The 45139-nt window shown below is 54.4% G+C and carries 34 protein-coding genes and 1 tRNA gene (1 of these 35 only partly in view); 14 read left to right on the top strand and 21 right to left on the bottom strand.

What is annotated here, in order from left to right; genetic code table 11:
• The coding region (locus KHW85_RS00920) for a hypothetical protein (RefSeq protein ID WP_291458401.1) at positions 1-318 on the top strand (318 nt) is incomplete at its 5' end.
• 22 nt (positions 319-340) lie between these two features.
• On the top strand, positions 341-1747 hold the full coding sequence (locus KHW85_RS00915; RefSeq protein WP_291458400.1) for an alanine/glycine:cation symporter family protein: 1407 nt from the start codon (positions 341-343) through the stop codon (positions 1745-1747).
• A gap of 164 nt (positions 1748-1911) precedes the next feature.
• Here KHW85_RS00915 and KHW85_RS00910 read toward each other — a convergent pair.
• From KHW85_RS00910 to KHW85_RS00890, 5 genes are all read right to left on the bottom strand, one after another.
• Positions 1912-1984 (bottom strand) — tRNA-Ala (locus KHW85_RS00910).
• A 71-nt stretch (positions 1985-2055) separates the two neighbouring features.
• Positions 2056-2871: a hypothetical protein gene (locus tag KHW85_RS00905; protein ID WP_291458399.1), complete on the bottom strand. Its 816-nt coding sequence runs from the start codon at positions 2869-2871 to the stop codon at positions 2056-2058.
• Between the two features lie 371 nt (positions 2872-3242).
• A complete protein-coding gene (locus KHW85_RS00900) occupies positions 3243-3935 on the bottom strand; it encodes a GNAT family protein (protein WP_291458398.1) in 693 nt (230 codons plus the stop codon).
• A 17-nt stretch (positions 3936-3952) separates the two neighbouring features.
• Positions 3953-5182: a gephyrin-like molybdotransferase Glp gene (gene glp, locus KHW85_RS00895; protein ID WP_156334469.1), complete on the bottom strand. Its 1230-nt coding sequence runs from the start codon at positions 5180-5182 to the stop codon at positions 3953-3955.
• A complete protein-coding gene (locus KHW85_RS00890; RefSeq protein ID WP_026066698.1) occupies positions 5182-6141 on the bottom strand; it encodes a UTP--glucose-1-phosphate uridylyltransferase in 960 nt (319 codons plus the stop codon). The genes glp and KHW85_RS00890 overlap by 1 nt, the downstream gene beginning before the upstream one ends.
• Before the next feature lie 38 nt (positions 6142-6179).
• Between KHW85_RS00890 and KHW85_RS00885 the strand changes: the two genes are divergently transcribed.
• Both KHW85_RS00885 and mscL read left to right on the top strand, forming a co-directional pair.
• Positions 6180-6797: a 5-formyltetrahydrofolate cyclo-ligase gene (locus tag KHW85_RS00885; RefSeq protein WP_291458397.1), complete on the top strand. Its 618-nt coding sequence runs from the start codon at positions 6180-6182 to the stop codon at positions 6795-6797.
• Between the two features lie 182 nt (positions 6798-6979).
• Entirely contained in the window at positions 6980-7372 is a 393-nt protein-coding gene (gene mscL, locus KHW85_RS00880; RefSeq protein ID WP_291457526.1) for a large conductance mechanosensitive channel protein MscL, read from the top strand.
• 68 nt (positions 7373-7440) lie between these two features.
• Here mscL and KHW85_RS00875 read toward each other — a convergent pair whose 3' ends face one another.
• The 11 genes from KHW85_RS00875 to KHW85_RS00825 form a co-directional block, all read right to left on the bottom strand.
• Entirely contained in the window at positions 7441-8970 is a 1530-nt protein-coding gene (locus KHW85_RS00875; protein WP_034251274.1) for an NCS1 family nucleobase:cation symporter-1, read from the bottom strand.
• Positions 8971-9406: 436 nt separating this feature from the next.
• A complete protein-coding gene (gene gcl / locus KHW85_RS00870) occupies positions 9407-11182 on the bottom strand; it encodes a glyoxylate carboligase (RefSeq protein ID WP_366494462.1) in 1776 nt (591 codons plus the stop codon).
• A 2-nt stretch (positions 11183-11184) separates the two neighbouring features.
• Positions 11185-12084: an NAD(P)-dependent oxidoreductase gene (locus KHW85_RS00865; RefSeq protein ID WP_291458394.1), complete on the bottom strand. Its 900-nt coding sequence runs from the start codon at positions 12082-12084 to the stop codon at positions 11185-11187.
• Positions 12085-12110: 26 nt separating this feature from the next.
• Positions 12111-13034 carry a TIM barrel protein gene (locus tag KHW85_RS00860; RefSeq protein WP_291458393.1) on the bottom strand — a complete coding sequence of 308 codons (924 nt, stop codon included), beginning with the start codon at positions 13032-13034 and terminating at the stop codon, positions 12111-12113.
• 25 nt (positions 13035-13059) lie between these two features.
• Positions 13060-13998: a transketolase family protein gene (locus tag KHW85_RS00855; protein WP_291458392.1), complete on the bottom strand. Its 939-nt coding sequence runs from the start codon at positions 13996-13998 to the stop codon at positions 13060-13062.
• Positions 13995-14813, bottom strand: coding sequence for a transketolase (locus KHW85_RS00850; RefSeq protein ID WP_234340053.1), 819 nt, complete (start codon positions 14811-14813; stop codon positions 13995-13997). Before KHW85_RS00850 ends, KHW85_RS00855 begins: the two co-directional genes overlap by 4 nt.
• Positions 14814-14889: 76 nt before the next feature.
• Positions 14890-15309 carry a DUF3830 family protein gene (locus KHW85_RS00845; protein WP_009408121.1) on the bottom strand — a complete coding sequence of 140 codons (420 nt, stop codon included), beginning with the start codon at positions 15307-15309 and terminating at the stop codon, positions 14890-14892.
• Between the two features lie 33 nt (positions 15310-15342).
• Positions 15343-16338: an aspartate carbamoyltransferase gene (locus tag KHW85_RS00840; RefSeq protein ID WP_034251277.1), complete on the bottom strand. Its 996-nt coding sequence runs from the start codon at positions 16336-16338 to the stop codon at positions 15343-15345.
• A gap of 47 nt (positions 16339-16385) precedes the next feature.
• Positions 16386-17726, bottom strand: coding sequence for an allantoinase AllB (allB, locus tag KHW85_RS00835; RefSeq protein WP_034251280.1), 1341 nt, complete (start codon positions 17724-17726; stop codon positions 16386-16388).
• Positions 17727-17739: 13 nt separating this feature from the next.
• A complete protein-coding gene (locus tag KHW85_RS00830) occupies positions 17740-19257 on the bottom strand; it encodes an NCS1 family nucleobase:cation symporter-1 (RefSeq protein ID WP_009408127.1) in 1518 nt (505 codons plus the stop codon).
• A gap of 244 nt (positions 19258-19501) precedes the next feature.
• The gene (locus KHW85_RS00825; RefSeq protein WP_009408129.1) at positions 19502-20227 is read right to left on the bottom strand and encodes an aspartate/glutamate racemase family protein; all 726 of its coding nucleotides are present in this window, start codon (positions 20225-20227) and stop codon (positions 19502-19504) included.
• A gap of 379 nt (positions 20228-20606) precedes the next feature.
• On the opposite strand from KHW85_RS00825, the gene KHW85_RS00820 reads away from it, so the two are divergent.
• Genes KHW85_RS00820 through KHW85_RS00810 form a run of 3 tightly spaced genes read left to right on the top strand, consistent with a single transcriptional unit; the run spans position 20607 to position 24290 of the window.
• A complete protein-coding gene (locus tag KHW85_RS00820) occupies positions 20607-22049 on the top strand; it encodes a four-carbon acid sugar kinase family protein (RefSeq protein WP_291458391.1) in 1443 nt (480 codons plus the stop codon).
• A 44-nt stretch (positions 22050-22093) separates the two neighbouring features.
• Positions 22094-23428, top strand: coding sequence for an amidohydrolase (locus KHW85_RS00815; protein ID WP_291458390.1), 1335 nt, complete (start codon positions 22094-22096; stop codon positions 23426-23428).
• A gap of 10 nt (positions 23429-23438) precedes the next feature.
• Complete coding sequence (locus KHW85_RS00810; RefSeq protein WP_291458389.1) at positions 23439-24290, top strand: aldo/keto reductase; 852 nt, start codon at positions 23439-23441, stop codon at positions 24288-24290.
• A gap of 6 nt (positions 24291-24296) precedes the next feature.
• On the opposite strand, the gene KHW85_RS00805 is transcribed toward KHW85_RS00810, so the two are convergent.
• Positions 24297-24599 carry a hypothetical protein gene (locus KHW85_RS00805; RefSeq protein WP_291458388.1) on the bottom strand — a complete coding sequence of 101 codons (303 nt, stop codon included), beginning with the start codon at positions 24597-24599 and terminating at the stop codon, positions 24297-24299.
• Complete coding sequence (locus KHW85_RS00800) at positions 24596-28672, bottom strand: prevent-host-death family protein (protein ID WP_291458387.1); 4077 nt, start codon at positions 28670-28672, stop codon at positions 24596-24598. Before KHW85_RS00800 ends, KHW85_RS00805 begins: the two co-directional genes overlap by 4 nt.
• Positions 28673-28787: 115 nt before the next feature.
• Here KHW85_RS00800 and KHW85_RS00795 point away from each other — a divergent pair, with 115 nt between their 5' ends.
• Entirely contained in the window at positions 28788-30476 is a 1689-nt protein-coding gene (locus KHW85_RS00795) for a formate--tetrahydrofolate ligase (protein ID WP_291458386.1), read from the top strand.
• Between the two features lie 91 nt (positions 30477-30567).
• Here the strand turns inward: KHW85_RS00795 and KHW85_RS00790 are convergent, their stop codons facing one another.
• Genes KHW85_RS00790 through KHW85_RS00780 form a run of 3 tightly spaced genes read right to left on the bottom strand, consistent with a single transcriptional unit; the run spans position 30568 to position 33070 of the window.
• The gene (locus tag KHW85_RS00790; protein WP_291458384.1) at positions 30568-30819 is read right to left on the bottom strand and encodes a hypothetical protein; all 252 of its coding nucleotides are present in this window, start codon (positions 30817-30819) and stop codon (positions 30568-30570) included.
• Positions 30819-32849: a ferrous iron transporter B gene (locus KHW85_RS00785; protein ID WP_291458382.1), complete on the bottom strand. Its 2031-nt coding sequence runs from the start codon at positions 32847-32849 to the stop codon at positions 30819-30821. The genes KHW85_RS00790 and KHW85_RS00785 overlap by 1 nt, the downstream gene beginning before the upstream one ends.
• Positions 32846-33070 (bottom strand): FeoA family protein, encoded by a 225-nt coding sequence (locus KHW85_RS00780; protein ID WP_081581514.1) that lies wholly within the window; start codon positions 33068-33070, stop codon positions 32846-32848. The genes KHW85_RS00785 and KHW85_RS00780 overlap by 4 nt, the downstream gene beginning before the upstream one ends.
• 197 nt (positions 33071-33267) lie before the next feature.
• Here KHW85_RS00780 and KHW85_RS00775 point away from each other — a divergent pair, with 197 nt between their 5' ends.
• From KHW85_RS00775 to KHW85_RS00750, 6 genes are all read left to right on the top strand, one after another.
• The gene (locus KHW85_RS00775; protein WP_291458381.1) at positions 33268-36297 is read left to right on the top strand and encodes a hypothetical protein; all 3030 of its coding nucleotides are present in this window, start codon (positions 33268-33270) and stop codon (positions 36295-36297) included.
• A gap of 131 nt (positions 36298-36428) precedes the next feature.
• Positions 36429-37397, top strand: coding sequence for a DMT family transporter (locus KHW85_RS00770; RefSeq protein ID WP_291458379.1), 969 nt, complete (start codon positions 36429-36431; stop codon positions 37395-37397).
• Positions 37398-39191, top strand: coding sequence for an HSP90 family protein (locus KHW85_RS00765; protein WP_291458377.1), 1794 nt, complete (start codon positions 37398-37400; stop codon positions 39189-39191). It begins immediately after the preceding gene.
• A 26-nt stretch (positions 39192-39217) separates the two neighbouring features.
• A complete protein-coding gene (locus tag KHW85_RS00760; protein ID WP_291458375.1) occupies positions 39218-42253 on the top strand; it encodes a hypothetical protein in 3036 nt (1011 codons plus the stop codon).
• Between the two features lie 179 nt (positions 42254-42432).
• Complete coding sequence (locus KHW85_RS00755) at positions 42433-44175, top strand: pyruvate dehydrogenase (RefSeq protein ID WP_178703942.1); 1743 nt, start codon at positions 42433-42435, stop codon at positions 44173-44175.
• A 348-nt stretch (positions 44176-44523) separates the two neighbouring features.
• Positions 44524-45139 carry the 5' end (the start) of a molybdopterin-dependent oxidoreductase gene (locus KHW85_RS00750; protein WP_178703946.1) on the top strand. The gene runs 953 nt beyond the window's last position, so the window shows 616 of its 1569 coding nt (coding positions 1-616); its start codon is at positions 44524-44526; the stop codon falls past the right edge of the window.

The raw sequence follows: 45139 nt of genomic DNA, 5'->3' as shown, positions 1-45139 counted from the left end.
AAAAACAAAAAACAAACACACTATCGAGTTCACAAACAACACCCCCACAAACCCAACCAAACCCACCAAAAACCAGCAGGAAAAGCCAAGAAAGAAGGCCACCACCGAGGACACAAGGCCGCGGCGACGAAAGAAAAATCTACACACCCAACCCCCACCACGTCAAACCAAAACCACGTGAACCAGCACACATTACTGTTTCTGGCCCTAGATTTTTATTATTATTGCCAATTCTTTACTATTGCTATACGCTTATCTCAACGTTTTCGCAGCGGCTATTGGGGCCTCCCAATCGGCAAGATTCTGCGGTTTTCCTGACCATTTCGACTGAGGAGCTCTCATGGCAAGCATCTTGGATGCAATCTCTACGGCCTTGTACAGCTACATCCTGATCATTCTTCTGATCGGTACCGGCTTGTACTTCTTTATCCGAACGAAGGCACTTCCACTTCGCATGTTCTGGGAGTCGATTCGTGTCGTTATGGAAAAACCTGAGAAAGATAGCGACTTCTCCTCGTTCCGCGCACTGATGGTCTCCACAGCCTCGCGCGTGGGCGTAGGCAACATCGCCGGTGTCGCAACGGCTATCGCACTGGGCGGTGCTGGAGCGGTCTTTTGGATGTGGGTTATCGCGACCGTCGGCGCGGCATCCGCTTTCATTGAATCAACCTTGGCTCAGATTTATAAGCGCCGCTCCACTCACGGCCATTCCTTCGGCGGCCCCGCCTACTACATCAAGGACGGCTTGGGCAAGGGATGGTTGGCAGTCGTCTTCTCGGTTGCCTTGATCGTCACCTACATGGGCGGCTTTAATCTGCTTGCTTCCTTCAACGTCAACCAGGCATTCAGCGCATACAGCTGGTACCACGCCAGCTACACGCCGTACATCATCGGCGGTCTGCTTGCTATTGCAATGGCAGGTTCAATCTTTGGTGGAACCCGTCGCCTCTCGGACATCACTTCTTTCCTCGTCCCGGTGATGGCAATCATTTACTTGGGCGTCGGAATCATCGTTGTGCTGATCAATTGGCGCAACATCCCCTCGATGCTTGAATCGATCTTTGCAAGCGCTTTCGATTTCAAGGCAATCTTCTCCAGCTTCGCAGGTTCTGCAGTCATGTACGGTATTAAGCGCGGACTGTACTCGAACGAAGCCGGTGTCGGTTCCGCTCCCAACGCCGCAGCTTCTGCCTCGGTGTCCCACCCCGTCAAGCAGGGTCTGGTTCAGATGCTCTCGGTCTTCATCGACACAATGATCATCTGCACAATCACCGCCTTCGTCATTCTCTCCTCCAACGTTGAACTTAACGGAGACGTGACCGGCGCTCCCCTGGTTCAGAACGCAATGGCCTTGACGATCGGTTCTTTCGCAGGCCCCTTCACCACCTTTGCCCTACTGCTCTTCGGTTTCACTACCCTGGTTGGCAACTTCTACTACGCCGAGGTGAACCTGCGATTCCTCTTCGGCGATAAGCCCACTCCGCACTGGGTACTCACAATCTTCCGCGCCGTCGCTTCGCTGTTGGTCTTTGCAGGCGCACTGCTGGAGTTCTCGGTCGCATGGAACATTGGCGACATCCTGATGGGCCTCATGGCCTTGATCAACCTGCCCGTGATCATCATCTTGGGCAACAAAGCCATCCGATGCGCCCTCGATTACCAGAAGCAGCGCAAGGCAGGACTTAACCCGACCTTCAAGGCTTCTTCGATTGGCATGACCCAAAAACTGGATTACTGGCAGGACTAGCTAGGGACAGGGCCCAGGGCCCCTAGCACCGCCCCAGGCCCATTCCCTCGGCAAAGCTCTCGAAGAATAGGAATCCCGGCCACCTCACTGAGGTGACCGGGAATTTCTTGACCCAAAAAACAGGAGATACACAAAGGGCCGGGCAATCAGCCCGACCCCGGTTGTGGAGCTAGGGGGATTCGAACCCCCGACCTTCTCATTGCGAACGAGACGCGCTACCAACTGCGCCATAGCCCCAAGGACCTCACCATCATAGCGGCAGAAGTCCGTTTGGCCAAACGGAGCCCCAGCAAGGCTCACACGCCAAACTACTGAGCGATACGCGAGTCCAGTGCGGCCTCGACATCCAAGACAACCGCTTCGTAGGCGACGACTTCCTCGGTCGAGCGCGCATCCTTTGGCACTGGGCCAGCGGCGATCGGTCGAGCAGGAATACGCGCATCCACCCTGGGGATTCCGCGAATATCGGTATCGGGGTGCACGATGCGTCCGCTCAGTCGTGCGCGCATTGCGTAGGTCGGCGCCGGGATGGCAGCAGGAGTCCAGGTGCGACGTTCCACTGGCGCGGGGATTTCTTCCTCGATAGCCGAGGCGACAGTCTGCTCCACAGCAGCCCGCGCTTCATCTTGAAGATCTTCAGCGAGTTCCTCAGACTCATCCGAAACCTGGTCCGCGCGCTGACTTTCGTCTTCCACGCCCTCTTCCGAGGCATCAGAAAGAGAGGTGTGGATAGTGTCAGCTTCAACCGTGGTCACTTCAGTCGACGCCTTCGCGGACGCTGATGAGCGGGAGAGCTGGTCGCGAAGCCTGTGGAGCTGTGCGACTTCCTCTTCCCCAATGCGCTGGGAACGAATCGCACACGCACGCGAGAAAACAAGGGTTGCCACTCCCACAGCAAAGGGAAGAAGCGGCCACACCCATGACAGCGAGGTTGCTGCGGCACAACCAGCAAGGATCAGGGTTGCAAGGGCGGCTAGCGCCACGAGCAGCACACGTCGGCGGGCAGCAGCAGCCTCGGCACTCAAACGGGCAGCGCGACGGGCGCGCAGTGCAGAAATCTCACGCACTCCGCGACTGCGAGCGCGGGCGGCCTCTGCGGTCAGGACCGGAGCATTGTGTGCCACTGGAGAGCTCCTTCGTTGCACGGGACGGGTGCCGTTGAGTAGCGCGGGCGAGTCGTCAGCGCATTCGTCGACGGGTACGACGCTAGCCGATTCAACGAGACGCAAGCTGGGAGAAAACCGATCGTTCTCTCGAGATTGCATCATCGCGCTTCGACGAGCAATAAGGTACGGGAGGGTGGCTAGGGTGACGACGAGCGCCACTGCAACTAAAACTCCTCCGTATACCACCCTCTAACGCTAAAACCTCAGCACCATGACAGGGTTCTATAGCGGGCGCGTGTCTGTGATCGTTGGAGGAAAAATACCCCAGCATATTCACATCAATCACAGTTGTCACATGCACACCATTGACAACATGAATAGGAGTCAAACTAGCGCAAGCTTTGACCGTACAAGGAGGCGACCATGCCACCTTGAGGAAGAGACTCTGCATCCATTGCAAAACTCACGTGGTCGGCCCACTGTCCAGCGATATTCATATAGCGCTCACGGTAGCCTTCCTCGCGAAGACCAAGCTTGCGACAAAGACCCAAAGAGCGCTCGTTTTCTGGCCGAACATTCACTTCAATTCGATGCAGGCCGAGTTCACCAATGACCAGATCCATCATGTAGGCGACAACCAAAGAAGCCACGCCCATATGAGCAGCCTCTTGTGCGACCCAATAGCCAAGGATTCCTTGACTCATTGCACCCCATTGCACCTGTGAAAGGGTGAACTGCCCAACCGGATTCCCATCAAATTCGGGCATCAATATTAAAGAGCGACCCTCACGCTGATCGCGGTCTGCACGCCGCATGTAATCCCACAGGGTGGGAAGTTCTTCCACTGCTCCCGCGGGCAAAGTTGCATCCCACGGATTCAGCCAAGCGGAGTTCGCACGTCGCAGCGAATCAATACGCAGATGGTCGCGCCCCAGAAGGGGACGAATTGTCATGATCTCAGGAGGCACAGAGGACGATGCACGAATGAAACCTTCTGAAACTGGATCCTCAATACGCACGCTGAAGAAGGACGAATCACGCCCCCACACCGCAGCGGGTGCAAAAAGCTCGCGCAGTCCCATTCCGAACGGGTACCCAATCAGTCCAAAACCATGCAGCGCAAAGTATCGCCGACGCGCACATTCGTCACGTCTTCGGGGACCACCGCAAGCGCATTCGATTCAGCCAGAGCCGAAAGAAGCAAAGAGGCAGGAGCACCCATCACCTTCGCTTGATATCCCGTGCGAGGTTCGCCCACAAGACGCACACGCACGAATTCGCGACGGCCTCGCGGCGAATACCATGAGCGATCTACGCGCGCTTCAACGCTAGGCCGGTTAAGAACAGTCCAGCCCTGCATGTGACGCAGTGCGGGACGCACATAGACCTCGAAGCAGACTTGGGCAGAAACCGGGTCGCCGGGAAGGCAGAAAATAGGCGTACCGGCACGCCCCTGGTCATCACCGCCGACAGTTCCCACGCCAAGGATATGACCGGGCCATGCAGCGACCGAATCGAAGCGAACCGTACCAAGTGCCGACAAGACCTCTCGGACTGTATCGCCACTTCCGTACGAGATACCGCCCGTCGTCAAGATCAAATCGGCACGAACCAACTGATCTTCAATAGTTTCACGAAGAACCGAACGCTCATCAGGAACAGCAGACACGCGGAAGGTCTGTGCACCCGCATCGGTGATAGCCGTCGAAAGTGCGTGGCCATTAGCATCGAAGACCGTTCCTGGGCGCGCTTCACGGCCGGGCTCAACGATCTCATCACCGATGGACAAAATCACCACGCGAGGACGCGGGTGAACCAGGACGCGGGAACGACCAACGCCGGCAAGCAGAGCAACCTGACGGGCGCCCACACGGGTCCCCGCTCGAAGAACAACAGTTCCTTCTTCCACGTCCTCAGCCTTACGGCGGATGTTCTCCCCCACCGCAGGCTGAGTCTTCGCGGAAACCTTAGAAATGCCATGGTCGCTGAATTCCAGAGCAAGAACTGCATCCGCACCCTGAGGCATAGGAGCACCAGACGCGATACGGATCGCGCGGCCTCGGATCAGGGCAGCCGGGTGAATATCCCCAGCGCGGATCTCTTCCGTAACGGGCAGGACAACAGGGGCATCCGGGCGAGCACCTTCAAGGTCAGCTGCAGCAACCGCGTAGCCATCGCACGCAGCCAGATCAGCAACCGGCAGGTTGAAGGGAGCCTCAACGTCCTCTGCCAAAACGCAACCCACAGCATCTGGAAGCTGAACATCCAGAGGGGGCTGCTGCCCAACGGCAGAAATACAGTCTTGATAGAAATCAGCGACCGAGCGCATTACAGACCGAGAACTTTCGCCAAACGGTCTTTCAGCTGGGTACCGGCCTCGTTCACCAAGAACTCCGCCAACTTCGGACCGAGCTTCGGGTCTTCCAAAGCCAGGGCAATATTGGCCTCGAGGTAGCCGAGCTTGTCACCGGTGTCGAAACGACGGTCATTGACAACGACACCGTACAGGCCGCCGCCATCCTCGGGATCACGATCGATCAGGCGAGCGAAACCATCGGTCAGCTGGTATTCGCCACCGCGTCCGGGTTCGATCTTTGTCAGTTCATCGAAGATCGCGGGGTCGAAGACGTAGCGCCCAACAACCGCATACTCACTCATGACCTCTTCGAGCGGCGGCTTCTCAACAACGCGATCAATACGCATAAGATCGCCGTCCTTGAGGGAAACACCTTCGGGGATCTCCAGAGGAGTAACCGAAGTCGACGCGTAGGCAGTCGCCTGTTCGGGAGTCACGCGCAGAAGTGCGACAACCGAACCACCAAGAGCATGGCGCACATCAATCATGTGCTTGAGCAGCGTGGAATTCGGGTGCATGAGGTCGTCAGGAAGCATCACAGCAAAGGGAGCATTTCCAACATGCTGACGGGCTTGCAAAACAGCATGTCCCAGGCCCAGCGGGTGCCCCTGGCGCACCGAGTGCATGCGTGCAAGTTTGAGGTATTCGCGGGAGAGGGCAAGAAGCTCGTCCTTGCCTGCCTTCTCGAGCTCATTTTCGAGACCGGGGTCGGCATCAAAGTAGGCTTCGATGGATTCCTTACCGGTTCGAGTCACGAAGAGCATATCGTCGATACCGGCATCCGTTGCCTCTCGAGCGATATATTCAATTGAAGGACGGTCAACAACAGGCAGCATTTCCTTAGGCACAGACTTTGTGATTGGCAGGAAACGCGTGCCGCGTCCGGCGGCCGGAACAACCGCGTGACGCACAGGTACATTTCGATCTGTCATAGTCACCAGAGTAGTCGAGGAAGGGGCGTGGGAGCGAAATGACCATGCATAAAAACTCACTTCGCGCTGAAATTCGTGCGCGTAGGAGCCTGTATTGGGATTCCCGAGGCCCCGGCGAGGAACAGGGTGAGCGTGACGCTTTGACCGCACATTTCCGTGAAGCGCTCGATGTTTTTGGCGTCACTCCCAGCAGTAGCCACCCCCTTGCAGCTTTTTATCCGATGGAAAAGGAGCCAGATATTTCTGGAATCCTTGCCTGTTTTAACCCCGTTTTACTTCCTGTTCTTGCGCGCGAGGACGGCACGCTGCTGCGCGAACCCCGCTGGGCTCTTCATTCCCGAGGTGACGAACTCACTCGCCCTAACCCGCGCTTCCCTGCCCAAAGCCGCGCCCCTATCCGCGAAGCCCAGGCTCTTGAAGCGGCCTCGGTTGTCCTGATCGCCGGTCTTTCAGTCGACGAGGCCGGCACTCGCCTTGGCCAGGGTGGCGGCTGGTACGACCGCGCACTGTTATATAAGGGCGTGTCAGCCCCAGTTATTGCATGCATTTTTGATTGGGAGTATCGAGGAAAAGAATTGCTCCCCCGCGAGGATCACGATATTCCGGTAGACGGAGTCATTACGCCTTCGCACTTCATTAAACTGGGAATCAAGTGAATAGCTCCTGCACAGGCTAGGCGCAATATGTGAGGAAGACTGCGTATTTTGCGCTTCCCAAGGCACTGGTGTTGCCGATAGGCTTTCTCCTTGGTTGACGCATGAGCGTCACGCAACACGTGCGAGTTCGGTGATTCCTAACTGGACTCAGAGCTGAATATCAATAACTCAAGGAGTTTTCCATGCTCAAGGGCTTCAAAGAATTCATTTCCCGCGGAAACGCTGTTGATCTTGCCGTCGGTATGGTGATCGGTGCTGCCTTCACCGCAGTCGTCACCGCTCTGGTTGAGAAGTTCCTCAACCCCCTCATCGGTGGTCTGGTCGGCAAGCCGAACTTCGACAGCTTCCTGGAGTTCACCGTTGGCTCGGCAACTGTTCAGCCCGGCGCCATCATCACTGCACTGGTCAACTTCCTGATCGTTGCCTTTGCACTGTACCTCTTCGTGGTCATGCCGATGAACGCTCTGAACGCTCGCCGCAAGAAGGAAGAGGCCGAGGAAGCTCCCGCAGTTTCCGAGGACGTCCAGCTGCTCTCTGAGATCCGCGACCTGCTCAAGGCTCAGAGCAACAACTGAATCTGATCTATATATAAGGTGGCGGCAAGCATCGCTTGCCGCCACCTCTTTTTATACCTACGAGAACGTCATGAGAGCTTAAGGACTTCACTCTCTGTTTCGACGGTCTCAGACACGGGAGCACAATCCCGTGGAGTATGGGTCACAGTCATAACCACCCAGTAGCACAGCGCACCAAGCGGAGCCGCAACAAACCAGGAGAAGGGTGCAATCGCTTCGAGGAAAGGCACCTTTACAAGTGCGACGCACAATGCAACGACCGCCGCAGGAATGAAAGCAGCGACAGCGCGCAGATTCCAACCGCCATGGTAGAAATAGCGTCCCCCCGACTGAGGCGAATACAAGTCCTTCAGATTCACATTGGACCGCTTGTAGTAGTAGTAGTCCATGACAAGAATTCCGAAGAACGGGCCGAGAAGCGCCCCCAAGGATCCCAGGAAGTAAGTGATCGCGGCGGGGCTTCCGTACAGGTTCCACGGAGTGACAACAATGGATAGGACGACTGCCGCGATTCCACCAATACGGAAGGAAATATGCTTCGGGCTCACATTCGAGAGATCGAAAGCCGCTGACACGAAGTTTGCCACAATATTGACGCCTACAGTTGCGACAATGAAGCCAATCGACACCAGGTAGAAAACAATGTTGTTATCAATACGGTCAAGCAAATCACCTGGATCATTGAAGGCTTCACCGTAAACCTGGACCGCCGCAGCCGAACAAATCACTGAAGTGAGCGCAAATGCCGTCCAGTTCAGAGGAAGGCCAAGAAGGTTACCCACATAGACGGCCTTCTTCGTCGGAGCATAGCGCGCAAAGTCTGCAAAGTTCAGCATTAGCGTCGCAAGTGTTCCAACTGTCAAGCCAACGGTCACAAAGATCTGGTAAAGCTGGGTGCCAAAAGCGGGTGTTTCACCGCTAGCGTTCGTCATCCACGAGAAGCTCCAGTTTGCCTGCGAGAGCATCCAAACCGCCATGCCGATCATAATGACCCAGATGATAGGACCCGCTGCACCTTGGAAGTGGCGGACGGCTTCCATTCCGCGCCAGACAATCAGCAGCTGGACCGCTGACAACAGCAGGAATGCAAACCAACCGGATAGGCGTAGCCCAAGGAAAGGCGTCGACCAATCTCGCATTGCTGGGAAAATTCGCATTAAGAGCAGCTCGAGTGAAATCGACGCAATATAGGTCTGAATTCCGTACCAAGCAATCGCAACAATGCCACGGACAATTGCTGGGAAGTTCGCTCCCCAAACACCCCAAGTGACACGAGAAACGACCGGATATGGAGCACCTGTCTCGTATCCCATCATTCCAGAAAGGCAGCACGCAGCAAAGATAATTGCCGTAGCGACAAGAACGCCGATGACGATTGCGAAAGGCGTAAGGCCCATCAACGTCCCGGTGCCAATAAATAGCGCAGCAGCAAAAGTGTAGTTCGATGCATTGTGGGCATCATTCATCCACAGGGAAAAAAGCGAATAGCCATTCCACACTCGGTCATCCGAACTTGCCGGTGCAAGATCCCGATTACATAACCGATGTTCCGGATCACCCTTTTCTATTTCTTCAAATGACAGCTCCTGGGCTCTCATAATATTTCTCCTAAAACTCCATTGTTCTGCGGTAAAAACGGATCATCACAAACTGATCCAACAGGCAAGATCATCGCTATTCCCGAGTGAAGTACCCGGCATTTCGGCATCTCTTGCCGACAATGAACGGTTAAGTCCGTTCAAAACTCGCTTCCACTTCGACACATTCAGCATCAGAGCAAAGGCAAGTCGATACACTCCTTCCCTCATTGTTTGAAAATGCATTTTTAGGCCTATCGCTGGATCAGTGCGATTCCATCCGTGACATCGCATAACTTCAGAGAGGACGATGCCGAGGAATGCGATAGCTAGAGGTCTGGGCAGCCTCGTTACTACCCGGGGAGGTAGCAGCACCACAAACGATGCTGCTACCTCCTACTTGAGATACCTGTTTCGGTATTTCCTGCAGGAAGAGTATTGAAGATGCGGTTCGCTACTACTTCGCGAGTCCAATCGCGCAAGGTGCATCTTCTGCGGGATTTTCCGCAACCTCTTCAAATTCGTTGACGTTATCGATAGCAGCACCCATCGAAATATTCGTAACGCGTTCAAGGATCGCTTCAACCACAACGGGGACTTGGTATTCCTTTGCGATCTTCGGTGCCTCCGCGAGCGCTGCCGCTAACTCATCAGGGTTGTGCACGCGAATTGCCTTACAGCCGAGTGCTTCAACCACACCAACATGATCCACACCGTAGCCCCCTGTTTCAGGGGCATTGATGTTTTCAAAGGACAATTGGACTTGGTAATCCATGTCGAAGGCTCGCTGGCTTTGCCTAATCAATCCCAAGTACGCGTTATTCACGACGACATGCACATACGGAATATTGAAGTGCGCAGCGACTGCAAGTTCTTCAATGAGGAATTGGAAGTCATAGTCACCCGAAAGTGCGACAACCGGAGTATCCGGATCAGCAACAGATGCACCAATGGCTGCTGGAATTGTCCACCCAAGAGGACCAGCTTGACCGGCATTCACCCAGTGGCGGGGCTTGAAGACGTGAAGCATCTGTGCCGCAGCGATCTGCGAAAGACCAATCGTGGTGACATAGCGGGTTTCAGGTCCAAATGCGCGACACATCTCTTCGTAGACACGCTGCGGCTTAAGTGGAACATTGTCGAAATGGGTCTTGCGAAGCATCGTCGACTTACGCTCGTTACATTCATCCACCCACTGGTTGTATCGAGTGAGCTCTGCACCGTAGCGTTCCTTGGCAGCGCGGAGCAACTCAACGAGTGCTGCCTTGGCATCAGAGACCGACCAAAAGTCCGGCGGAAACACGCGACCAATCTGAGTTGGTTCGATGTCGACGTGGACGAACTTCCTACCCTTTCGGTAGGTTTCCAAATTGCCGCAGTGACGTGCAGCCCAACGATTACCGATACCGATAACTAGGTCTGAATCCATCATCGTTGCATTGGCATAGCGCTGCGAGGTCTGGATTCCCGCCATTCCCTGAGCCAGTCGATGATCATCCGGAATACTTCCCCAACCCATAAGTGTCGAAATCACGGGGACCCCAAGATATTCAGCCAAGGCGATGAGGTCGTCGGATGCGTCGGCACCGATGACACCTCCGCCGGCCAATAGGATTGGGTGCTCAGACTCATCCAGCATGTCGAGAATACGATTTGCCTGGAGAGCAGTCATACGCGGTTCGCACACTGGCAGAGGCTCGTAGGTTTCGATATCAAAATCGATTTCAGCAACCTGGACATCAAAAGGCAGGTCAATCAAGACAGGGCCACGGCGGCCAGAGCGCATACGGCGGAATGCCTCGGCAAAGGTTCCAGGAATCTGTGCAGGTTCGAGAACCGTCACTGCCATTTTGGTGACGGGCTTCGCAATCGATGCGATATCCACGCCCTGGAACTCTTCCTTATTCAGCATTGGGCGGGTTGCCTGGCCAGTGATGCACAGGATCGGAATTGAGTCCGCACTCGCCGAGTACAAACCGGTGATCATATCTGTGCCACCGGGACCCGATGTTCCAATGCAAACACCGATATTGCCAGACTTTGCACGTGTAAAGCCCTCTGCCATGTGGGAAGCGCCCTCAACGTGACGTGCAAGGACATGGCGAATCCCACCGTGCTCTTTCATTGCTGAATAAAGCGGGTTGATAGCAGCACCGGGCACCCCAAATGCCTGTGTTGCCCCCTCCTTCTCAAGAATACGAACGATTGCATCAACAGCGCGCATTCGTGACATGGTTAGTTTCTCCGTTCGACTTCAATTCCACTAAGTGTTTCGATGATTTTGATGATGGCCGAGTGATCCTGCTCCGCGAATCCGCATGCACAAACCGCTTCAAACAGCTGCAATACGCATGCGGTTACGGGAAGTGCACATTGCGCTTCATGTCCCACTGCCATGGCGATATCCATATCTTTTAGGTGGAGTCCCGCTGCGAAGGTCGGCGTGAATTCACGCTCGATCATCTGCGGTCCTTTCAGATCAAGGATTCGCGAGCCAGCTAGCCCACCTCTAAGAGCGGAGAGTGCAGTCGCTGGGTCAACTCCGCTCTTCTTCAGGAGGACAGTGGCTTCCGCTACCAATGCCAGAGTTCCACCGACAATGAGTTGGTTGGCCGCCTTGGTCACCTGGCCGGAACCTACCGGTCCCATGTAAGTAATTGAGCGCCCGAGAAGCGCAAGTACTCCCCGCGCTTTTTCAAGGACGCTTTCATGGCCTCCGACCATGATGGACAATGTCCCCTCGGATGCGCCGGCAAGTCCGCCAGACACCGGCGCGTCCAAGAAATCCACTCCTACTTCTGCTAGCTGCTCCGCAGCAGCACGCGCATCTGCCGGAGAAGTGGTTGACATGTCAATGAAGAGGGTGGAGGGAGTGATGCGGTGCTTATAACGCTTCACGATATCGTTGACAACGCTACCGTTTGGCACCATCGTGATAACGACATTGACGTCCGTAAGAACTTCTTCGACGGAGGAGCAGACTGTGCCACCAGCATCTCCGAAGCTTTCATTCCTTTCAGGAACACGAGAATAACCTTTAACGGAGTAGCCTCCACGGAGGAGGTTTATTGCCATTGGCAACCCCATAGTGCCAATGCCAACAAAGCCCACCGTCATATGGTTCTCTGGGCCCATCGTTCCCTCCATTTCCTCTTCACCGTTCAGAGGGTCCGCCAAGCCTCGCGCAAAGTACGCTTCGCGTCAGCGATAACAGCTTCAGATGTCTGTTCGCCCAGCGGTTGGACTTCGAAAGCGACGATATTTCGATCGGCTGCATCTTCAACCAGGTAACCGTTTTCCAGCAGACCACGTAGGAATTCGCGGACCTCAGGAACCTTGCACTCACCCTTTGGGTGTCCAAAATAGGGATGCTTATCGCCAAATGCCGGATCTGTCGGATCGTTGATCACACATGTTCCGATATGTGCATGGTTGATATAGTCCGCAGACACATGAAGTGCTTCATGGATGGTCTCGGTCTGCATCGGCAGATGCGAGAGATCAATCATCAAACCGAAACTGGGGACCGACTTACGAACCTCCTGCGCAAGTTCGACTGCAAGTCGGTTTGAACCGATAAGTGCACGCTTGTCGGTGGAGTCATCGAAAGTCTCGAGCGACAGCATCAGGTCACCCTTTGACTGCGCATAGCGACCAATCTCAGTAATTGATTCGGCGAGGAGTTCAAGAGCCTTCTCCTGCTGTTCCTTGGCCTGGGGGCGCGGACCAGAGAGGAAACCAAACTTACGAGCACCGAATGCGTAGGCCTGATCAACTGCTCCCTTAAGTATGTCGATCGCCTGCTGACGCTTCTCAGGGTCGGGAGAATTCAAGTCAAGCTTGCCGCGTAAAATAAATGGTTGTGCACCAAAACCAACACGGACACCCGAGGTCGCGAGAAGGTTCTTCACTCGTTCATGTTCATCAGGAACATCAACGTGGGTGACCTCGATTGACTCAAAGAACTCATCGCACACGATCTTGGCAACAGAATCCGCGATCGGCCCCTCACCAGACATCGCAAACGGGTAAGCCATAAAGTGGACAATGCCAACACGCATGTAGTCATGTAACGGCTGTTTCATTTTGATCTTCTTTCCGAGTTTGTAGTTACTTTGCCTGGATTGCTTCCAAAGCGGTTGCAGCGATGGGTTCCGCTCGAAGTCCGAAGTAATCCATGAGTTCGTCCATGGTTCCAGACAGTCCAAAAACGTCTTTTGTACCAACCCGTCGCAGTGGAACTGGATATTTTTCGCAGAGGGTTTCAGCGACAGCTGACCCCAAGCCATTCAGAATCGAATGCTCTTCAACTGTGACAACTGCGCCGGTCTTCCTTGCGGATTCAGCAATTGCTTCCGAATCAATAGGCTTAACCGTATGCATGTGAAGAACCTCAGCGGAAACACCCTTTTCCGCAAGGATCTCGGCTGCCTTAAGCGTTTCAAAAAGCATATTGCCCGTTGAGATTAGCGTGACGTCACTGCCTTCACGGAAGCGAATTGCTTTCCCGATTTCGAACGGAGTATCGGCGGTCGTCACGTCCGGGACCTTCAGTTTCCCAACACGCAGATATACAGGGCCGTCGTATTCATATGCAGCACGCACTGCTTTTTCCATCTCACACGAATCTGCGGGCACAATCACCGTCATCTCCGGAATCGCACGCATCAGTCCGATATCTTCAAGAGGAAGGTGCGTTGCGCCTTCTTGGGCGGCAGAAGTCCCGGCATTGTGACCAACAATCTTCACATTCCTACCGGAGTATGCGACCGAAATACGAACTTGGTCGTATCCGCGTCCAGTGAGGAAATTGGCATATGCATTGGCAAATGGGACCTTCCCAAGCGCGGCCATGCCCGCAGCAGTTCCAACGATGTCGCACTCGGCAATTCCCATATTGAAGAATCTGTCCGGAAACTCGTCGCGGAATCGATTAGTGTAATTCGACTTCGCACAATCGGCATCAAGAACAAAAACATCATCATGCTGATGTCCCAGTTCAATAAGCGCTCGCGCATAGCCTTCACGCGGTTCGGTAGTAGTCGTCACTTCAATTCCTCCAGAGCTTGTGCAAGTTCTTCATCCGTCGGAGCGAGGCCGTGGAACTTTGCGGTGTTTTCCATGAAGGACACACCCTTACCTTTGATCGTGTGGGCAATAATGATGCTCGGCTTCCCCTTAAACCGCATTGCACTTTCGAAAGCAGCATCAATCGCTGCGATATCGTGCCCATTGATTTCGATGGCGTTCCAGCCGAAGGCTTCCCACTTTGCACGGACATCGCCAATAGACAAAACCTCATTGACAGGACCATCAAGTTGGATCTTGTTGTAATCAAGAATTGCACAGACGTTATCAAGGCCGAAGGCTGCAGCTGACATCGCAGCCTCCCAAACTTGACCTTCTTGAATTTCTCCATCACCAAGCATGACGTAGTAACGCGAATCCATCCCGTCATGCTTAGCGGCCAGTGCTGCACCATTTGCAACAGAGAGCCCCTGCCCCAGAGAGCCCGAAGACGCATCAACACAGTCAAGGTGAAGATTCGATGGGTGCCCTTGGAGACGAGTGTGCATGTCTCGGAATGTCATAAGCTCTTCGCGAGGGAAGAACCCGCGCGCGCTCATCGCGGCATAGTAGGCGGGAGTGCAGTGTCCTTTTGAAAGAAAGAACATGTCACGGCCATGCCAGTGAGGTTCGTTAGTACGTACACGCATGTATTTCATGTACAGAACCACCAACACATCGATGGCGGAAAGAGAACCAGCCGGATGGCCGCTTCCCGCATGGTGCACCATTCGCACAATATCGCGACGGCACTCGAGAGCAGTCTGCTCGAGGCTCTCAATTTCTTCCTGTTTCAATGCATATCCTTTCTTCTTCTGTGGGTGTCCTGGCGAGATCACCATCTCGCCAGGACACCCTGAGTGTCATGCGTGCTTACTCATCAATTTCGCGGAACGAAATCTCTTGAGCACCTTCCCAAAGGAACTTTTCGCCCAAGGCGGCAAGGTTCTCGTTGCCTTCGATGATCGTCGCGAAGTGGTTGCCAGCCAGCTGCCCCGCCTTCGAGGCGAAGTTGACGTATCCGTATGCAAGAAGCAGCTCGGTCTCAGATACACCGCCGGGGTAGATCACGAGCTCGCCGGGGTGCGGGTAGCAGGTTCCGTTCTCAGGCTTAATACCAAGATCAAGATCGCCAAAAGGAATCCATCCGGCCTGGCCAGACCAACGGACATGAATGATCTTTGAGGTCAGGCCAAGAAGATGCTTCTTGAACGCTTCAACGGTCTTAGGCGCAGCTTCTTCTTCATAGCGCGCCTTGAAGGTGTATCCACCGGCGGTAATTTCGAGCAGCATTTGTTTTTTCCTTTCTTATTGTTCTGTCTGTAATCAGTTGCCCAGGATGGATGCAAGCAGAGCCATACGGATGGAAACCGACTGCAAAATTGCGCGGAAGTGCAACTGATGAGGAGTGTTATCAATACGCAAATCCATCTCGCCCTTACGACGCGGCAGGGTGTGCGTCACGTAGATCATGTGACCCTTTTCTGCCTCATCCTTGAGGGTGTCGTAGCGGACGAAGTAACGATCCATCAGGGTCTTGAACTCGTCAGCCTTGGCGCCAGCAGGAGCAGAGCAACCCGGCAGATAGATCAGGTCCTGCTTACGGACAAATTCATTGAAGGAATCCTGTTCGAAATCGAATTCCTCATTCAATTCGACGTTAAATTCATTGCGAATACGGTCGGTCACCTCAGAGGGAGTCCGACGATCAGAATCGGAGGCGATAGAGACGTTTGCACCCAAACGAGCAAGCCCATACGCCATCGAGTGGCCGGTTCGCGCCTCAACCATGTCAGGCGAGACGACTGCAACATTCAATCCTTCGATACGGCCAAAACGACGCCACAGTGTGTATAGGTCGAGAAGTGCCTGGGTGGGGTGTTCCCAGTGGCCCCAACCACCGTTAATCACGGGGCATTCTGCGGACTCGGCTCCTCGACGAGCTTCCTCTTCGTCGTAGTGGCGGAGAACGATCAAATTGGCGTACTGCGAAATGCAGCGCATCGTATCTTCAATCGACTCTTCCTTCGCCACCGAAGAGGTGACTTTCGGATTTGCCTCAACAATGACGTGGCCGCCCATACGCTCCATAGCGGTCTGGAAGCTCATACGGGTACGCGTTGACGGCTGGAAGAACATCAGCGCGAGCATCTTGTCATCAAAAAGGTCGATCTTCGAGCGGTTGAACAGCTCAAGTGCCTTACCAAGTTCGAACAGGTTGTAGAGCTGTTCGTTCGAGAGATCGTTGATCGAAATGAAATTCTTGCCGGCATGGTCAACGGCATCGATCAGTTCGCGCATTGAGCGCATGTATTCAGACACAATAACTCCTGTGTTACTTAGTGTTTTCTATTGAATGAAGAGCGCCCTTAGGCGTGGAACAATTCAGTTCCCACTTTTGAATCCCTAGTCAGCTCTGTGTTTCCGCGCAGAATTGTTTGCTTTACAACTCCACGCATCTCCCGACCGTCGTAGGGAGAAATCTTGTTCTTATGCTCCAGTTCAGCAACCTTCACTGTGAAGGTCTCCTCCGGCGCAATGATGGCAAAGTCAGCATCGTTCCCGACCGCAATTTCACCCTTCCGGGCAATGCCGAAATTCCGAGCAGGATTTGCGGCGAACCAACGAGCAATATCCTGGAGTTCGATATCGAACTGCTTGCCGGCTGTCCAAATGGCAGAGAAACCAAGCTGAACGGATGAAACACCGCCCCAAGCCTTCGCAAAGTCGCCGATCTCAAGGTGCTTCAGATCTGCAGTACATGGAGAGTGGTCAGAAGCAATATGGTCGATCGTGCCATCGATGAGTCCTTGCCACAGCTTCTTGCGATTCTCATCTTCGCGAAGCGGAGGCGCACACTTGTACTGGGTTGCGCCGTCTGGAATTTCCTCAGACGCAAAGGTCAGATAGTGAGGACACGTCTCGACAGTGACTCGCACTCCTTCGGCCTTAGCACGTTTAATATCGTCAAGAGCCTCTGAACTGGACAGGTGAAGGATATGTACGCGAGCGCCCGTCTCTTTAGCCAGTTCCAACAGGTTATGGATGGCAGTGTTCTCAGCACTCCGTGGACGCGAGTTCAAGTAATCCTGATACTTTTGTCCACCGATCTGGGGTGCCTGACTGAGGATTTCTGAATCCTCGGCATGGACGATAAGGACTGCATCAAGGCGCGCAATTTCCTCGAGCGTCTCCTTGATCTGTTCGTAGGTTAGATATCCATATTCATCGATACCGGAATGAGCTGTGAAGCATTTAAATCCATAAACTCCGTGTTCCCAAAGAGCTTCCAGATCAGGAACATTCCCCGGAACCGCGCCACCCCAGAAACCGACGTCAACCGAGAGCTGCCCTTCTGCTGCAACTCGCTTAACATTTAGGTTTTCAAGAGTTGTCGTCGGAGGATTCGAGTTGAGAGGCATGTCAAGAACCGTTGTAATTCCACCGGCGAGTGCGGCACGAGTCGCACTCTCATAGCCTTCCCATTCTGTCCGGCCTGGCTCGTTGATATGAACATGCGAGTCCACGAGCCCTGGCATCAACACTTGATCGTCCGGAACAATAATTTCTTTCGCTGCATCAACCGGAGCATCGAAGTCATCTAGTCCAGCGATAACTCCATTGCTGATGAGCACTGCACAGGGACGAATTCCCTCAGGGAAGACGGTCCGCTTTGCTCTAATAACAAGGTCTACTGCTTGAGTTCCCATGTCTTTCACCTTTCTATCGGGCAATCGCATCGCGATCGGCATCAAGGTCAACCGTCATCGCTTGCTTCACTGCATTGATCACGTACGGGTCATTCTTAGAGACCAGGTAGTGACAGGCGAAGGCAAGCCCTGCTCCGATAAACCATGAGAATGGACTGAGGAAGCGACAGAAATCGATCTGCAGAACCGCAATTAAAATTGTGGGGATCGAGGTCGCAATAAATACCCAGACAGCACGCATGTTCCAGCCCTTTGTAAAAGCATGCATCCCGTTAACTTTGAAGAGTTCTGATACCTGGACATGCTGCTTTCGCAGGAGGTAGTAATCCGCAATGATGATTCCAAAAAGCGGACCGAGAACCGCACCAAAAGCTGCAAGGAAGATATTGATCATCACAGGGCTGTTGAACAGGTTCCAAGGCGTGATAACCAAGGCAATCACCGCGGAGATCAAACCACCACGAACGAAGTTGATCTTCGAAGGCCATGCATTCGCCAAGTCGTATGCAGGGGAAACGAAGTTGGCAACGACGTTAATTCCCAATGTTGCAACCGAGAAGGTAATTGCCCCTAGGGCCGCGGCAATCGGGTGATTAATACGCGAAACCATTTCGACGGGGTCGTAAACATATTCACCATAAATCTGGAAGGAACCTGCAGTTACCAGAACCGAGACCACCGAGAAGAGGATGAAGTTAACAGGAAGTCCCCACATATTTGCCTGGAAGACCGCCTTCTTGCTCGGAGAGAAACGTGCAAAATCGCAGAAATTCAGCAAGAGCGTCGAGAAGTAAGCAACTGTCAAGGCAATGGCTGCAAGGAATGCGTGCAGCATGCCCCACTCCGCAGGCTTTGAAGGAACCGTCAGCGAGATGCTCCAACCAGCCTTGTAGAGCACATAAATCGTCAGCACAAACATGACAACCCAAACCGCAGGTCCTGCAAAGTCCTGGAATTTACGGATCGTTTCCATGCCGTTACGAAGCAGGAGAAGCTGAAGTGTCCACATCAAGACAAATGCAACCCACCCAAGGATGCTCTCGCCGAGGAACATTGTGTGTCCCCAGTCGATCCACGATTTATTGATTGAACCAACCAGGACGATAACGGCCTTGGACGCAAGCCAGGTTTGAATTCCATACCAGCAGATAGCAACAAAACCACGTGTCAAGGCCGGTAGATTCGACCCATAAACACCGAATGAAATACGTGCCAGCACCGGATAGCACAAGCCAGTTTTTTGACCCGCATATCCCACGAGGTTCATCAGAAGGAAAACAATAACAATTCCAACTGACAAGCCCGCGAACACGAGTGCAGCGCTGAGCCCAAGCGCAAAAAGACCCGCAGCAAATGTATATCCACCAATCGAGTGAATATCCGACATCCACATCGCAAACAGCGAGTAGAAACTCCAGTCACGACTTTTTGCTGGAGCAAGATCATCATTGAAAAGACTGGAATCGACGCCCACTGGCACGGCGTCACCTTCAACGCTAGCCGATGAGGGACTTATTACTTTCTCACTCATCTTTCCTACTTTCTGCCCGACAACATTGTCGAGCTCCAGATTTACCGAATAGACGCTTCAAAAATTTATGAAGATACGGACAAGGGGACGCCTTCAGTTCGCGCTTTGGCCTCCAACAAGCACATCGCCTCACCGATATTTCTTGAAGCTTGTAGCATTATCTGGGCAAGCTTCCGCCACTTATTTTGAACTTGAAGTTTTACCCAAACGGAAAAGTTCCGTTTAACAAGAAATGCTCTGAGAACTACTTAGCTCTCGAAATTGGCCAATTCGCAACCCGCTTGGGGCGCGGTGGCGCGTAGGTGCGAATTTTTGAGGTAGTCAGACCAAGATCTACAAGATCCTGAGCCAGGAGTGCTGCACAAGCAACCCCCTCAACCACGGGCACATTGAGCTGCTCAGTTAGCTCCCGATCCAACCCCGCCATACCCCCGCAACCAAGAACGATTACTTCAGCATGATCCTCGACGAGTGCAATTCGCGCTTGTTCTCGAATTGCGTCTTTCGCGCGCTCCTGATCTTCCAGCTCAAGAACACTAAGCGAAGTCGATCGAACATTTGCACAGTGTCGGTCAAGCCCAAAGCTCAGCAGACGCTCCTCGATAAGAGGGACGGCACGATCAAGTGTCGTCACGATGGTAAAACGATTGCCGAGCAGCATTGCGAAATGCGCAGCCGCCTCGGTCATATCAACAACTGGAACATCAACAATCTCACGCAATCCTTCAACGCCATGCTCACCAAAGCCACATTGAATGACAGCATCAAAAGCATCAGGATAGGTTGCCACGCTGTCCATCACCGCAACAGCGCAGAGATACGATTCGAAATTACCTTCGACTGATTCCGCACCAACTCGTGGAGTCACCTCAACGATTTCCGTACCCTCACGCACAACAGCGCGTGCTGCATCAGCAATCTGCTCACTCATTGCAGCGGTGGTATTGACGTTAACCGCGAGAATTTTCATTTTTCCTCCCAGAAGTCAGTTATCAGCTACATCGCTAATAAGCCGATTCAGTGGCCGAGCCACCGTCGGTAACAGCGATAGTACACAGAGCACAGCTTCGACAAAACACCTGGATTTTTGGCTTTATCGCACGTTTTCCTTGTTCAAATACGCACAAAATAAGGACTGAAAAGTGTCAATCTTGACACCCTGAGCCAAAACTCTTAGGAGCTTCATATCAACTTCACACCACTTTTTCAGCATTTAGTTTTGCCTATGAACAAAAACTGAAAAATAGCGGCACATATACCTATTAATTTAAATAATATTGACACTCCGACTGCGCGCTGTACTACAGTGAGCCCCCTAGGACGGTCACATACTGAACATGGAGGTTCTCATGGTGTCCCTCGATCAGCTTCTCAGCTCATATCCTCAAGCCCCCGATATCAGCGCTGGTGTAGTCCGCACAGAAATCAGGGAGAATTCAGCAACCGAACCGGTTTTTCTCGTCCTTGACGACGACCCCACCGGCACCCAGTCCGTTGCGGATATCCCGGTATTAACAACCTGGGGTTTGGAGGATTGCAAATGGGCGCTTTTGCGAGAAAAACCCGCAATTTATGTTATGACAAATTCGCGTTCACTACCGCGTTCAGAAGTCGCAATTATCATCAATGAAATTGTTCAGAATGCTAGTGAAGCGGCTCGACAACTAAATATTCCTATCTCATTTGTTTCGCGCTCAGATTCGACATTACGTTGCCATTTTCCGCTTGAGGCTACATCGATTGCAAAATCAATTGAGCAAAACGGCCAAAGAATTGACGGAATTGTCCTTATTCCTGCTTTCCCAGATGCCGGTCGAGTGACCATAAATGGTGTCCATTACTGCCGAGAAGGCAATAGTTATATCCCTGTTGGAGAAAGTGAATTTGCTCGAGATGCAAGTTTTGGTTTTCATTCATCTGAACTTGCTCTTTGGGTAGAAGAAAAGAGCCGAGGTGAGATTCCCTTCGATAATGTGGTTACTGCGGATCTAAATTGCGTTCGCACCAAGCCTGAAGAGCTGTTTTCACGCGTGATGTCGATTTGTAACGGAATGGTCTTTGCACCTGATGCAGCTTGCGAAGAAGATTTACGCGCAATTAGTCTCGCTTTGATTCAAGCAGAAGCACAGGGGAAACACTTTGTCTACCACGTCGGTCCGCCTTTTATGCGAGCTCGAATTGGCCAGGACCGTCATGCTCCGATTACTAGCGATGAAATCAACACTCTCATCGACTCTGAGCGCGCTTTCGTTCCTGGTGGCTTGGTCGTAGTCGGATCGCATGTTGCGGTAACGAATGCGCAGCTCAACCATCTCACTTCGAACGTGCCGCTCCATCACATTGAGCTTGATGTTTCGCAGGTCATTGATGATTCACAACGCGAAATGTACCTCAACGAGCTCGCGCGTGAAGCAATCGATTGTTTATCTGAAAAAACTGTATTGATCTCTACCTCTCGGAAGGTTCACACCGCTTCCGATCCCGAGGCCTCGCTTGCTATTGCACGCCTCGTGTCGGCTTCCCTTGTCCGCCTCGTTCAAGAAATCATCACTGGGACTTCCCCCCGTTTTGTCATTGCAAAGGGAGGGATTACTTCATCGGATCTGGCCTCAAAGGCACTTCAGATGCGGCACGCAATGTGCATTGGGCCGATGCTCGAAGGAATCATTTCGCTCTGGACAGCATGCTCGGGTCCTGCGCTGGGAATTCCGTACATCGTTTTCCCGGGAAATGTCGGTGATGAAACTGCCCTTACTCGGGTTGTCCAGAAACTTACGGCAAGTCAGAAGTAAGCCGGTAACAATTCATTTTTTATAGACCAAGAAGGAAAAATATCGTGACCGATATCTTCCATTTCGATACACCCGAAACACCTACCCGGCTATATACCGAGTTCATGCAGAAAGAGACCGAGGAACGCCGCGCATTTCTCGGAGATTCACAGCAACTCGATGAAGAAACAGGAGCAGCTGAAGTCCTCCGCGATGCACTGAGCAGCGCAATTCTTCATCTAAATAACGAAATTATTTCGCTTTCTCACACAATTCATTCGCACCCTGAGACGGGCTTTAATGAGTACTTTGCGATGAACACAGTCGCCGAAGTGCTCGCGCGACACGGCATTAGTAGTGAGAAGGGAGTTTTCGATATTCCAACAGCGCTTCGTGCAAGCATCGGAAACTCCGACCCGGATGCACCGGTATTTGCATTAACCTGCGAGTATGACGCCCTCCCGGGCATCGGGCATGGCTGCGGACATAACGTTATGTGCGCCCAAACAGTGGGGGCATTTCTAGCATTATCAGCACTCAATTCAGAACTGCCCGACGGCCTCCCCATGCGGGTGATCCTCCAGACCACCCCCGCAGAAGAATGCTCGACCTGCAAAGAAGTTCTCTTCCAACGAGGCGCATTTGATGGCGTTGACGCGGTTGTTATGGCTCACTCTTACGGGACGGATGTTGCACACCAAACATGGCTCGCACAAAAACGCTTAAAGATCCAATTTACAGGCGTCCCCTCACATGCGTCATCGGCGCCTTTCATGGGGCGTAATGCGCTCGACGCTGCAGTCCTGTCTCTGACCGGAATCGGCCTGCTCCGCCAACAGCTCTCACCCACCGACCGCATGCACGCAATTATCACCAATGGTGGCGACGTGCCTAACGTCATCCCAGAGAAAACCGAACTCAGCATGTGTATCCGATCAAAATACGACTCAGGACTGAGCAACCTTGTTGAACGAGTACTCAATATCTTCCGCGGGGCAGCACTGATGACAGGCACAGCGGTCACTTTTATCGAAGAAGCAAATCGAAACGAAGCGCCCGTTATATCAAATAAGTGGCTCCTCCAATCATGGGTACGTTCACAGCATCGACGCGGACGAAACCCCCTGCCATTCGGAGTCCTATCAGAGACAATCGCGGCGGGAACAGACTTTGGAAATCTATCAATCCGTATACCGGCAATCCATCCGCTAGTTTCTGTTGGAGACTCTCAGCTGATGCTCCACACAGAAGAATTAGCCGCCGCCGCGGCATCACCTTCAGGGGACCAAGCAGCGCTGGATGGTGCTTTTGGCCTCGCCAGCGTGGCGCTTGACTTCGGCTACGACGAACGCTTCCGAAATGCAGTCGCAGAAGATTTCAATGCGACGAAGGAACTCTAGGAGATCACAGATGTCAATGGTCCTTCTTAAAAACGGAACTTCAATCCCCCAGTTTGGCTTGGGAACTTGGTATCTCGGCGATAGCGCAAGCACACGAGACGAAGAAATTGCCGCCCTGAGATACGGAATCGAAGCGGGCGCAACGCTTATCGATACCGCTGAAATGTACGGAAACGGACGATCTGAAGATCTAGTCGGCGAAGCAATCAGCCCCTATGAACGCGATTCTATTTTCTTGATCTCGAAGGTTCTTCCCTCTAATGCCTCGCACGAGCGAATAGAGCACTCGCTCGACACAAGCTTGCGCTTCCTTAACACCGATTATTTGGACATGTATCTCTACCATTGGCGTGGAGCAGTGCCCCTAGAAGAAACCGTCGAAGAATTGGAGCGCCTCCGCGCAAAGGGAAAGATCTCCTCGTGGGGAGTATCTAACTTCGACTGCTCTGATATGTCAGAGCTCTTGGAGGTTCGAGGCTCACAGCATTGCCAAGTCAACGAAGTCCTGTACCACCTTGGTTCACGAGGAATCGAAGTCGATCTACAACCTTTGCACGCTGCACATAGAGTTACGACGATCGCCTACTGTCCTCTTGCGCAGGCTGGAAGGCTGCAGCACAACCTCATCACAAATAAAGTTATCCAAACCCTGGCTGCCGACCGCGGTGTAACTCCCTTCCAAATCCTGCTTGCATGGGTCCTTGCTCATAAGGACGTCGTTGCAATCCCGCGCACCGGAAGCTTGAAGCATATGAAAGAAAACATCGAGGCAGCATCAATCTGCTTCTCGCAAACAGAACTCGATCTTCTCGACTCCGCATTCCCGCGACCGCGGCACCCAGTGCCGCTAGATATCCAATAGGGATAGCTAAATCCGCGCTTGGGAGTGCGGGGGGACGTTAGCGGCGAGGCGGGCAGTATTCGACTGATCCGCCTCGCCAACTATATGCGCCTTATCCAGAGCATCCTGGCGTTCTTGGTCGGAAACTCGATCTTCCAGAGAGGTCGGGATCCCCCGCGAAATCAGCTTTTCATCAACCTCGTTGACGAAAAGCACACGCCTGCGCTTCCGCGCGCGCGTCGCGTGTTCTTCGGATCCCGCAGAGTTATCTCCACTTCCTAAATCCGGCTCATGAGAGTGCGAGTGCGTCGCCTCAAAGGGATCACTCACTTACTATTCCTACGAATCACATGGCGCAAGACCGCATCGGTCTGAGCGCCGCGACGAGTCAATCCAAGTGCACGCCAGAGCTCATCAACTGCCTCTTCTTCACTGCGCTCAACACCATCGGATGCCACCCACAGTGCGACCTCATCCAATTGGTCATCGCTATAGGCCGCCAGCGGCAAACCACGCGCAATCGCGGGACGTTCTCCACGCGCGCTATCGGCATCGTTTTCAGACTCAGCCACGGCCTCGTTCTCACGAGCATCCTCAACCAACTCATCACGGCGCTGACGAGCCTGCGAGGCCTCGTCGTCCTCCTGATCCTCATGCGGCGCCTCGGAAGAAACAGAAGCGAAAGCATCTTCTTCTTCAGCTACGCCAAACTCAGCGTCAGGGTCTTCGGGAAGTTCAAGGACTGGCGCGGCGGGACCGTTGATCTCATCAACTGCATCCAACACCAGCTGGACAATGCGATCCGTTTCCTTTGCCGGGTCAATGAAAACAGCCATCGACAATGCGATATGCACCTTCCACCCCTGCTCCTCAAGCATCGATGGCCACAGGCGATCGCGCACACGCAATGAAGGCTGAGCAACATACTCATCGTCATCAGTAAGAACCGCGAGGAGCAGACGTCCCGGAACCTCGGGATGTCCAATTGCAAGGGGGATCCGCAAACCACCGGGAATACCGATATTTGCAACAACCTCAAGACCCAAGCCGTACAGACGATCCGCTAGGTCGATGAGCAGACGATCCGGCTCAATTTCCAGGGTCGGCCATGCATCAATACCAGCACCCGACTGCCCTTGAGCAATCTCTAGCAGATCAACCAGCATGAGCGCACCGCGCTGGGACAAACGCGAAGTATCAATCTCTTCGGGTCGAATCGAAGAGACAACGGTCAGATCTCCGCGCACCGAGCGCAAGACATCGGCCATTGCTCCCGCACCCGCAGGGGAAGAGAAAACACCGAAGTGGTGAATAACGCGACCGTGAGGAGTCTTCGCGAAACCAACCGAAATAATGACGTGGTCGCGGCCTAGTCCTCGTGCACCATCGGGGTCGACAACCACGAAAGGTTCCACACGCGCGGGATCAAAGAACGAGGCCAAGCCAGGCTCAGCGCCGATCGTGCGCGTCAGTTGAGCGCGGATCCGCTCAGCGTGCTGTGCATTCAACGCGACGACAGCAAGGGAACGATCAGGGGTTGTCGTCGCGTGCTCAAGAACAGCCTCGACAACGGCATCAACTTCCACGGAAGTCGACTCAACGGCCTCACTTCCCGGAGTCGGCATTCCTGTGCCCTCAGTCCACACCGCGGTCACCGGAGCACTGGCAGAAGTCCAAGGAACCGGAACACCCGTGTGATCAACGCGGTATCTGGCAAGAAGCAATGCCATCTGATCGTTCAAGCGCGTGGGGCGAACATCCATGCGCACCTGCGGAAGAACCTCGGCTAGGGCCTCGACGGCATCCTCGCTGTGTTCCTGCGCAAGATCGGCAAAGACGACTACCTGCGATGCTCGCGAAATAATCGGAACCAGCTCTGCGATGGGGAGCTCATCGATGCCGTCCAAAATCACGACATCGACCTGTTGCTGTTCAGGCAGAATTTGAGGAACCAGAGTCGGGACCGTCAAAACCGCGGGGATAAGCTTCCACGACAGGGGGAATTGCGCGTACAAAGACGTCAGCGGATGCTGGTCTTGGACGGCTAATTCAAGAGCGCGCAAGGCTTGCGGATCATCAGCCAAGGCCTGGGTACGTACCCGGTGCAGACGCGAAATGACCTGCGGGACCAGCGATGCGACCTGACGGCGATCCAAATCGCGACCCTCGATCAGGGTTTGCTCCAAAACGGCAGGATCAAAACCGCCCAAGCGCGAATCGGTTGCCAGCATCAAGCCCAAGATCGAGGCCCACCACGCTAGGTCGAGTTCGGCATCCAGTTGGTCGTCAGCAACATGACGCTGACGAAGATCTCGGGTCAGCGGTTCGAGACCAAGCTCGGACAAAGCCTTCAATACCGCAACGCGACGAGGAAGCTCGTAACCACCTTCGGGATCAGCACTGAGCCTCTCGCACAGTTTCGCCAATTCGGCAATCGGCATTGCCTCAAGATCACCGTGAGCCGTCGCAAACATGGGCGTCAGATGCTCAAGATCTTCCGCAACATCCTGGGTCAGTTCCACAGCCTGCGTCAGGTTCGACGGCAGTGTCGGCCAGCCATCGGAATCGCAATGCTGACGCCATACATCACGTCGTTCCTGAACGGTCAGCAGAGCGCGGTGAAGATCATTGACGTGGGTGCCCGGTCGGAGCATATCCTGCGCTTGTTTGACCAAACGGACTCGCTGAGAACGAGACATCGAAATACCGTGCTCTTGACGCCACTTCTTCGAGGCGGTCGCAATCACCATATCGGCTGCAGAGCGCTCGAAAACGCGGGGCTGGAAGATATCCAGAACCTCACGAACACCCTCGAACATCGACAGCTGCGCATACCACTGACGCATATCAACAGCGGGAGTGATCCCACTTTCACCCGCAACCGAGGACATGATGACTCGCAATTGCGGAAGCGTTTCCTTTGCCAGACGATCGACTCGCTCAAGAACATCGGGAACCTGCTCTTGGGAGCCAATGACGATCCCCTTCCAGGGACCAACCTGTGCTTGGCGCGAGAAAACTCCTAGGGCCGAGGCCTCGTGAAGAAGTTCGCGGGCACGCTCTCCCTGGTCGGAAGCGATCTCAAGAAGAACATCCTCGCCAAGACGCACGCGAGTTCGGGGAGCGGGCTTTGTCGCCGTCAAATCAGTCAGAACCTGAAGCGCATTGAAAGCACTGACACCGAAGTTTTTGAAGGGACGGTGCAAATAGGTGGTGTACGAAGACAGGGTTTGACGGATGGTACGCAAACGCGCACGCATCTGCGCAACTTCGGCCGTATCTTCAACCGAGTTCGTATCTTCAGCCGCGTGAAGAAGCTTCTCCCCCAGAAGCGCGTCGGTCGCATTCGAGCCATCAATACGTACCGCGGCCTCATCGATACCGAGCTCACGAAGACGCCCATGAACCGCAAGGGCGCGCGAGGGCGAACCTGCAATATGAACCAGTGTGCGTCCATTCGCGGCACTATCGGCAATAATCGCAGAAATAAGGGAAGCATCATCTGCACCCGAAGGCGTATCGACAATGAAGGAATGGCCCTCCGCAACGGCCTCAACAACATCTTGTTGACGCGGGGTCAGATCGCCTGCACCGTGTTCCTCATCGGGGTCACGGTCATTGGGATTGGACTGGGGAAGAGGACCAGAGATCGCACTTCTAGCCGCCGCATCCCCGGCAAGAGCACGAATCACGCGGTTCTTCATCAGAATGGCAGGATGGTCAAGCTCGCGGAGTAGAAGCGCAGCTGGGTGTTCAAAAATCCCAATTGTCAGTTCTTCGCGAACATCGAAGTTCTCGAGAACCGAGGCCGCCCGCCGGGCATGGTCCAGAACCACAGACGCAGAAAAACCGTGAGTCTGAGTCGACAGATGCGCAACTTCATCCATATCGATGCGCACGCCCTTGTCCGCGAGCGCATCTTCGAAAGCAGCAGAGAGTTCCATTCCATGACGCAAGGTGATAACGACATCGTCACCTTCAACGGCAAGGCGCAGCGGACGAAGGAAAACGGGGGCGCTTTGCCTGGCCTCGCCACTACCCCACTGCGCGTGACCGATGGCAATGTGAACAGGGGCAACACCGTGGCGCATTGCCATTTCGTGGGCGAAAGAAACCAGGGAACGCGCGCGCTCGAGAGCACGCTTATGGGCCGCACTTTCACGGATCAGACTGGACAATTTCGTGGGTCGTCCAGCATAAAGCTGCGCCAATCCTCCCGGGTGTGCCTCAGAGACGGTCAGGCTCGGGAAAGAGTTCCCACCTTCCTGCGAAGTCAATAGGCGCAGTTGCGCACGCCATTCTTGGACAACATGGTCGCTGGGTGCGCTCGGCGTTTCGGGAACGGTTTCTACCGGTTCCCGTGAGGAATCTTGCGTCGATCGAGAAAAGAAATTAACGGCCACAAAACCACCGTAATGGAAATGACTCCTTAGCCACGAGAGGGAACGCCGTAAGGCAACATTTTCCCAGCACTCGGGCTACCGAGTCCGGCTGCCCGCAGTGACTTAAGCTATTTCCATGAGCACTGTTGCAACTGATTTTGCGTCCAAGCTGGAACCGCTGGTCGAATTGGCCGAACGCGCGGGTATCTCCAGCGAGCACCTTCTCCCCTACGGATTTGATCTGGCAAAGATCGATTTGGCCGCTGTCGACACTTCCGCTCCCCAACGAGCCCGCTACGTCGTTGTGACGGCAACTTCCCCCACGCCTTTCGGCGAGGGGAAAACGACGACTGCTATCGGCCTCGTTCAGGGGTTGGCACTTGAGGGTGCTAGTGCAACTTTGACAATCCGCCAGCCCTCAATGGGGCCGACTTTCGGTGTCAAAGGCGGTGCGGCCGGCAATGGCAAGAGCCAGGTCCTGCCATTCGAGAAGATGAATCTACACCTGACCGGCGATTTCCACGCGATCACAGCTGCACACAACCTGCTGTCTGCAATGATCGATAACCACCTGCATCAGGGAAATGAGCTCCACATCAAGGAACGCTCCATCACGTGGCCGCGCGTTCTGGACGTCAATGATCGCTCTTTGCGCCACGTCGTCACGGGCTTGGGTGGCGCAATTGATGGCGTGACTCGTCAGTCATCCTTTGATATCACCGCTGCCAGCGAGGTCATGGTCATCATGTCCCTTGCCACCTCTTACGCGGATCTTTGCGAGCGTCTGGGACGCATTGTGATCGGTCAAAATGAGGCCGGCGAATATGTCACCGCCGAGGACCTGAAGGCTGCGGGAGCAATGGCTGCGCTCCTTCGCGATGCCCTCTGCCCGAACCTTTTGCGCACGACTGAGGGCAGCCCGGTCCTGGTTCACACCGGTCCCTTCGGCAATATTGCAACGGGATGCTCCTCGGTGATCGCGGACCGCCTTGCTGGGCAGCACAGTGATTACGTGGTGACCGAGGCCGGTTTTGGCGCGGATATGGGTGCCGAGCGTTTCTTCGATATCAAGTGCCCCGTGGGCGGTTTGCGTCCCGATTGCGCGGTGATCGTCACGACGGTTCGCGCGCTCAAGTCCCACTCCGGTAAGTACCGGCTTGCTCCGGGCAAACCCCTGCCCGATGCTATGACCGAGGAAAACGTCGAAGAGATTCGCACGGGTAGCGCAAACCTTCTCAAGCACATCGAGATTGTCCGCGGTTTCGGCTTGAACCCCGTCGTTGCGATCAATGTCTTCCCCACCGACCACGAGGCCGAGCTCGCTGAGATCGAGAAAATTTGTGCCGAGGCCGGGGTGCGTGTGGCGCGCTCCCTCGGTGTCGTTGAGGGCGGCGAAGGCGCGCGTGAGCTTGCACGTGAAGTAGCTGCAGCGTGTGAAGAATCCGCCGATGCGCAGATTCGTCCTCTCTACGAAGATACTGATTCCCTCGAGGACAAGGTCGCGAAGGTTGCCGCAATGTACGGGGCATCGGGTGTGGATTACACTCCTGCTGCCGCAAAGCGCCTAAAGGAATACCAGGCAGCTGGCTTTGGTTCACTCAAGGTTGTGGTTGCCAAAACTCCGATGTCGCTGAGCGCCGATCCTCAAGCAAAGGGCGCGCCTACCGGATGGACGCTTCCGATCCGTGAAGTCCGTCTTGCGGCTGGGGCCGGCTACGTCTACGCAATTTCGGGAACGCTCTCAACGATGCCCGGTTTGTCGGCTCACCCCGCGGCAGAACGAATTGGACTGACCGCTGACGGTGAAATCACCGGGGTGAAGTAAGCCTCAAGCAGCTGCGCAGAAGGCTCCCTGTCGATCACTGCTTCATGCAGGTCATCAGGGAGCCTTCTTGCTGATTGAGCTCAGGTGGGTGCTAAGTGACCAGAGGACATCCCGAACAGTGAAGCATTACCTCGGGTGCCTTATTCCCGTGGCACGCACCCAAGCCCGAAGCACACAGCGACTGCGCGCTGGTTGCATGGCCTCGGCGCTGCATGTCTTCAATGACGACAGTGGCGAATGCCTTCGACACCTGCGCCTGCGCTGCTGCGGCTTCCAGGGTGCACCCCCGCGCCAGCGCCTCTCTCAGACGCTGGACGGGAGACACAAACTGCGTAGAAGCCATCAGAAAAGTAGCCGTCCGATCTGGAAGACGCCCACAGCCAGCAGCCAAGCGGTGCAGAGCTGAACTGCAACAGCGGCAGCCGTGAGCTTTCCGCCAATCTGGCGTACTTGTTCAGCGACCGTCGCCATGCATGGCGTGTAGGTCAGCACAAAGACCAAGAATGCAAAGGCAGCAATTGGCGCTGCATCTCCTGCAGACTTTTGGAAGGACTCAGTGACCAACTGGGGAAGCGAACCAAGATCATCGCCGCCGTCCTCGGCATCTCCACCTTCCGTTTCGGGATCCATGTTGTAGGAAGTGACGATCGACGAGATCACCGTTTCCTTCGCAACGAAACCGGTCATGAGAGCACCGGTCATGTGCCATTCACCAAACCCAGCAGGCTTGAAGACAGGCTCAAGCACCTGGGCGGTGCGCCCGTAAAGAGAATCTTCCATGGGCAGTTCGGAATCTGCGAAAGAGTAGTTCCCCGCCATGGGAATTGCACCCATGAGCCACACGACGAAGGTCATCGCCAAGATAATCTTGCCGGCTCCCTTCACAAAGGCCCACGCACGCAGCCACGTAGTCCGCAAGATCACGAAAACGCGCGGAACCTGGTACGCGGGAAGCACGAGGAACAGTGGAGAGTCCGTAGTCTTCTTCGTGAAGAACGGCTTGAGAACAAGCGCACCCAAGACCACCATGATGAGCGAGAGAACATAGAGAGAGAAGATCACTGTTCCAGCGTTATCGGGGAAGAAGATCCTGGCGATCATCAGGTAGATGGTCAATCGCGCTGCACACGAGGTGTAGGGAGTAATGATGGTTGTGACGATTCGCTGGGCGGTGTTGGGAAGCGTACGCGTAGCCGCCAGTGACGGCAGATTGCAACCAAATCCCATGATGAGCGGCAAAATCACGCGGCCATCTAGGCCGATCGCACGCATGACGCGGTCGCCAAGGAAGGCCGCGCGTGCCATGTAACCGGAGTCTTCCAGGATGGAAATCATCAAGAAGATGATGAACATCAGGGGAATGAAGGAAGAAACCACACCCAAACCGGTACACAGACCGCCAATAAGGAAGCTGTGAAGCCAACCGTCTTGAAGTCCACCGAGCGTGAGGAGGTAGGTAATTCCATTCGCTAGAGAGGGGAAGCCTTCATCCGTTGAGGAGAAGATGTGCTCGAAGAAGTCCTGGACCGGGCTGACCCATTCACCTGCAACTTTGAAAAGGAACCACATGAGGACGAAGAAGATCGGGATTCCCAACCAGGGGTTGAGCAGGACTCGGTCGATCTTGTCAGAGGTCGAGAGGATGGGGTCGCCTTCAGCTTTTCCGACTACTGCGGTTTCGACGCGATCAACCCAGGCGAAGAGCTCATCTGCTTGGGTTAGTCCACCGCATCCGCAGGTACAGCTTCCATCAGCCGCATTGAGGGGAAGCCCCTTAGGACGTGCGTGGTGTTCGAGCACGTGACGGACAATTCCTTCTAAAAGCTCGGGATTGTCGTAGTGACGCGGATCCACGGCAAGAACGGGGATCCCCAACTCATCGGCAAGTTTATCGACCGGGTATTTCTGGCCATCCTTCTCAGAAACGTCAACCATGGTGGCGACGGCGACAACGGGGTGGCCAGCTTGTGCGACCTGTCCCAAGAGGTATAGCGAACGCGTCATTGCGCTGGCGTCCAAAAGGACAATAGCCAGATCAACTTTCCGTCCGGTTCTAGGGTCGGTGAATGACCCCTCGGCACCAGAAAGAGTGTCACTCACAACTTGCTCGTCGGGAGAAGATGCGATCAAGGAATAAGTTCCGGGAAGATCAACAAGATTTGCCCCCAGTGCACGCCAAGTACCGCGCTTCATTTCAACCGTGGTGCCGGGAGCATTAACGACGTGCTGGCGCGCACCGGTAATTGCGTTGAACAGTGTTGATTTCCCAACGTTCGGATTTCCAACTAGGACGATCGTTGTTTCCCCACCATTTGAGGTCGGAGTGTCCAACACAGCGACATCTGATTTGGGAGAGCAGTGTGGGCAGCTCATGCGATTTCCTCCACTTCGATTGCCCGAGCACTACGGCGATCAACGGCAACGCGCGCACCGGCGATATTAACGACGAGGCCTCCGAAAGCGGCCTTGTTCACAATAAAGAATTCGCTTCCCGGGCGAACTCCAAGTTCATACAGACGGAGTCGGTGTTCTGGGGAAACTTCCATGTTTCCGAGGCGAGCCCGAGTCCGTAGTGGAAATTGTGATAGTTGCATATCACCAAGGTTAGGCAAACATTATCCACGCAAGTGACACCTTCGTCCCTCAGGAAGAAACTGCGCGCCTATTGCACACTTAAACTCTGCAGAAACGCTTCATAACCGCCCCCTGATCTGCGCTTTTATCTTCTCCATCGCACTGGATTTATGATCATCTCATCTAATTTCCTGCTTGCTTTCAGAAGGGATCAACGATGAGCACCGTCCAGGAAGTGAAGGACATTATCGAACGCGCAGAGAGCATGCAGTGGGGACCCGCATGCAGCGCCGAGCTTGCGCGCGCAGTGGTGCTCATCGATTCCTTAGAGGGCGAAGAAGAGCTGCGCATCAAGACCTACATGCAGCTGGCTACCGCCTATCAGCAGGGAAACGAAGAATGGAAAGCACTGGCGCCCACGGCATGGCTCGTCACAAAATTTGACGAAAATCCCAATGCCTTCGCCGCAGATCAGATCGAATCCTTAGCTTGGTTATACAAGAACGCGGCGAGTGCAACAGGACGTAATCCCGCAGTCTCGAAGGAACAAGCACTGGAGCTCTCCGAAGGCTTCGGGAAATTCATCCAGGACCAGGGTTATTCGATGCATGCGGTACACGGAGTCCGTTTCACACTTGCACTTCGGATGGGCGACCCGCTGACAGCCCATGAAGAATTGGTGAAGTGGCGGGCAACCCCGCGCGATGAGGTTTCCGACTGCGTCCAATGCGATCCCGAACGTCAGATCACCGAGGCCGTCGTCGCAAAAGACTGGGAACGCGCAGTTGCGACAGCGGTACCTTTGCTCGACATCCGCGAAGGCTGCCGAAATCAACCTGCAGGAGTTCAAGCGCTATCGATGATTCCACTGTTGATGTCAGGACGCCCCGAAGCCGCATGGGAATGCCACGTACGTTCCTATCGCCAGCATCGCCGCAACGCTGAGTATATGGATCTTTTGGGACAACACATGGAATTCCTTGTACTCTCTGGGCGCTGGCAGCGTGCACTTGATATCCTGCGCGACTCCATTGCGCTCACCTCTCGCGCAGAAAGCGCAGCCCTTCTTTTTGATTACCTGAAAGGCGCTGCCTTGGCGGCGCGCGAGGCCGTCGACCGAGGTTTAGGGAAACATGCCTTCCGCGCGCTGTGTACAGGGCAATCTCAGTGGCGTCAGGGGCCTCGTTTGGATGTCAATACCCCTTTGGAAGATGTTGCCTCAGGACTCAAAGAATGGTTGCTCGCTGTCGCTGCGCTCTTCGATGCGCGAAATGGCAATGACTTTTACACGGCTTGCGCTGACGAGGTTCTTGATGAAGGTCCAGTAAATAGAGAGGCAGAAGAACGCGCACAAAAAACCTGGTCTTTTGAGGTTGTGGGCGAGCGTGAAGTCCTTCCCGAAGCGATTTCAAGTAGTGACGTCGATGAAGCACCGAAATACTCCACGCGTCGTGTCAAACAGGAGAAAGTGAAAACTACCGATGACACGAATCCCTACCCGCGTGTTGATCTAAGGCCATTCACTCCCCCGGCCTCGATGCAAGAAGCTTTCAATCGTTTCTCAGCGCTCTCGGGCACAACCGGTTTCGATCCGGAACGTCAGTTCATCGCCGACCATGCAACAGTCATGAACGAGTCAGTTCTGGATATCGATTTCAGTCACGCAGACGTCATGGACTACTACATTTTCGCTACGGCCATCCTCAAATTGCGCCAAAATTTTGATGCTGCTCGTAGGCTTTTTGACCAGGCAGAAGAGACGGTTATTGCACTGAAAGATGACACGGCTATTGTTTCTCCCGGCTTTTTCTCAAAGCTCAGAGGACGCGGCGCTCACCTCACTCGCCAGCAGCTCAACCTAGCATGGATCAACCTCCAGCGTTCCTCCTGTGATGTCATGTATTTTTCCCTTCGCGATGAAGAAATCCCCGAAGAAGTAGTGACTCATGCGATGGCCCACATCAAGAACGCTCGCGGATTAATCGAAGAGGTAGTACCCGAACTGAATCGCAATCAGGGAACGGGGAAAGATATTCAGCTCGTTGGCCTCATTCTCAGCCAATGCGCATCCATTGCAACAATGTGCAAAAAATTTGATGACACTGAGGCAAGCTACACGCTATGGGAAAACCTCGAGAGGGCCTTCGTGCGTTTTGCACCTTCAAAGAAGCATGTTGCGCTTGACCTTCTTTTGGAATATCAGGAATTGGAGCTTGGACGCGAAAAATACATGGCAGCTTGCCAATACGCTGACCAGGCTCTGCGTCTTAATGATTTGTGTGACCCCTATACCGCCCTCATATCTCGAGGGACAATTTGTTCGGCTTCACTGCAGGCACACCAACCTGACGAGGCTCTTGCCCAAGCCAAGCACCTCAATGACATCATTCATGCCTTCCCAACCGCGGTATGGAATATCAGTGTCGCACGTCTTTTTTCGCAAGCTCTTGCTGAAAAAGATCGATTCACCGAAGCAACTGAAATCCTTGAAGAGGCCTTCAGTACTCTCAATGATTCCCCGTATATCAGAATGCGCTTGGCCGGAGCTGCTCCAACTTTGGCACACCTCTACCTCTGCATCGAGGAATACCAAGACGCCTACGACCTTGCGATGAAGTATTCCGCGGTCCTTCGACAAAACGAAATGTATCGACCGGCTTTGAGCCTTGCCGACACCGCCAGCAATGCCGCGAAGGAGTTGGGGAATTATATTGCTGAGGCCAACGCTGCGGATCTTGCTGCTCAGTTGAGCCACGAGTGGAAAGACTATTTCAGGGAGCATCAGTACCTTCGCCGCGAGGCAGCGGCAATGGTCAAGGGCCCGCACGTGGGAGAGGATGATCTTGAGCGCGCTCTATCTGTCTTGGATCGAGACCGTCAGCTCATTGCCTCAATCAAAACCGAGTTAACCGAGAAACAGGTAGCCGTATCGCATGCCGAAAACAACTACACCTTGGGGTGGGTAACCCTGAAGGCAGGCAAACCGGTTGAGGCTATGGAGGCTCTTCGCGAATCAATCGCTTGCTTCCGTGCATACGAAGAATATGACGAGGCCGGTTATCCGATGGAAGTTCTTGCACGCTGCTATTACGTCACGGGAAACTTCGATGGCCTGCGCGAGTGTGTTGACGAACTCACTGAGATGACAAAACTACCGTCGATGAAACCGACGAGGTTAAGGTCGCTCATTCGCGCGATCCAAGAACTCATCGACGAAGAAGATGCCGGGACCCAAGATCAGTCATAGATCCATGTGGTTGTGGGGGCAAGGCTCATGCGGTCATTGTGTCGTTTTTGTCCGAATAGCGCACTATGTTTAAGCCGTAGGAGGAAAAAGAATAGAGTGGAGTGCATCGAGTACCACCGCCAAGGAAGACCATGAATACGCGCACTCGTGGATATCTCATCACGATCCTCGCCTCAATTGCCTGGGGATTTTCGGGAGTCTGTAGTGAATTCCTGATGAAGGATTATGGCGCGAACCCCTATTGGCTCACTGCGATCCGAATGCTTCTTGCCGCACCGACTACGATGGGCTTCCTTCTCTTTAAAGACCGAGGTTTCTCTGCCTTGCACAGAAGCCTCCTGCGAAACCGTCGCTCCTACCTGCCGATGCTCATTTATTCGGTTCTCGGACTAGCAGGCAGTCAATTGACCTACGTGGTCGCGATCGGCTATTCCAATGCGGGAACGGCAACGGTTATTGAATTCCTCGGCCCCATCCTGATTGTCGTTTTCGTCTGTATCACCGCACGCCGTCTTCCAAAATACACCGAGCTCTTTGCCATTACTTTTGCCTTACTGGGGACCTTTATTCTGGCAACCCACGGGAAGATTGACTCTCTGGCTATTTCCACCGATGCCTTGTACTGGGGTCTTGCCAGCGCGATCGGTTTCGCTCTCTACACGTTGATCCCGGTCAAACTCATCCGCCACTACGGCAGCGAACTGGTCGTTGCTTATGGCTTCATCATCGGCGGGATCATTTTAGGGCTCGGTGTTCGCGTCTGGTCCTACTCCATTAAGTGGGATTTCATGTCGGTGATGGCCATGGCCGGACTGGTCTTAATTGGCACGACTTTCGCATTCACGCTGTTCCTGCAGGGAGTCAGCGATATCGGCCCGGTACGTGCAAGTCTTATTTCCTGCCTTCAGCCGATTTCCGCGACTTTCTTTTCTTTCCTTCTCGTTGGAACCCATTTCACGCTTGTCGATATCGCGGGTATGGCTTTAATTCTGGCAGGCGTTATTATTGTCAGTCTCAAGGATCTTATTTCCGCAAAGCGACTGGATCGTCGTTCTTCTCCCGGAACGAGCGACGAAATGGCCACATCAGAGGGGAAGTGAATGTCAACATTCCAAGTAGACCTCAGGGGGATGGTTGACCTTCTCTCCCGAAATTTGTATTCCGGTCCGCGCGTATACATTCGCGAACTCCTCCAAAATGGCCTCGACGCTATTGAGGCCCGTAGCGCGCTGGACCCTGACTGCCCGCGCCGCGTCACCATCACAATTGAGGGACGCACACTGAAGTGCCGCGATAGCGGAATTGGACTCACAGAAAAGGAAGCTGCGGGTCTGCTCTCGACTATTGGCGCCTCATCAAAACGTGATGAATTGGGAATGGCTCGCAGTGATTTCTTGGGCCAGTTCGGGATCGGCATGCTTTCATGCTTCATGATTTCCGACTCAATCACCGTTTATTCACGCTCGGCTAAGTCTCCCAACTCCCCCACTGTCATCTGGGAAGGAAAGACGGAAGGCACCTACACCACACAGCCCCTCTTGGCCTCGGACCCCCACAACCTGGGTGAAGCCGGCACCGAAGTGGTTCTCGAGGCCCACCCCGGCGAGCCCTGGATCGACCCTGATACCGTTCGCGCGTTGGTCGATGAATTCGCTTCGCTACTTCCGATATCGATTGAAGTACGTTCCGACTCCGCTTCGACTTTCCACGGGAATGAGACACCGGTATGGGAACTGGAGCCTTCACAACAACAGCAGTGGTGCGACGAGCATCTTTCCTCCTCAGGGATGGACATCATCCCCATCGATATTCCCGCCGCTGGAGTCAAAGGTATCGCGGTTGTTTCGCAGCGCCCAAATACGCTCTCCAGTTCCAACCACACGGTATATGCAAAGAAGATGCTGGTGTCGCGGACTTGCGAAGGAATCGTTCCGCAGTGGGCGTATTTCGTTCGTTTCATTGGGAATGCAAATTACTTGCGCTTGACCGCCTCCCGCGAGCAACTCAGCGATGATGAGCTTTTAGAAAATACTCGCGAGGCTATTGGTAGTGAGATTCGCGCCTGGCTCGAGGAGATGGCCGAACACTCACCTTCGCGTTTTAACGAGTTCATTTCCACCCATGCGATGGGGCTGCGTGCTGTCGCTATGCGTGACCCTTACATGCTTGACCTCACCGCGCGCTATGTGCCCATGGAAAGCACGGTCGGTGCTGCTCCCATACTGACGCTCCTCTCCTCTGAGGAGACAATCCGCTACACACGTACCGTCGATCAGTACCGAGCCTTAGCCGATGTCGCCGCATCACAATCCATAGTGCTGGTGAATGCGGGCTATGCCTACGACGAAGAGCTCATCAATGCGCTGATGACGGATCCCCGTTATTCGACCCTGGCGCAGAAACTTCAACTGGTCGACCCCTCAGAGCTGCTTGACGCCTTCGAAGAATGCAGTTTATCGGAGCAGGCAGAGGCCATGGACCTCATGCTGCTCGCCGCCGAGGCGATCGACCCCTCTGATTGCGAAGTGGTGCTGCGCCGCTTTACGCCAATCACTCTGCCAGCGCTCTACCTGCCTGACCCCGACTTCGCGGAACGCCACGTTCAGCGTAATTCCCAGGCTCAGGCCTCGAAACTGTGGGCGGGAATCATGGGGGTTACCGATCCCTTCGCAAATTCCAAGCCGCCCAGACTGGTACTGAATCGTTCGAATTCATTGGTGACACGATTGATCGTGGCAAGCCGTTCCCCACAAACCGCCGTCAGTGTCCTGCGCGGGCTCTACGTCCAAAGCCTCTTGGCGGGACGCCAATCTTTGGGCCCCAAAGAAAGGGCCTGGGCGGCACAGCTCTTGGGCTCACTACTCGATTCTGCACTCGGCACTGCTGATAACTGACTCTCCAACGCTCGGAAGGACCTCCTATGCCAAACGCTGAAGACGTACGCGAACTCCTCGACTACACCTCCCAGCTTCCATGGGGACCGGCGCGTAGTAGCCAAGTCGCACAGGCGGTTGTCTGGGCAGATGCACTCGAGGGCGAGGCTGAATTACAGATCGATGCCTACCTCGCTCTGACCTTGTCCTATCAGCAGGGCAACGAAGAATGGAAGGCTCTGGCTCCGGTCTCACTCCTTCTGAGCCGCTTTGAAAAGAACTCAGCGGACTTCACTCCCGAACAGGTCGAAGAACTCGCATGGCTTTTCAAAAGTGCGGTGGCCGCTGCAGGTCGAAACCCTGCGGTCTCGATTGACCAAATTGATGAACTGATCACCTCGCTTGCGACCTTCGTATCCGGCCAAGGTTTTTCCATGCACGCAGTTCACGGGGTGCGCGCCATGATTGGTTTGCGAACGGGGCGTCTGGACGACGCCCGCGAAGCTCTGACCTTGTGGCGCTCTACGCCGAGCGATCAGATTAGCGATTGCGAAGGCTGCGACCCCATGAAGCAGATTAACGAGGCCGTGGCGCACAAGGATTGGGAACGTGCAGTTGCCACCGCGATGCCCCTTTTCGACGAGGAGGGTGCCTGCGGAGCTCAACCCCACGGAATCCGTGCCAAAGCAATGATCCCGCTGTTAATGTCGGGGCGTCCCGAGGCCGCTTGGGAGGCGCATATTCGCTCCTACCGGCACCACCGCGGCGTTGCCAACAGCATCGAATTCATCGGCTTGCATCTCGAATACCTCGTGCGCTCAGGACGTTGGCAGCGCGCGTTAGAGATCCTGCGAGACAGTATCGCCATGACCTCTTCTCTTGAAAGTGCCTCACTTCTTGCCGATTATCTTCCGGCTGCTGCACTGACGGCCATCGAGGCCACGCGACGCGGTCACGGCAATGAACCTTTTGGGGCCCTGTGCACCGGCCAGTCGCAGTGGTGCCGGGGACCACAGCTCGATGTCAATACACCGCTTTCCAAGGCCGCCGAAAAGCTCTCGCAATGGGCATTGGATGTTGCCTCTCTCTTCGATCAGCGCAACGGAAACGACTACTACACCCGTTTAGTGCGAGATGTTCTTGAGGCTGGACCAGTTGACGAACAGGCAGAAGCACGCGCGCAGGGCGAGTGGCAGTTGGAGCTGGTCGGTGAGCGCGAGTCCATGCCCGATCCCCTGTCAACTATCGAGGGTGAAGAGTTGCCCGCACTGCAGGTGTCATCCCGCAGCGCTCGCGCACAGGCCGAGACCATTGACCAGTCAAACCCCTATCCGCCCATTGACTATTCACTGCCTCCTTTACCGTCCTCGATGCAAGAGGCTTTCGATCGCTACGCAGCACAGACAGATACCATCGGGTACGACGTTGAGACTAATCTTCTGACGGATTGGTGTCTTGTTCACACCTTGGATGTCGCTGAGCTGCACTTTGACGAAAACGATCCTCAAGCCGCTCTTTCCTTTGCAAGTTTTTCAAAAACTCTTTTGTCTTTGCGTAAAGAGCACGAGAAGTTTCAGTCCGTCTATGAGCGGGTAGCGCCAGTTATTCATTCAATGGCCGAAGATGCTCCGCAGGTCACGCCCGGTTTCTTCGCGAGGATTTTCGGGCGGTCCCACACATCTATCGGACGTAAGGAGCTGAGTACCACGCAGCTGGAATTGCTGCGCTACTCCTGCGAGCTCGATCACTACTCATGGCTTGGTATGGACGCACCGCGCGACCTTCACAAGGATGCAGTGGCGCTATGTGACACTTTCGTCTCTCGCATTGCCTCCATGACGTCAACACTGAACCGAGGTACAGCGAAGGCCGAGGATATTGCAGCAATCATTGATTGCCTCTGCACCTGTGTCGAAATCTTCCTTGATTCGGAGAAAACAACGCAAGCGCTCGATACCCTTGACACGATCGAATCCCTCAAACCCGCTTGCCTACACACTGGTACCAGCGAAGCAGCATTCATGCGCACTCTTAGCCTTGAAGGCGCACAGCTTTACCTTGAAATCGGCGACTACCGCCGAGCCGCCCAGCTGGCTGACCAGGCTCTACGTTTAGAGACACACTCCGACCCCTACACGGCTTTCTTTGCCCGATTGATCATCTGTACTGCCAGCATCAAAGCCTACGAATCAGCCGAGGCTCTCTCCCAAGCCCTGCGCCTGAGTGAAATCATCACGCGCACTCCGCTACGCTCCTTGGGCTTGTCTGCCGCGACAATCATCTCGGATGCATTCGAAGGTGTCCACCGCATCGAGGAAGCAATTGAGCTCCTTGAGCAAACCATTTCGCGGGCAGGTGATTCCTCCTTCGCACGGCTTTTGACAGCGCTCATTCGTCTGACCCTGGCAAGCTACTACCTGTCCATCGACCAAGACGAAGAAGCCTACGAAACCGCAATGGAGGCCATTGACCCACTCATCGCAAGCGGCAACCTGCGCACTGCTTCGCGCGCGGGATCACTGGCCAACGATGCCGCAAAGCGACTGCACGATCGTCCCAAGCGACTAGCAGCGGTTGAGCAAGCTCTTGAGATCGCGAAAGCATTAAAGGCTCCTCACGATGTCATCGCTCTGACTCGAATGGCCGCAAAGGCTTATGTCGACATCCCAACGGGAAAGGTGTCGGAAGCCGATAAAGAACGTGCCCTTCAGGCTGTGGATGCCGGGGCCACGTGGCTTGATTCCGTCACAGAGGAAATAGATCCTCAGGAGATGGCCTTCCTCCGTACCGGAATTACTTACATTAAGGGATGGGTGTACATGACATCCCATGATCACTATCCGGCAATTCCGCTTCTTCAAGAAGCCTTTGCTCTCCAAAAAGAGATCAAGGATGCCGAGAACTATGTCTTCCCGCTGGCTGCCCTCTCGCAGTGCTATTCCGAGCTTGGGGATTCTGATGCGCTTCACAATCTGCTGATCGAAGTGAAGGAGACCATAAAGACCACCTCCCTTCACTCTGGAAAGCTGCGCACTCTTGCCCGCGAGATCGAGAAGGAACTTGGCAGCCAAGGCGAGGCATAAGCAGACGACCTTAACGAATCAGGAAATGCTAATAATCCGCAGCTTCGTTCTTTGCCTCACTCTCGCGGAGTACTAGGACTTTAGTCGGTATACGCTGGTTTTGTTCGAAGCAGATCGTGTTTGTCTGGACTGAACGCCCACACTTCACGGAATGCTCACTCAAAGACCAAGGAGCGACTATGAACGTTGCAGAGCAGCTTGTCTCCCAACTGATCGACGCTGGTGTCCACCGCGTCTATGGCATTGTTGGAGACTCGCTCAACCCCATTGTCGATGCAATCCGCAAGTCTGGCGGCAGCAAGAAGGGCGGTATCGATTGGGTCCATGTCCGCCACGAAGAGGCCGCCGCTTTTGCCGCAGCCGCTGAAGCACAACTGACCGGAAAGCTTGCAGTATGCGCAGGTTCGTGCGGACCGGGCAACCTTCACTTAATCAACGGGCTGTACGATGCACAGCGCTCTGCTGCCCCCGTTCTGGCAATCGCCTCGCACATCCCCAGCGTCCAAATCGGCCAGATGTACTTCCAAGAGACGCATCCCGATCGCTTGTTTAATGAGTGCTCGGTTTACAACGAGATGATTTCCAGTGCCGAGCAGGCCCCGCGCGTCGTTAACGCTGCAATCCGTCACGCTGTTGAACTTTCTGGCGTTTCAGTCATCAGCCTTCCCGGTGATGTCTCTGACCTGAAGGCAACTTCTCCTTCACCGAAGTACGTGCCTTCCCGACGCCCCGTGCTGAGCCCGAATGAGGAAGATGTCCGCCAGCTCGCAGACGTTCTTAACCGCGCAAAGAAGGTTGCAATCTTCGCTGGCGCCGGTGTGGAGGGTGCTCATGACGAAGTCATCGAGCTCGCCGACGTTTTGAAGGCACCCATTGGCCACACCCTGCGCGGCAAGGACTTCATCCAGTACGACAACCCCTTTGATGTAGGTATGACCGGCCTGCTGGGTTACGGCGCAGCAGCTGAGGGCATGAATGATGCAGATGTTCTCATCATGCTGGGCACCGACTTCCCCTACGATCAATTCCTGCCTGGCACCTTCACCGTCCAGGTCGAAAACCATCCGGAAAAGCTGGGACGCCGTACCGACATTTCGCTCCCGATCCACAGCGACGTTAAGCCCTTGATCGCTGCGCTCTTACCGCTGCTCGATCGCGATCGTTCGGATGCCTTCCTTAAGGCCAAGATCAAGAAGCACTCCAAGATCATGCACTCCCCCGTTGGAGCTTACACACGCAATGCGGAGCACATGAAACCGATTCACCCCGAGTACGCTGCTCACATTCTCAATGAGGTTGCATCAAAGGATGCAATCTTTACGGCTGACACGGGCATGTGCAACGTGTGGACCGCACGCTACATCGACCCGCTTGGCACCCGTCGCCTCATCGGCTCTTTCTTACACGGCTCGATGGCCAATGCGCTTCCTCACGCAATCGGAGCGCAGGTTGCCTTCCCGAACCGTCAGGTCATTTCCGTCTCTGGCGATGGTGGCCTTTCAATGCTGCTTGGCGAGCTGGTAACCGCGCGCATGTACGACCTGCCCGTCAAGGTTGTTGTCTTCAACAACTCGACACTGGGCATGGTGAAACTTGAGATGCTGGTCAACGGCCTGCCCGATTACGGCACCGATGTCCACGACGTGAACTACGCGGAAGTCGCAAGCGCAATCGGTTTCCACGGCGAGCGCGTTACCGAACCCAGCCGCCTGCGCGGAGCGCTCCAAGAGGCCTTCGCATACAACGGCCCCGCCTTAATCGAGGTCATGACCGACCCGAACGCACTCTCACTTCCGCCTGAGATCCGTTCGGGACAGGTGATTGGTTTCGCGACCGCGATGAGCAAGATTGTCCTCAACCGCGGCGCTGGCGAAGCTGTCGCAATGGCAACTTCCAATATGCGTAACATTCCGCGCCTGTAAGTCTGAGGGAGCGCTTTCTTAGTTTCCTCATAGCGCTTCTTCTCCTTGACGAGGCCGCGGCCGGGTAGTGCGCACTTCTTTGCACACCTCTGCCGCGGCCTCGCCAATTAGGACAAAGGTCCCGAATTGCTTTCGCCACCCTTGTCGCAATTTCAACCAGTAAACGAATTTTCACGCAGCTTAAAAACTATCGTTTTAATTCTTCCTAAAATCGTTATTTTCTTGCATAACGATGCGATTGTGACAAATTGAGCGAGATTCGTAAATAAATTCGATTTTTTCCTTTTTTATGACAAATGCGTCCTAAACTGAAAGTGTTACTGTGTCAGCATCGACTAAGGAATCACCATGTCGCACTCATTTATTGCAGTCGCGAATATCGTGAACGGCGTTGATCTGGATACCTTCCCTGCGTGGCTTCGAATTACCCACTTCATCAACTTCATCATGATGGGGTTCCTCATTCGATCCGGCTGGGAAGTTCTAGCATCTCACCCACGACTGTACTGGAATAACCACTGCACCCCCGGCTCTGAGTGGATCAAATTCACCAAGGACAAGGTTTCGACTGTCCCCGGTGAGTTCACCGCTCGCGACGATCAGCGCAGTCTTCACCCACTGATCTCTCTCCCCGGACGAGGCGAAATTGGACTTGGACGCGCATGGCACGCCCTAGTTACCTCAATCTGGTTGCTCAACGGTTTTATCTACGTTGCTCTACTTTTTGGAACGGGCCAGTGGCGCCGCATCGTCCCTACGTCATGGTCGATTTTCCCCGAGGCCTGGGAAAGCGCCAAGATCTACATGGGCTTGCAGATCCCTTCAATCGAGCACTTCCAGCCCTATGATGCCCTGCAGAAGCTCATGTACTTCACAGTTGTCTTCATCGTTGCGCCTTTGATGATTGCAACCGGACCGGTCATGTCTCCGACCTTCGCGGGGCGCTTCCCTCGCTACGTCAAGC

Origin of the sequence: Actinomyces sp. oral taxon 181 (assembly GCF_018370895.1) — a bacterium.
In the GTDB taxonomy this organism is placed as follows: Bacteria; Actinomycetota; Actinomycetes; order Actinomycetales; family Actinomycetaceae; genus Pauljensenia.
This window is presented reverse-complemented; position numbering and strand designations above follow the sequence as displayed.

Coding starts and splice junctions, on each gene's coding strand:
- mscL (WP_291457526.1), top strand. CDS start 6,980: ATGCTCAAGGGCTTCAAAGAATTCATTTCCCGCGGAAACGCTGTTGAT.
- KHW85_RS00795 (WP_291458386.1), top strand. CDS start 28,788: ATGAGCACTGTTGCAACTGATTTTGCGTCCAAGCTGGAACCGCTGGTC.
- KHW85_RS00865 (WP_291458394.1), bottom strand. CDS start 12,084: ATGGGCCCAGAGAACCATATGACGGTGGGCTTTGTTGGCATTGGCACT.
- KHW85_RS00875 (WP_034251274.1), bottom strand. CDS start 8,970: ATGAGAGCCCAGGAGCTGTCATTTGAAGAAATAGAAAAGGGTGATCCG.
- KHW85_RS00760 (WP_291458375.1), top strand. CDS start 39,218: ATGCCAAACGCTGAAGACGTACGCGAACTCCTCGACTACACCTCCCAG.
- KHW85_RS00775 (WP_291458381.1), top strand. CDS start 33,268: ATGAGCACCGTCCAGGAAGTGAAGGACATTATCGAACGCGCAGAGAGC.
- KHW85_RS00830 (WP_009408127.1), bottom strand. CDS start 19,257: ATGAGTGAGAAAGTAATAAGTCCCTCATCGGCTAGCGTTGAAGGTGAC.
- KHW85_RS00810 (WP_291458389.1), top strand. CDS start 23,439: ATGTCAATGGTCCTTCTTAAAAACGGAACTTCAATCCCCCAGTTTGGC.
- gcl (WP_366494462.1), bottom strand. CDS start 11,182: ATGTCACGAATGCGCGCTGTTGATGCAATCGTTCGTATTCTTGAGAAG.
- KHW85_RS00890 (WP_026066698.1), bottom strand. CDS start 6,141: ATGACAGATCGAAATGTACCTGTGCGTCACGCGGTTGTTCCGGCCGCC.
- KHW85_RS00770 (WP_291458379.1), top strand. CDS start 36,429: ATGAATACGCGCACTCGTGGATATCTCATCACGATCCTCGCCTCAATT.
- KHW85_RS00765 (WP_291458377.1), top strand. CDS start 37,398: ATGTCAACATTCCAAGTAGACCTCAGGGGGATGGTTGACCTTCTCTCC.
- KHW85_RS00915 (WP_291458400.1), top strand. CDS start 341: ATGGCAAGCATCTTGGATGCAATCTCTACGGCCTTGTACAGCTACATC.
- KHW85_RS00755 (WP_178703942.1), top strand. CDS start 42,433: ATGAACGTTGCAGAGCAGCTTGTCTCCCAACTGATCGACGCTGGTGTC.
- KHW85_RS00790 (WP_291458384.1), bottom strand. CDS start 30,819: ATGGCTTCTACGCAGTTTGTGTCTCCCGTCCAGCGTCTGAGAGAGGCG.
- KHW85_RS00860 (WP_291458393.1), bottom strand. CDS start 13,034: ATGAAACAGCCGTTACATGACTACATGCGTGTTGGCATTGTCCACTTT.
- KHW85_RS00845 (WP_009408121.1), bottom strand. CDS start 15,309: ATGCTGCTCGAAATTACCGCCGGTGGATACACCTTCAAGGCGCGCTAT.
- KHW85_RS00785 (WP_291458382.1), bottom strand. CDS start 32,849: ATGAGCTGCCCACACTGCTCTCCCAAATCAGATGTCGCTGTGTTGGAC.
- KHW85_RS00825 (WP_009408129.1), bottom strand. CDS start 20,227: ATGAAAATTCTCGCGGTTAACGTCAATACCACCGCTGCAATGAGTGAG.
- glp (WP_156334469.1), bottom strand. CDS start 5,182: ATGCGCTCGGTCGCTGATTTCTATCAAGACTGTATTTCTGCCGTTGGG.
- KHW85_RS00885 (WP_291458397.1), top strand. CDS start 6,180: ATGACCATGCATAAAAACTCACTTCGCGCTGAAATTCGTGCGCGTAGG.
- KHW85_RS00900 (WP_291458398.1), bottom strand. CDS start 3,935: ATGGGACTGCGCGAGCTTTTTGCACCCGCTGCGGTGTGGGGGCGTGAT.
- allB (WP_034251280.1), bottom strand. CDS start 17,726: ATGGGAACTCAAGCAGTAGACCTTGTTATTAGAGCAAAGCGGACCGTC.
- KHW85_RS00780 (WP_081581514.1), bottom strand. CDS start 33,070: ATGCAACTATCACAATTTCCACTACGGACTCGGGCTCGCCTCGGAAAC.
- KHW85_RS00820 (WP_291458391.1), top strand. CDS start 20,607: ATGGTGTCCCTCGATCAGCTTCTCAGCTCATATCCTCAAGCCCCCGAT.